Source organism: Thermoplasmata archaeon (genome assembly GCA_015063285.1).
In the GTDB taxonomy this organism is placed as follows: domain Archaea; phylum Thermoplasmatota; class Thermoplasmata; order Methanomassiliicoccales; family Methanomethylophilaceae; genus Methanoprimaticola.
The window spans coordinates 56,340-114,010 of sequence record SUST01000004.1; the positions used below are offsets into that span (position 1 = coordinate 56,340).

Annotated in this window: 53 protein-coding genes and 1 pseudogene (1 of these 54 only partly in view); 32 read left to right on the forward strand and 22 right to left on the reverse strand. The window is 50.9% G+C overall.

Translation table 11 applies throughout. The annotated features are described in order from the left end of the window. On the forward strand, nucleotides 1–718 hold the 3' end of the coding sequence (locus tag E7Z62_03845) for a beta-CASP ribonuclease aCPSF1 (protein MBE6522244.1). Its footprint begins 1,187 nt before the window's first position; 718 of the gene's 1,905 nt are visible here — the last part of the coding sequence; its start codon lies off the left edge, out of view; the stop codon is at nucleotides 716–718. Nucleotides 719–745: 27 nt separating this feature from the next. Here the strand turns inward: E7Z62_03845 and E7Z62_03850 are convergent, their stop codons facing one another. Further along, nucleotides 746–1,435, reverse strand: coding sequence for an SAM-dependent methyltransferase (locus E7Z62_03850; protein ID MBE6522245.1), 690 nt, complete (start codon nucleotides 1,433–1,435; stop codon nucleotides 746–748). A gap of 70 nt (nucleotides 1,436–1,505) precedes the next feature. Further along, on the reverse strand, nucleotides 1,506–2,045 hold the full coding sequence (locus tag E7Z62_03855; protein MBE6522246.1) for a rubrerythrin family protein: 540 nt from the start codon (nucleotides 2,043–2,045) through the stop codon (nucleotides 1,506–1,508). Between the two features lie 103 nt (nucleotides 2,046–2,148). Between E7Z62_03855 and E7Z62_03860 the strand changes: the two genes are divergently transcribed. From E7Z62_03860 to E7Z62_03915, 12 genes are all read left to right on the forward strand, one after another. Then, nucleotides 2,149–2,622, forward strand: coding sequence for a methylated-DNA--[protein]-cysteine S-methyltransferase (locus tag E7Z62_03860; protein MBE6522247.1), 474 nt, complete (start codon nucleotides 2,149–2,151; stop codon nucleotides 2,620–2,622). Continuing rightward, complete coding sequence (locus tag E7Z62_03865) at nucleotides 2,523–3,290, forward strand: DNA alkylation repair protein (protein ID MBE6522248.1); 768 nt, start codon at nucleotides 2,523–2,525, stop codon at nucleotides 3,288–3,290. Before E7Z62_03860 ends, E7Z62_03865 begins: the two co-directional genes overlap by 100 nt. 48 nt (nucleotides 3,291–3,338) lie before the next feature. Then, the gene (locus tag E7Z62_03870) at nucleotides 3,339–4,415 is read left to right on the forward strand and encodes a transglutaminase domain-containing protein (GenBank protein MBE6522249.1); all 1,077 of its coding nucleotides are present in this window, start codon (nucleotides 3,339–3,341) and stop codon (nucleotides 4,413–4,415) included. A 21-nt stretch (nucleotides 4,416–4,436) separates the two neighbouring features. Beyond that, complete coding sequence (gene lonB, locus E7Z62_03875) at nucleotides 4,437–6,542, forward strand: ATP-dependent protease LonB (GenBank protein ID MBE6522250.1); 2,106 nt, start codon at nucleotides 4,437–4,439, stop codon at nucleotides 6,540–6,542. A gap of 99 nt (nucleotides 6,543–6,641) precedes the next feature. Continuing rightward, nucleotides 6,642–7,190 carry an imidazoleglycerol-phosphate dehydratase gene (locus tag E7Z62_03880; GenBank protein ID MBE6522251.1) on the forward strand — a complete coding sequence of 183 codons (549 nt, stop codon included), beginning with the start codon at nucleotides 6,642–6,644 and terminating at the stop codon, nucleotides 7,188–7,190. Between the two features lie 4 nt (nucleotides 7,191–7,194). Further along, complete coding sequence (gene hisF / locus E7Z62_03885) at nucleotides 7,195–7,947, forward strand: imidazole glycerol phosphate synthase subunit HisF (GenBank protein MBE6522252.1); 753 nt, start codon at nucleotides 7,195–7,197, stop codon at nucleotides 7,945–7,947. Beyond that, nucleotides 7,944–8,546: a bifunctional phosphoribosyl-AMP cyclohydrolase/phosphoribosyl-ATP diphosphatase HisIE gene (locus tag E7Z62_03890; protein ID MBE6522253.1), complete on the forward strand. Its 603-nt coding sequence runs from the start codon at nucleotides 7,944–7,946 to the stop codon at nucleotides 8,544–8,546. The genes hisF and E7Z62_03890 overlap by 4 nt, the downstream gene beginning before the upstream one ends. Next, on the forward strand, nucleotides 8,543–9,193 hold the full coding sequence (locus tag E7Z62_03895; protein ID MBE6522254.1) for a histidinol phosphate phosphatase domain-containing protein: 651 nt from the start codon (nucleotides 8,543–8,545) through the stop codon (nucleotides 9,191–9,193). Before E7Z62_03890 ends, E7Z62_03895 begins: the two co-directional genes overlap by 4 nt. A 55-nt stretch (nucleotides 9,194–9,248) precedes the next feature. Further along, nucleotides 9,249–10,031, forward strand: coding sequence for an S-methyl-5'-thioadenosine phosphorylase (gene mtnP / locus E7Z62_03900; GenBank protein ID MBE6522255.1), 783 nt, complete (start codon nucleotides 9,249–9,251; stop codon nucleotides 10,029–10,031). 98 nt (nucleotides 10,032–10,129) lie between these two features. Beyond that, nucleotides 10,130–11,545, forward strand: a complete 1,416-nt coding sequence (locus E7Z62_03905) for an aminopeptidase (protein MBE6522256.1) — start codon at nucleotides 10,130–10,132, stop codon at nucleotides 11,543–11,545. 48 nt (nucleotides 11,546–11,593) lie between these two features. Continuing rightward, nucleotides 11,594–12,316, forward strand: coding sequence for a sel1 repeat family protein (locus E7Z62_03910; protein ID MBE6522257.1), 723 nt, complete (start codon nucleotides 11,594–11,596; stop codon nucleotides 12,314–12,316). Nucleotides 12,317–12,372: 56 nt separating this feature from the next. Continuing rightward, nucleotides 12,373–13,860, forward strand: a complete 1,488-nt coding sequence (locus E7Z62_03915) for a winged helix-turn-helix transcriptional regulator (protein ID MBE6522258.1) — start codon at nucleotides 12,373–12,375, stop codon at nucleotides 13,858–13,860. 49 nt (nucleotides 13,861–13,909) lie between these two features. On the opposite strand, the gene E7Z62_03920 is transcribed toward E7Z62_03915, so the two are convergent. Together E7Z62_03920 and E7Z62_03925 are read right to left on the reverse strand one after the other, a co-directional pair. Continuing rightward, nucleotides 13,910–14,662, reverse strand: coding sequence for a ubiquinone/menaquinone biosynthesis methyltransferase (locus E7Z62_03920; GenBank protein ID MBE6522259.1), 753 nt, complete (start codon nucleotides 14,660–14,662; stop codon nucleotides 13,910–13,912). A 1-nt stretch (nucleotide 14,663) separates the two neighbouring features. After that, on the reverse strand, nucleotides 14,664–15,593 hold the full coding sequence (locus E7Z62_03925) for a prenyltransferase (protein MBE6522260.1): 930 nt from the start codon (nucleotides 15,591–15,593) through the stop codon (nucleotides 14,664–14,666). Nucleotides 15,594–15,670: 77 nt separating this feature from the next. Between E7Z62_03925 and E7Z62_03930 the strand changes: the two genes are divergently transcribed. Then, entirely contained in the window at nucleotides 15,671–16,633 is a 963-nt protein-coding gene (locus E7Z62_03930) for a Na+-dependent transporter (protein MBE6522261.1), read from the forward strand. On the opposite strand, the gene E7Z62_03935 is transcribed toward E7Z62_03930, so the two are convergent. Beyond that, nucleotides 16,622–16,843 carry a helix-turn-helix transcriptional regulator gene (locus E7Z62_03935; GenBank protein MBE6522262.1) on the reverse strand — a complete coding sequence of 74 codons (222 nt, stop codon included), beginning with the start codon at nucleotides 16,841–16,843 and terminating at the stop codon, nucleotides 16,622–16,624. The genes E7Z62_03930 and E7Z62_03935 overlap by 12 nt on opposite strands. A gap of 4 nt (nucleotides 16,844–16,847) precedes the next feature. After that, nucleotides 16,848–17,357 carry a hypothetical protein gene (locus E7Z62_03940; GenBank protein MBE6522263.1) on the reverse strand — a complete coding sequence of 170 codons (510 nt, stop codon included), beginning with the start codon at nucleotides 17,355–17,357 and terminating at the stop codon, nucleotides 16,848–16,850. A gap of 81 nt (nucleotides 17,358–17,438) precedes the next feature. On the opposite strand from E7Z62_03940, the gene E7Z62_03945 reads away from it, so the two are divergent. Then, a complete protein-coding gene (locus tag E7Z62_03945) occupies nucleotides 17,439–18,071 on the forward strand; it encodes a formate/nitrite transporter family protein (GenBank protein ID MBE6522264.1) in 633 nt (210 codons plus the stop codon). 5 nt (nucleotides 18,072–18,076) lie between these two features. On the opposite strand, the gene tgtA is transcribed toward E7Z62_03945, so the two are convergent. Together tgtA and E7Z62_03955 are read right to left on the reverse strand one after the other, a co-directional pair. After that, the gene (gene tgtA / locus E7Z62_03950; protein MBE6522265.1) at nucleotides 18,077–20,008 is read right to left on the reverse strand and encodes a tRNA guanosine(15) transglycosylase TgtA; all 1,932 of its coding nucleotides are present in this window, start codon (nucleotides 20,006–20,008) and stop codon (nucleotides 18,077–18,079) included. 80 nt (nucleotides 20,009–20,088) lie between these two features. Then, nucleotides 20,089–20,490, reverse strand: a complete 402-nt coding sequence (locus E7Z62_03955) for a hypothetical protein (GenBank protein ID MBE6522266.1) — start codon at nucleotides 20,488–20,490, stop codon at nucleotides 20,089–20,091. Between the two features lie 128 nt (nucleotides 20,491–20,618). Here E7Z62_03955 and thiM point away from each other — a divergent pair, with 128 nt between their 5' ends. Beyond that, complete coding sequence (gene thiM, locus E7Z62_03960; protein MBE6522267.1) at nucleotides 20,619–21,392, forward strand: hydroxyethylthiazole kinase; 774 nt, start codon at nucleotides 20,619–20,621, stop codon at nucleotides 21,390–21,392. On the opposite strand, the gene E7Z62_03965 is transcribed toward thiM, so the two are convergent. The 5 genes from E7Z62_03965 to thiE form a co-directional block, all read right to left on the reverse strand. Beyond that, a complete protein-coding gene (locus E7Z62_03965) occupies nucleotides 21,393–21,773 on the reverse strand; it encodes a peptidyl-tRNA hydrolase (protein MBE6522268.1) in 381 nt (126 codons plus the stop codon). It lies immediately after the preceding gene. 26 nt (nucleotides 21,774–21,799) lie between these two features. Further along, the gene (locus tag E7Z62_03970; GenBank protein ID MBE6522269.1) at nucleotides 21,800–23,104 is read right to left on the reverse strand and encodes a transglutaminase domain-containing protein; all 1,305 of its coding nucleotides are present in this window, start codon (nucleotides 23,102–23,104) and stop codon (nucleotides 21,800–21,802) included. A 59-nt stretch (nucleotides 23,105–23,163) separates the two neighbouring features. Further along, nucleotides 23,164–23,535 (reverse strand): fatty acid/phospholipid synthesis protein PlsX, encoded by a 372-nt coding sequence (locus E7Z62_03975; protein MBE6522270.1) that lies wholly within the window; start codon nucleotides 23,533–23,535, stop codon nucleotides 23,164–23,166. A gap of 2 nt (nucleotides 23,536–23,537) precedes the next feature. Further along, nucleotides 23,538–25,982, reverse strand: coding sequence for a winged helix-turn-helix transcriptional regulator (locus E7Z62_03980; GenBank protein MBE6522271.1), 2,445 nt, complete (start codon nucleotides 25,980–25,982; stop codon nucleotides 23,538–23,540). A gap of 62 nt (nucleotides 25,983–26,044) precedes the next feature. After that, nucleotides 26,045–26,668, reverse strand: coding sequence for a thiamine phosphate synthase (gene thiE / locus E7Z62_03985; protein ID MBE6522272.1), 624 nt, complete (start codon nucleotides 26,666–26,668; stop codon nucleotides 26,045–26,047). Nucleotides 26,669–26,751: 83 nt separating this feature from the next. Here thiE and E7Z62_03990 point away from each other — a divergent pair, with 83 nt between their 5' ends. Both E7Z62_03990 and E7Z62_03995 read left to right on the forward strand, forming a co-directional pair. Beyond that, nucleotides 26,752–27,666, forward strand: a complete 915-nt coding sequence (locus tag E7Z62_03990) for an FKBP-type peptidyl-prolyl cis-trans isomerase (GenBank protein ID MBE6522273.1) — start codon at nucleotides 26,752–26,754, stop codon at nucleotides 27,664–27,666. Between the two features lie 255 nt (nucleotides 27,667–27,921). Continuing rightward, nucleotides 27,922–29,232 (forward strand): winged helix-turn-helix transcriptional regulator, encoded by a 1,311-nt coding sequence (locus tag E7Z62_03995; protein ID MBE6522274.1) that lies wholly within the window; start codon nucleotides 27,922–27,924, stop codon nucleotides 29,230–29,232. A gap of 8 nt (nucleotides 29,233–29,240) precedes the next feature. Here E7Z62_03995 and thiD read toward each other — a convergent pair whose 3' ends face one another. Beyond that, on the reverse strand, nucleotides 29,241–30,527 hold the full coding sequence (thiD, locus tag E7Z62_04000) for a bifunctional hydroxymethylpyrimidine kinase/phosphomethylpyrimidine kinase (GenBank protein MBE6522275.1): 1,287 nt from the start codon (nucleotides 30,525–30,527) through the stop codon (nucleotides 29,241–29,243). Between the two features lie 52 nt (nucleotides 30,528–30,579). Between thiD and E7Z62_04005 the strand changes: the two genes are divergently transcribed. Continuing rightward, nucleotides 30,580–30,945 (forward strand): hypothetical protein, encoded by a 366-nt coding sequence (locus tag E7Z62_04005; GenBank protein MBE6522276.1) that lies wholly within the window; start codon nucleotides 30,580–30,582, stop codon nucleotides 30,943–30,945. On the opposite strand, the gene argH is transcribed toward E7Z62_04005, so the two are convergent. Then, nucleotides 30,946–32,349, reverse strand: a complete 1,404-nt coding sequence (gene argH / locus E7Z62_04010) for an argininosuccinate lyase (GenBank protein ID MBE6522277.1) — start codon at nucleotides 32,347–32,349, stop codon at nucleotides 30,946–30,948. Between the two features lie 43 nt (nucleotides 32,350–32,392). Continuing rightward, on the reverse strand, nucleotides 32,393–33,724 hold the full coding sequence (locus E7Z62_04015; protein ID MBE6522278.1) for an argininosuccinate synthase: 1,332 nt from the start codon (nucleotides 33,722–33,724) through the stop codon (nucleotides 32,393–32,395). Between the two features lie 253 nt (nucleotides 33,725–33,977). On the opposite strand from E7Z62_04015, the gene E7Z62_04020 reads away from it, so the two are divergent. The 4 genes from E7Z62_04020 to E7Z62_04035 are packed head-to-tail and all read left to right on the forward strand — an operon-like array spanning nucleotide 33,978 to nucleotide 38,233. Beyond that, the gene (locus E7Z62_04020; protein ID MBE6522279.1) at nucleotides 33,978–34,997 is read left to right on the forward strand and encodes an N-acetyl-gamma-glutamyl-phosphate reductase; all 1,020 of its coding nucleotides are present in this window, start codon (nucleotides 33,978–33,980) and stop codon (nucleotides 34,995–34,997) included. Nucleotides 34,998–34,999: 2 nt separating this feature from the next. Continuing rightward, entirely contained in the window at nucleotides 35,000–36,226 is a 1,227-nt protein-coding gene (gene argJ / locus E7Z62_04025) for a bifunctional ornithine acetyltransferase/N-acetylglutamate synthase (protein ID MBE6522280.1), read from the forward strand. Between the two features lie 4 nt (nucleotides 36,227–36,230). Then, nucleotides 36,231–37,049: an acetylglutamate kinase gene (argB, locus tag E7Z62_04030; GenBank protein MBE6522281.1), complete on the forward strand. Its 819-nt coding sequence runs from the start codon at nucleotides 36,231–36,233 to the stop codon at nucleotides 37,047–37,049. A 5-nt stretch (nucleotides 37,050–37,054) separates the two neighbouring features. Beyond that, nucleotides 37,055–38,233 (forward strand): acetylornithine transaminase, encoded by a 1,179-nt coding sequence (locus E7Z62_04035; GenBank protein ID MBE6522282.1) that lies wholly within the window; start codon nucleotides 37,055–37,057, stop codon nucleotides 38,231–38,233. A gap of 39 nt (nucleotides 38,234–38,272) precedes the next feature. Here E7Z62_04035 and E7Z62_04040 read toward each other — a convergent pair whose 3' ends face one another. The 3 genes from E7Z62_04040 to E7Z62_04050 form a co-directional block, all read right to left on the reverse strand. Then, nucleotides 38,273–39,226, reverse strand: a complete 954-nt coding sequence (locus tag E7Z62_04040) for a calcium/sodium antiporter (protein MBE6522283.1) — start codon at nucleotides 39,224–39,226, stop codon at nucleotides 38,273–38,275. A 108-nt stretch (nucleotides 39,227–39,334) separates the two neighbouring features. Continuing rightward, entirely contained in the window at nucleotides 39,335–41,629 is a 2,295-nt protein-coding gene (locus E7Z62_04045) for a hypothetical protein (GenBank protein MBE6522284.1), read from the reverse strand. Between the two features lie 9 nt (nucleotides 41,630–41,638). Continuing rightward, on the reverse strand, nucleotides 41,639–43,909 hold the full coding sequence (locus tag E7Z62_04050) for a hypothetical protein (protein MBE6522285.1): 2,271 nt from the start codon (nucleotides 43,907–43,909) through the stop codon (nucleotides 41,639–41,641). Between the two features lie 115 nt (nucleotides 43,910–44,024). On the opposite strand from E7Z62_04050, the gene E7Z62_04055 reads away from it, so the two are divergent. The 4 genes from E7Z62_04055 to E7Z62_04070 all read left to right on the forward strand — a co-directional run bounded on the left by E7Z62_04055 (nucleotide 44,025) and on the right by E7Z62_04070 (nucleotide 47,848). Continuing rightward, nucleotides 44,025–45,107: an iron ABC transporter permease gene (locus E7Z62_04055; GenBank protein MBE6522286.1), complete on the forward strand. Its 1,083-nt coding sequence runs from the start codon at nucleotides 44,025–44,027 to the stop codon at nucleotides 45,105–45,107. Next, on the forward strand, nucleotides 45,107–46,156 hold the full coding sequence (locus E7Z62_04060; protein MBE6522287.1) for an iron ABC transporter permease: 1,050 nt from the start codon (nucleotides 45,107–45,109) through the stop codon (nucleotides 46,154–46,156). Before E7Z62_04055 ends, E7Z62_04060 begins: the two co-directional genes overlap by 1 nt. A gap of 9 nt (nucleotides 46,157–46,165) precedes the next feature. Beyond that, a complete protein-coding gene (locus E7Z62_04065) occupies nucleotides 46,166–46,990 on the forward strand; it encodes an ABC transporter ATP-binding protein (protein MBE6522288.1) in 825 nt (274 codons plus the stop codon). Between the two features lie 96 nt (nucleotides 46,991–47,086). Continuing rightward, nucleotides 47,087–47,848, forward strand: coding sequence for a hypothetical protein (locus E7Z62_04070; protein ID MBE6522289.1), 762 nt, complete (start codon nucleotides 47,087–47,089; stop codon nucleotides 47,846–47,848). Nucleotides 47,849–47,880: 32 nt separating this feature from the next. Here the strand turns inward: E7Z62_04070 and E7Z62_04075 are convergent, their stop codons facing one another. Together E7Z62_04075 and cobN are read right to left on the reverse strand one after the other, a co-directional pair. Next, the gene (locus E7Z62_04075; GenBank protein MBE6522290.1) at nucleotides 47,881–48,501 is read right to left on the reverse strand and encodes a flavodoxin; all 621 of its coding nucleotides are present in this window, start codon (nucleotides 48,499–48,501) and stop codon (nucleotides 47,881–47,883) included. Nucleotides 48,502–48,510: 9 nt separating this feature from the next. After that, nucleotides 48,511–52,236 (reverse strand): annotated as a pseudogene (gene cobN, locus E7Z62_04080) (cobaltochelatase subunit CobN). A gap of 155 nt (nucleotides 52,237–52,391) precedes the next feature. Between cobN and E7Z62_04085 the strand changes: the two are divergent. From E7Z62_04085 to E7Z62_04100, 4 genes are read left to right on the forward strand one after another with little or no spacing between them, the layout of a single operon-like run. After that, nucleotides 52,392–53,084, forward strand: coding sequence for an ACT domain-containing protein (locus tag E7Z62_04085; protein ID MBE6522291.1), 693 nt, complete (start codon nucleotides 52,392–52,394; stop codon nucleotides 53,082–53,084). Nucleotides 53,085–53,088: 4 nt separating this feature from the next. Further along, nucleotides 53,089–53,796 carry a pseudouridine synthase gene (locus tag E7Z62_04090; GenBank protein ID MBE6522292.1) on the forward strand — a complete coding sequence of 236 codons (708 nt, stop codon included), beginning with the start codon at nucleotides 53,089–53,091 and terminating at the stop codon, nucleotides 53,794–53,796. Between the two features lies 1 nt (nucleotide 53,797). Next, nucleotides 53,798–54,313 carry a GNAT family N-acetyltransferase gene (locus tag E7Z62_04095; GenBank protein ID MBE6522293.1) on the forward strand — a complete coding sequence of 172 codons (516 nt, stop codon included), beginning with the start codon at nucleotides 53,798–53,800 and terminating at the stop codon, nucleotides 54,311–54,313. Nucleotides 54,314–54,357: 44 nt separating this feature from the next. Continuing rightward, nucleotides 54,358–55,128, forward strand: a complete 771-nt coding sequence (locus tag E7Z62_04100; GenBank protein ID MBE6522294.1) for a recombinase — start codon at nucleotides 54,358–54,360, stop codon at nucleotides 55,126–55,128. Nucleotides 55,129–55,131: 3 nt separating this feature from the next. Here the strand turns inward: E7Z62_04100 and E7Z62_04105 are convergent, their stop codons facing one another. Then, nucleotides 55,132–56,253, reverse strand: coding sequence for a hypothetical protein (locus E7Z62_04105; GenBank protein MBE6522295.1), 1,122 nt, complete (start codon nucleotides 56,251–56,253; stop codon nucleotides 55,132–55,134). Between the two features lie 155 nt (nucleotides 56,254–56,408). Here E7Z62_04105 and E7Z62_04110 point away from each other — a divergent pair, with 155 nt between their 5' ends. Beyond that, on the forward strand, nucleotides 56,409–57,599 hold the full coding sequence (locus tag E7Z62_04110) for a Na/Pi cotransporter family protein (protein MBE6522296.1): 1,191 nt from the start codon (nucleotides 56,409–56,411) through the stop codon (nucleotides 57,597–57,599). Nucleotides 57,600–57,671 lie beyond the last annotated feature (72 nt).

Sequence of the window (57,671 nt, forward strand, 5' to 3'; positions counted from 1 at the left end):
TAACCTGTTGCAGCAGGCCACCGCCAAGGGCGGAAAGGTCCTGATCCCCGTCTTCGCGGTAGGAAGGTCGCAGGAGGTCATGCTAGTCATAGAGGAGCAGATGCGCCTCGGAAAGATCCCCAAGTGCACAGTCTATCTCGACGGAATGATCTGGGAGGCAACGGCCATTCACACAGCGTATCCCGAGTACCTCAACAGCTCTCTCAGGACGCAGATTTTCCAGCAGAACGAGAACCCGTTCCTATCTCCCATCTTCAAGAGGGTGGAGACCGCAGACATGAGGGAAGAGATCTGCCACTCGCCGGACCCATGTATCGTCCTTGCGACATCGGGTATGATGTCCGGAGGACCTGTCATGGAGTACTTCCGCGAGTGGGCTGACGATCCCAACAATTGGCTGCTGTTTGTTGGTTATCAGTCTGAAGGATCCATCGGAAGGACTATCCAGAGGGGACGTACCGATATCACCCTCAGCATGAAGGGCAAACCCATCGATCTCCAGATCAAGATGCAGAGGGTCACCGTGGACGGATTCTCCGGACACTCTGACAGGAAGCAGCTGATGAGATACATCTCATCCTTGGAACCCAAACCGAACAAGATCATCATCGGTCACGGTGAGGACAAGAAATGTACTGACTTCGCATCATCGATCTACAAGAAGTTCGGTATCGAGACCAAGGCTCCTCAGAATCTTGAGACCATAAGGCTCAGATAAACCATTGAAGGCCCCGGGTCTCCGGGGTCATCCTTTCTTATTGAAGGGGCATTCGTTCCCCAGGCACTGTTGATTCTTGCTACTGAATTTGCATTCGATCTCAGCGAGTTCCATCTCTATGCCGAGTTTCTCTTTCACGAATGCGACCGCCTCGGTGATGGCGAGATACGAATCGCGTTTACAGCATCTGGGTCCTCCGCGGCCCCCTATGGACATTAACGATCTAGACGTCATCATGTTGGACAATCCGAAAGGCTCCTTTGCCATCGGATTGGAGCCTGTGATCACAGAGATGAAAATTCCTGAACTCACCGCTGCTCCGCAAGTACCCCAGTATCCGCAGATCCCTCCGGGTACGGCCTTTCCGCGATTGGTTATCTCTTTCAAAGCCCAATCAAAATCTATTTTTCCCCCGGAATTGCGATAGGCCGTCAGAAGCGAGGCTGCCACCAGCACATGGTGCTCAGGACCGTGCATATGGCAGAACGGCAGATTCATGAGCCTGTTTAGAACAACGCCGGGGTCTTTGGACGTCTCCAATCTGCAGATGGGCACAATGGTGTCCAGTCCGGACAGGTGGCAGTCGTTGCAGACGAAATGCCCCTTAATACATCTGACCCTATCGGAATATCTCTTCCCGCACACTGAGCAGGTCATCTCGATATCATTGTCCAGGTATTCTAAAGGGGATCCGCAGATTATGCATCCCGTATCCATGATGATGCTTCCATGAAAGATTGAGAAAAATATGGCCCCGGTCGAACGACCAAGGCATTGGGTTTGATAATCACCAGTTGGTTGCTCTTACTTCGAAGAACGACTGGGCGTGCTTACAGACAGGACATACGGCGGGGGCCTCCTCTCCAACGTGGATGTAACCGCAGTTCCTGCATTTCCACATGACGACTTTGTCCTTCTTGAAGACGACTCCTTCCTCGATGTTCTTCAGGAGTGCAAGGTATCTCTCCTCGTGCTCCTTCTCGATGTTTCCGACCATCTCGAAGAGCTTTGCAATCTCGGTGAATCCCTCGGCCTTTGCAGTCTCGGCGAACTCCTTGTACATCGTGGTGTGCTCGTAGTTCTCTCCTGCTGCGGCGTCCTTCAGGTTCTCGACGGTCTTGGGGACCTTTCCGTCGTGGAGCTGCTTGAACCAAATCTTGGCGTGCTCCTTCTCGTTCTCGGCGGTCTCAAGGAAGATGTCCGCGATTTGCTCGTAGCCTTCTTTCTTGGCCTGGGATGCGTAGTATGTGTATTTGTTCCTGGCCTGGCTCTCACCTGCGAATGCGGCCATCAGATTCTGCTCCGTCTTGGATCCTTTTAGTTCCATGATGTAACCTCTGTAATCAATATAGAACGTTGTTGTTAAAAAAGGTAGTCTATGGTCGCTGGCAGTTAGGAATGATTAAACCTTTTGAGACGAATGACGCATTATGCGCGGGTCCTGCATAGCATCATTCTTCACGCTGTTAGGTACTGTCAGTATCACCGAGGACGGCAACGGAATGATCACCGGAGTATACCTTCCCTGTTCAAATCTCCCTCCAATGGACCAATGTGAAACGCCCGTTTTGAAAGAGGCGGCGAAACAGATCAACGAGTATCTTGCGGGGAGTCGCACAGAATTCGATCTCGATCTTTACTATGACGGTTCGGATTTCAGGTCAAGGGTCATGGAGGAACTGAACAGGATACCTTACGGCGAGGTCCGTACATACAAACAGGTCGCGGAGGCCATAGGCTATCCGAATTCGATGCGTGCTGTCGGTACCGCTTGCAGGGAGAATCCCCTGCCCATATTGGTCCCATGTCATCGTGTCATACCTGCGACCGGCGGATACGGCAATTACAACGGGGGCACCTCCATGAAGAAGAAGCTTCTGAACCTGGAAGGGGTGTTCCTCTGATAGATTACCGCGGCATTCTGAAGGAGGAAGCCGAGCCTGATTACAGGGATTTCACTTCAAAGCTAATTCCTGGAAAAGAGGGGATACTGGGTGTCAGAATCCCGAAGGTCCGGGCATTGACCAAGACCATCATCAAAGACGATTGGGAATCATTCCTGGAAGAGAAGCCAACATGTTTCGAGGAAGAGGTCCTCAAAGGTCTGGTGATCGCAACAGCTCCCATGGATGTGGAGAGGAGGCTGGAATACACCGAAGGTTTCCTTGACATCATAGATAACTGGTCCACCTGTGATTCATTCTGTTCCTCATGGAAGTTCTCGAAGAAGGATTCGGAACGCGTTCATTCTTACTTTAGGTCCCTGATCGATTCCGGAAAGGAATTCCGCATGAGGGTTTCGGTCGTTTTCCGCATGGCCCATTTCATCGACGATGAACATGTGGACAAGCTTCTGGCCGATATCGAATCCTATCGCAACGAAGGCTACTACTATAAGATGGGGGCCGCTTGGACCGCTTCCTTCTGCTACATCAAGTATCCTGAGAGGACCATGGCCGTTCTCAAACATGGGAGGATGGATGACTGGGTGTACAGGAAGACCATACAGAAGATATGCGAATCATACAGGGTATCGGACGAGAACAAAGCAGTGCTAAAATCCATGAGATGATACAACTCGACCGATTATCCAACCCATAATAATAAAAATAAGAGACATATGGGTGACGTTATGGTATCGAAGACTGCGGTTTTTGTCGCATTAGCCGTCATAGCATCAGCGATGCTTTTGCCAGGCATGGACGCTGACGTCTCCGATTCCGAAGTTTTCACATACTACGCCCAGCTGGATGTCAACGGAAAGCTCGTATACAAGGAGGTAAACGCCGCAACATCCGTGGAAAGCGAAACGAAGGAGTTCATCATCGATTTCAATGATAGCTCTCTCTTCGACGATACAGACGGGGCCAAGGCCTATGCTGACAAGACCGTCCGCGAAGCACTCACAGCTCTGTACCTTTCCAACCCAATGGTGCCTTACGTATGGGATTACCCCGTGGCCGAGACAACGGTCGATGCGGAGATTATCCTCGTAACGGTGAAGCACGGCGAAGTGGAGACCACATACTATGCGGTCGACAATGTGAAATTCTCGCTGAAGGTTCCCGAAGGGATAACATCGGATTCCATGAAGGAGCTGAACGACGCACTCAAGAACTTCCCTGTCTCCGGAAGCACCGATGCCGATAAGGTCAAGAGCATCATGTCCGAATTGGACAAGGTTTACTTCGAGAAGGATGAAGAGGGGAAGATAAGCAATATCTACAGCGCACTGGTCCTGAAGAAGACCACCTCTGCGGGGGTCGCTCAGGCATTCACTGTGCTATGCAAAATGAACAACATCCCGGCCGTCACGGTATCGGGATCCGACCTGCTCGCCACCAATGAAACATTCAGTTATTGGAACTATGTCTACCTTGAGGGTGACATCGATGGCGAGACGGCCAAAGCATGGTACATCGTCGATCCGACATATGCAGTAAGCACAGGCATCGCAGGATACCTCACGGAAGTGTCCTACGATGGAAAGACTTACTCCATGTCATCGGCACACAACGAGGATCTGGACATCACAGGGGAAGTTTCCCTGAAGACGCCTCAGCTCGCTAAAAACAAGTACGTCCCCGTAGGAGGCATTCCCTTCTTCGAGGTGTACGGAGAAGCAATACTGATCGTAGCGATCGGGGTCGTAATGATCGGCTCGATGTTTTACGCTATGAGGAAAGGAATCATCTGAATAACAAGGAGAACGGGGTAAATGACAGAAGCAGAAGAGAAGAAGTCCAAATTGTCCGTAGAGGCATGGGTGGACCAACAGACCTTCGAGACCACTGATGACATCGAGGTCCCGAAGATGATCGCAGACCGTGTCATAGGACAGGACAGGGCCGTGGAGATCATGAGGAAGGCAGCAGCCCAGAAGAGGCACGTGATGCTGATCGGAGAACCCGGTACAGGTAAGTCCATGCTCGCCAACTCTATGGTCGAGTACCTCCCCAAGGAAGATCTTGTGGACATCGTTGCATATCACAACCCCGAGGATTTCAACGAGCCTAGGATAAGGACCTTCCCTGCAGGCAAGGGAAAGGCTGTCGTTGCCGAGCAGAAGGCAGCTGCCGCTGCCCAGAAGACTCAGAAGAACTCAGCGTACATATACATCTGCATACTGCTCATGGCCTTGGGTCTGGGCGGAGCGATATTCTTCGGTTACACGGTCGCGCTCATAGCATTCATGGGAGTCTTCCTGATCCTGATTCTGTTCAGGAACCCGATGCAGCCCAGGAACGAAACGGCTATTGTGCCCAAGGTCCTGGTCGGTCACGATCCAGGCGATCTACCGCCGTTCGTGGATGCCACAGGTACCCACGCCGGAGCACTCTTGGGAGATGTCAGGCACGATCCCTTCCAGTCCGGAGGATTGGAGACTCCGTCTCACGACAGGATCGAAGCAGGATGTATCCACAAGGCGAACAAGGGAGTCCTCTATCTGGATGAGATTAACCTCCTCAGGATGGAATCCCAGCAGGCCATTCTCACTGCTATGCAGGAGAAGAAGATGTCCATCACCGGTCAGTCCGAGAGGTCCTCCGGTGCATTGGTCAAATCCGAGCCTGTGCCCTGCGACTTCATCCTCGTCTGCGCAGGTAACCTTGATGCTATCCAGGGAATGCACCCTGCACTCAGGTCGAGGATCAGGGGATACGGTTACGAGGTCTTCATGGAGACTAACATGCCGGATACCGATGAGAACCGTCTCAACATCGCAAGGTTCGTTGCCCAGGAGGTAAAGAAGGACGAGAAGATCCCTGCCTTCGACAAATACGCTGTCGGAGAGATCCTCAGAGAGGGTCAGCGCCGTTCAGGAAAGAAGGGTGAGATCACCCTCAGGATGAGGGAGCTCGGAGGACTCGTACGTATCTCCGGAGATATGGCAGTCAACAAGGGTGACAAACTGGTCACCGCTGAGCACGTTATGGCTGCAAGGGAAACAGCACGCAGTCTCGAGCAGCAGATTGCGGACAAGCAGATCGAGGGAATGATGAGATACCAGCTCTTCCACAACGAGGGAGAGGCCGTCGGACTCATCAACGGACTTGCAGTCCTGTCCAACGGCAACTCATCGGAGATGTCCGGTATGGTCATGCCGCTGGCGGCCGAAGTCACACCCGCACAGAGCAAGAAGGGCGGAAAGATCATCGCCACCGGACAGCTCGGAAAGATTGCACAGGAAGCAGTCGACAACATCTCTGCTGTCATCAAGAAGTACACGCTCACAGACCTGTCCGCACTGGACATACACCTGGAGTACGTTGCGGCATACAACGGAGTCGACGGAGACAGTGCATCCATCACCATGGCGACCGTCATCATATCTGCTCTGGAGAACATTCCCATCCGTCAGGATCTGGCGATGACCGGTTCCCTGAACGTCAGGGGTGTCGTTATGCCCATAGGCGGTGTAACCGCCAAGTTGGAGGCAGCTGCGAACTCAGGCATCAAGATGGCACTCATCCCCATGGAGAACGAGAAGGATGTTATGATCGACAGGAAGTACTACGACATGATGGAGATCTACACCGTGGAGACCCTCCGCGATGTGTTCGAGTATGCATTCGTGGATTGCCCTGCCAAGCAGAAGTATCTCGATGCTCTGCTCCCGCTGAACCCTAACGGTGTATCCACCGCCAAGAGGGTACCGATCCCCGAGAAGTACAAGAAGGATCAGGTCCAAGAGGAAGCTCCAGCCGTTGAGGCGCCCGAGGTCGAGACTCCTGCAGTCGATGCACCCAAGGAAGACCTTATCGAGTCTCCGAAGGACCCTGAAGAGGTAGTCGTCGAGGTAGCGGTCGAGTCCGAGGACTGATCAGGCAGACGGGTCCGAACGGACCTGCTGCCTACCCAAACATCTTCCTTTTCTCTCCATATTTATTATTATCACGTGTGCGATACTAAGCGTGATAACATGGCCGGTAGGGTAGCTAAGATAAAGCGTGAGACCAGGGAGACCTGCGTCTCCGTTGAACTCAATCTGGACGGTAATGGCAAATTCGAGGTCGACTGCGATCTCCAGTTCCTCAAGCACATGGTCGAGACTCTGGCAAGGTATGCTGAGTTCGATATAAAGATGACCGCAACGGGGGACAACGACCACCACCTGATCGAGGATGTAGCTATCACGCTCGGGAAAGCAGTCAGGGACGCTCTTGGGGACAAGCCTATAGAGAGGATGGCGACAGCAACTGTGGTCATGGATGATGCCATGGTTATGACATCGCTGGACCTCGTCGACAGGCCTTACTGCGAAGCAGACTGTCCTGATCCGCTGTACGTCCACTTTTTCAGGAGTTTTGCGATGACAGCCGGCATAACCCTGCACATACTGGTCATCCGTGGATTCGACGAGCACCACATAATCGAGGCCGGATTCAAGTCCATGGGAAAGGCCCTGAAGGACGCCGTAGTAGTCAGGAAGCAGACCCTCAGCAACAAAGGGTCGGTAAAGATGGAGTGATCCGATGCTGACGAAGAGGATCATACCCTGCCTCGACATGAGAGGCGGAAAGGTAGTGAAGGGAATCAACTTCAAGAACATCAAAGAGGTCGGCGACCCTCCCACCATGGCCATGGATTACGAGGCCCAGGGTGCCGATGAGATCACGTTCCTGGACATCTCCGCATCGCAGGAGGAGAGGGCCACGATGCTCGATGTGGTCACGAAGACTGCCGAGGGACTCAATGTGCCCCTCTGCGTGGGAGGAGGAATCAGGTCCGTACAGGATGTCAGGAACACCCTCAATGCAGGTGCGGACAAGGTGTCCATCAACTCTGCTGCGGTTCAGAATCCGGAGATTATCACGGAATGCTCCAACGCATTCGGATGCCAGTGCATTGTCGTCGCCATCGACGGAAAGTGGAAGGACGACCATTACGAAGTGGTCACTCATGGAGGGACCAGATTCACAGGGATCGATGCCATCGAGTGGGCACAGAAGGTCGAGGATCTCGGGGCCGGAGAGATACTGTTCACATCCATGGATGCGGACGGTGTCAAGACAGGATACGATATCAAGCCGACAGCCCTGATCTCCGATGCAGTCAGCATACCTGTCATAGCCTCGGGAGGATGCGGTTCCAAGGAACACATCCTGGAGGTATTCCAGCAGACCAATGCAGCAGCGGCACTGGCAGCGTCGATATTCCATTACAAGGAGTACACCGTGGGGGAAGTGAAGGAATTCCTCAGAGACAACGGAGTGTGTGTAAGATGACCGAACTCAAATACGACGACAAAGGGCTCATTCCGGTGGTCGTTCAGGATTGGCTTACGAACGAGGTGCTGATGGTCGCATGGTCGAATGCCGAGGCCGTAGAGCTGATGAAGAGCACAGGTTACACGCACTTCTGGTCCAGAAGCAGACAGAAGATGTGGAAGAAGGGCGAGGAGTCCGGACACGTCCAGAAGATCAAATCCATACAGACCGACTGTGATGGGGACACCCTCTTGGTGAGGGTGGAACAGACAGGCGTCGCATGTCATCTTGGAAAGCCTTCATGCTTCGATGAGGTCATCTACGGAGAGACCGATGAGACCATGGCAATACTCCCTGATCTCAAACGCGTCATCGAGGACAGGCACCAGAACCCATCGGACGAGAGCTACACATGCAAGCTCTTCAACGATGAGACCCGCATGTGCAAGAAGGTCATAGAAGAGGCGGGCGAGTTCGCACTGGCCATCAAGGATAAGGACACCGATGAGATGGCATGGGAGCTGGCGGATCTGATCTACCACACCATGGTGGCCATCGAGAAGACGGGACTTCCGATGTCCGAAGTCTACAAGAAGCTGAAGGAGAGGGCAGAATGAGCAGAGCAGACCTTCACACACATACCGTTTACAGCGACGGGGAACTGATCCCGGCAGAGCTCGTACGCAGGGCAATGGTCAAGGGTCACGATCTCATCGCCATAACCGATCATGTGGACATGACCAATGTCGAATGGGTGGTCACCAACATGGTCAAGGCGATAGACCTCTGCGAGGATTACATCAAGGTCATCCCCGGAGTGGAGATCACGCATGTCCCTCCGAGGCAGATCGACAAGGTCGCAAAGATGGCAAGGAAATACGGTGCTGAATGGATCGTCGTCCACGGCGAGACAGTGACGGAGCCTGTAATGCCCGGTACGAATCGTGCATCGGTGGAGAACCCCGAGATAGACATTCTCGCCCATCCCGGTTTCATCACCTTGGAAGAGGCACAGCTCGCAAAGGACAACGATGTCATCCTGGAAGTCACCGGAAGGGCCGGTCACAACATCACCAACGGACACGTGGTCAACATGGCCAGGGAGGCAGGTGCGATGATGGTCATCGATTCCGATACCCACCAGCCCGAGAACCTCATGAGCGAAGAAGAGGCCATGGTGGTAGCCCTAGGTGCGGGTCTGACCAAGGCCGAGGCCGACAAGGCACTCCATGTCACACCCTATGAGATGACCAGGCATCTATGATGTGCCAGATTCCAACTTACGTTCATTCTAAATATGAGCACGAGTATGAAAGTTCATGCCTGAGATAGCAATCATAGGCGGAACGGGTATCTACAACCCCGACACATTCGAACTGATCGACAAGGTCTATCCCGATACTCCGTACGGCAAACCGTCTGATGAGATCCTCATCGGAAAGATCGCAGGCGTGGAAGTGGCTTTCCTTCACCGTCACGGTACAACGATCCCGTACCCTCCGTCATCGGTACCTTACAGGGCAAACATGTATGCTCTGAAGGAATTGGGATGCAAATATGTGATTTCAGCCTGTGCTGTCGGTTCTCTCCAGAGAAAGTTCGCCTCCGGAGATCTGGTCATAGTGGACCAGTTCGTCGATTTCACAAAGAAGCGTGACTACACGTATTTCAACGACTCCATCACGCACATCGCCATACCAGATCCGTTCTGCAGCTACCTAAATGCTGTCTTCGCAGAGACTGCAAAGAAACTCGGTATCAAGTATCACAACGGAGGGACATACGTTTGCATCGAAGGCCCCAGGTTCTCCACCAGGGCAGAGAGCAGAATGTTCAGGCAGTTCGGAGACATCATCGGTATGACCGTGGTCCCCGAATGTCAGCTGGCCAGGGAGCTCGGAATGTGCTACTGCAGCCTTGCGACTATCACTGATTACGATGCATGGAAGGAGGAGGCAGTCGACATCGAGATGGTCAAGAAGACCATGGCTTCATGTCTGGACAAGGTCCTGAGGCTCCTCGAGGCAGGACTCCCCAAGATCAAATCCGACGGATGTTCCGAATGCATCCAGGCCGCTATCGGTTGCGGCGCATTGAAATGATCTATCCGGGGCCAGTCCCCGGTATTCTTTTTATTAATCTACTTTTTTCGAATTGACTATCAAATCTGTTAATTACCTGTTATAAAATAACCGCAATTATGGCAGAGAAGAAGTCCAAAGGACAGAAACTTTCCGAAGAATTGCTTTACAACCCAAAGAACATCGGGGAGAGGGACAACAAGTTCCTCGAAGAGGCCAACAAGTTCTGTGAGGGCTACAAGAAGTTCCTCATGAACAAGACCGAGCGCGAGGCAGTCGCATACGCGATCCCCATTCTGAAGAAGCACAAGTATTCGGAGTACGTTCCCGGCAAGAAATACAAGGCCGGCGACAAATTCTACATGTGCAACCGCGGTAAGAATCTGATCATGTGCACGAAGGGAAAGAAACCCATCTCTGATGGTATCCGTGTTTCCGTCGCTCATGTGGACAGTCCGAGACTGGACTTCAAGCCCCACCCGCTCTTTGAAGAGGGCGAGATGGTATACTTCAAAACCCACTATTACGGAGGAATTAAGAAGTATCAATGGACCACCATCCCTCTTTCCATCCGCGGAGTCGTCATGCTCAAGGACGGTACCAAGGTCGACATCAATGTCGGTGAGGACGAGTCCGAACCAGCATTCCTGATCACCGATCTCCTCGTCCACCTGGCAAGGGACCAGATGCAGAAGACCGCATCCAAGGTCGTTGAAGGGGAGCAGCTCAACATCCTCATCGGATCCTGGCCGTTCGATGACGAGAAGGTATCTCAGAGATGCAAGCTAGCCATCATGCAGATACTCAATGAGAAATACGGAATCACCGAGGGAGACTTCGAGGCAGCTGAGCTATGCGCTGTCCCTGCATTCAAGCCCAGGGATATGGGATTCGACAGGTCGCTCATAGCGGCATACGGGCAGGATGACAGTTCATGTGCATACGCCCAGTTCATGGCCGAGCTCGACACCAAGAACCCCGAGTATACGACCATGACCATCTTCGCTGACAAGGAGGAGACTGGATCGGACGGAGTGACCGGAATGGCATCCTACTTCTTCAGGGACTTCGTCGAGGATCTGGCCCAGGCAGAGGGCTGTGAGGTCAGACATGTCATGAGGAACTCCTTCTGTCTCTCAGCAGACGTCGGAGCAGGATACGATCCCGCCTGGCCGGAGGTGTTCGAGAGGAACAACTGTGCCTTCATGAACTACGGTCCGATAATCGCCAAGTATGACGGAGCCGGAGGAAAGTACAGCACCAACGATGCATCTGCGGAACTGGTGAACTATCTACACAGGATCCTGAGGGATGCCGATGTCTGCTGGCAGATGGGAGAGCTCGGAAAGATCGATGTCGGAGGCGGAGGAACCATCGCATCCTACATCTCGTTGAACAACATCGACACCATCGATATCGGTGTGCCGGTGCTGTCCATGCATGCTCCCGTAGAGGTCGTCGCCAAGGCAGACGAGTACATGCTGTACAAGGCTATCTACGCAGTCTACAACAGCAAGCTCCCTAAGGAGATCTGAGAAACGTTTCAGGGGCTCCGGCCCCGGTTTTTTATTTGAGGACATCCGATGGAACAGCAGCAGTTCTCCTTTGAGGATTACGTCCGTATGGCGGAACAGGGCCATCCAGATGCCAAATACATCCTTGCTACCAAGTATCGTAACGGGGAGGGCGTGGAGATGGATAAGGCCAAGGCCGCCCAGCTGTACAGGGAATTGGCCGATCAAGGTGACTCCGATGCACAGTATGATCTCGCCTTCATGCTCGACAACGGAGAAGGTATCGAGCAGGACCGTGTCGAATCGGAGAAGTATTTCAAACTCTCAGCAGATCAAGGGGATTCAGACGCATGTCTCTGTTACGGAGGGATTCTTTTCGAGAGGGGAGAATACGCTGAGGCTGAGAAGTATTTCATGACCTCTGCCATGAAGGGCGACGTCAAAGCGGAATACAACTTGGGCCTGCTTTACATCGGAAACTATTTTGGGGAACCTGACAGGGCAAAGGCATTCGAGTGGTTCGAGAGCGCAGCGGACAAAGGGTTTGTGTATGCCGAGTCCATGCTCGGCTCGATATATCTCGAGGATAACGACCTTGTCAAAGCCGAGGAGTACTTCAGATATGCGGCCGATCAGGGAGAGCCTACCGCACAATATAATCTCGGTGCTCTCGGTCTCTCTGGACAGATAAAGATGGATTACAAGGAATCCGTCGAATGGCTCACAAAGGCGGCTCAGAACGGGATGCAGCAAGCGTATGAGCTGTTGATGAGACTCAACAATATGAATTGAAGAGTCAAAAAATACTACAAATTTTTAACTTTATAATCTATTGACCCGTTGATAGGATGAGCGACATCGGCTACAGTTCCCAGTATGAGGTGTATCTAACTCAGAACAATGGTGTCCAGATCGTGACCAATGAATTGAGTTTGCAGATCCTCAAACAGATGCGTTTCAGGGAGATCTCCCCTTCGGAGATTGCTAACGCTTTCGGGATCTCGAAGTCAACTGTACAGGGCAACATAGGCAAGCTTCTGCGTGCCGGAATTGTTAGTCAAGAAGATCGTGTTAACGATGCACGCAGTACGGTATTCCGCCTGAATGCAGTGCTGATCTTCTGCAGCGATGCGGATGTGGAATGGCAACAGGATGCGAGATCCGCATCGATAGACCGCATCATAGCTAACGGCTTGTGCACAGTCAGAGAGGATCTGTCGCTATATGGGGTGTCGCTCACAGAGAGCGGGCTGAATGTTGTCCAGGGCCTTTTTGCAGTCGGTGAGGCAATCACGAAGGACGAAGGAGGACCCAACTGGTGGAAGAGGACGATCGATTTCATGGAAGTGCAATGTGCGTCCCATGGAATCGAAACGACTGTGGAATATGAAAACGGGCTGAACCTTCAATTCACATCAAAAGGGGACAACATATCGGACATTCCTTTGGTGGTCGTGCCTATGATCGGTGCAATCGTCGGTCACGCAAGGTCTTCGCTGGGATACAATCTTGCACACGAAATCAGTTTGAAGATCACTGAAGCCGGCCGTAAGGTCGAGATGAGTGTTCCTGCCTTTGCAGGACAGGATTACCATTATGAATCATCCGAACGTATCATCAGTTCATACAAGGCTGAACAGTCTTTTGCGATTTATTCCATCGATGGGAAGGCTACTCTGTTCCTCAATCCGACCATGATCAGTATTCTTGATAATCTGACGAATGACGATTACAGCCTGAACGGTCTGGAAGAGGTCATGGGGATTCCCAAGCCCACGATATATGCATCATTGATGAAACTGAGCAGTATGGGTGCGGTAGCCCTGGATCCCGATTCAGGAGTTCCCAAGAAGTATACTCTCTTGGCGGATCCTATTTTGTATACCGTTGAAACGAATAAACACGGTCGCAGGAAGCTCGATGATATCGTGAACAAGGCCAAGAGCGGTTCCATGGACTATTACACATCAGTGCTCGCATACTCCATGGAGACGATATCATGTATGGGGGTCCATTTCGACAAGATGTTCATCAGGGCAGGACGCAATGCGGCAATCACTGTCCTTGAGAAGATGCCTAACATCTCCCCTCAGGAATTCGTTGATTTGGCATGCACCATGGTGTCCTTGCCCGATAAAGCGAAGGTCGTGTCATATCTCCCGGTCAGCGTCAGAGTCACACTGGATAAGGATACCCTGTGGGATACTTGGCCCGGTGACTTTGTCATGGGATTCATCGCCGAAGGGCTTCGCCGTCTGATGGGTGACGGTTTCAAAATCCTGGTGGAGACATACCGTGCTGGAGAATCAAAACCGATCGCATCTCTGAAAGGATGACCTCTGCAATCGAGACAGATACGTTTCATTTGATGGAATCAGCTGATCTTCACTGTTCCTTGGTGCCCACGTAGATGTTGACGGCACCCATGGACTTCACATAGAAGCGAGCGTCCTTGAAACCAGCCTTCTTGAAGATCGCGACCATGTCTTCTCCGTAAGGGAAACCTTCGATCGAGGTGGTCAGCCATTCGTATGGGGAGAATTTCCCGTCGATCTTCTTGCCGTTGTCGCGCTTGCGTCCGTAGGCCTTTACCCTCTTCATATACAGGTTGTATCCGATCTTTACGATCCTGTTCTTGGGTTTGGACAGTTCAGCGACTACGACCTTTCCTCCCGGTGCGAGAACCCTGTGCATCTCCGAAACGGCCTGGAGGATGTTGGTGACATTCCTGAGCATGTATCCTGACGTGACAAGGTTGACTGAATTATCGGGAAGGTCGAGTGCGAGAGCATCGCCTTCGCGCCAATCGATCTTGACAGGGAGATCCAATTCGGCCTCTTTTTTCTTGGCTAGCTCCAGCATCGCAGGTGTGATATCCACTCCTATGACGGTGGATCCGGGACCAGCGGTCCTTGCGACATGGAACGCGATCTCTCCGGTTCCGGTACCGACATCGAGGCAGGTCTTTCCTTTGATGTCCCCTGCCTTCTTCATCATGAACTTATGCCATCCCTGCACCATGTGCATGGACATGACCTCGTTCATGTCGTCATAGTATTCTGCGATCTCGGTGAAGGCGTCCTTTACGAACTCCTCCTTTCCCTCGAACTGGTTGCCGGTCTTAAGATCCTCTGTCATTTCAGATCACCATCGGGATAATGTTCATCTCTAAAACATATCCTATGACTAAGAGCACTCCGAAGTGCCAATTTAGTTTGAAACATAGGGGCACCAGCATGAAACTAGCATGCGGGTCGCTAGATGCTTTCTTGCTGTTGCTCACCAGTATGTATGCATCGTACAGGGTAATTACGGCCAGGAGGCATCCTACGGGTGCGGCTCCTGCTATGACCAGTACTACTAACAATGGGAAGGAGATGAGACTTTCGAACAGGTACACCTTCATCCCAGTTTCATAGGAGAAGTGCCCGAGAAGCGTTCCTGCGTTCGCTTTCTTATCCTCATAATAGTCGCGCATCTCGTTTCCTGCCAGTACTCCTGTGATCATGAATGCGTTGGGCAGGCTGAGCAGGAGAACGTCCCATGAGAATGTCTCGCCAGTAAGAACGCAATTCGTTCCCAGAGGCATCAGGAGCCCCATCATGATGAATACGCTCAGCTGTCCGAGCCCTAGATACTTGTAGGAAAGTCCTACGGTGTAGGTTCCTGCACCCAGTAGGCCGAGGAGTCCGTAGATGAGAATGCTCCATCCCGAATACCAGATGAATATCAACCCAAGAAGGGCGGTGACGCCGAGACATAAGAGGCCTGCGAAGAGGACCTTTTTCGGAGTGAGAACGCCAGTCACCAATTCTGGCGATCTGGTCTCATTCTCCACCGTATCGACCCCGCTCTTGAAGTCACCGTACGTGTTCAGGATGTTCGCGGCCGATTGCAGGAGACAACCACCTATCATGATCAGTATGATCATCGTGATGCTCAGGATATTGATCTCAGCGGTCTGGAATGCGATTGCCCCACCGATAAGTACGGGCACAATCGCGCCGTGGAGGGTCCAAGGTCTGAACACATTCCACCATCCAGCCTTCACAGGTTTGACGCCAGCCATGTTGGTGGATTCTATTCATGTTATTTATGAATTATTTATCGATAATCGATAAATACTCTATCCTAGATACGCTGGTCATGAAAGCGATGACGCTCTTGACCAGCAGTGCATTCATGATGATGGCTGCAATGGTTGTAGCCTTGATTACGAATTTTGCCGGGCTCTTCCCTGGAGATGTACTGGATGCTGGTCTGCGTTCCAACCTGACCATTCTGACATTGGTCGTGATGCTTACTCTGTCCATGTCCAGGATTCCCTTGCAGAACCTGAATCCGTTGAAGTATGGAAAATCCATGGCCAGGGCAATAATCCTTGGAATGATCGTTGCTTCCATAATCCCGCTCGTCGGATATCTTCTCCTCAAGGATACTGAGTACGCGGCACAGGCCGCAGGTCTCGTATTTATTGCGGCGACACCCTTCGCAGGTTCGGTCCTTCCTCTTTCTATCATCCTGCGCGGAGATGCGGAGCATGCTGCCAGGGGAACTATCGTGATCTACATACTGTCGCTTGCATGGATCCCGTTCATCGTATGGTTGATGCTCGGAGATTCTGTCGACATGGAATTCCTCATCATCACAGTTCTGGAGCTTATCGGAGTCCCGTTGGTCCTTTCAAGACTTCTTGTCAAGTTGCAGATCAACAAGGATGTTCTCGCAGCCTTCCTCAACTGCTGTATCTTCTTCATGGTATGGCTTTCAGTGGGCGCGACCAACTTCTCTGGCAACGCATGGTGGATCTTCCTTGTGTTCGTGATAATAGCTGTTCTCAGATCGTTCGGTCTCGGAACCGCCGTGGAGGTCACGGAGAAGAGGATGGGCATCCACTGGGGTCAGAGGGTGACGGATATTTTGATGACATCCTACAAGAACAAGGGTGTTGCCATCGCGCTCTGTGTGGCGCTCTACCCTCCAGGAATGGTTGCCATCGCTACGTCGATCCTTATCGAGATCACATGGGTCGCATTCATGGATTCGGTGCTGTTCTCGAAGAAGAGGATGGAGAGGGAATTGGCGGCGGAAGGGGATTCAGTCCTCTGAGCCGTCATCCTCGACGTATTCCAGGATATCTCCCGGCTGGCAGTCCAGTGCCTTGCAGATACCGTTCAGTGTGGAGAATCTGATGGCGCAGATCTTGCCGGTCTTGATATTGGACAGATTGACGTTTGAGATGCCCACCTTCTCGGCAAGCTCGTTGAGGGACATCTTCCTGTCCGCCATCATTCTGTCCAACCTCAGGATTATCGCCATAGTATCACAGCGTATGGTCCGATTCATCCTGGAGCAGATGTCCGTAGCGGAATATGATGGTCAGACAGTACATGACCACCGAGATGAAGATGCATACCAGAAGGACACAGAGGGAAAGTACGATATCCCCTCTGCTGGCGAACTCCAGGATGGTCATTGGAACAGAGAGAATCAGGAAGGTCATGCAGATGAGCTTGAAGCCCTTCGGAGTGTCCTCCATGAAAGGGCTGTGCTCCTTCTGGACGGCGACCATTATGTCATGGATGACCTTCACCGTGATGAACATCGCCAGGAACGCCAGCGTCATCTCGATTGCACTGCAGATTACGGACATGTCTGACGGGTCGCATTTGATCAGATCGATGTAGGATGAACGCATCCCGTCATCTGTGAATGCCAAGACCCCATATGCCGCCATGCCTATTGCGAGAACGATGAATGCAACCTCTCCGATCAGCATTACGACCGATGCATAGCTGCAGACTCTTTTGAGCGTATGGAGGTCTCCTCTCATATGCGGATGATACATCTCATCAGCAATAAGAACAACGGTTATATCGCCGATTTGGATAACATCACTCAACAGTGATATCTGATGGATTACCAGCACTATCTGAAATGCTTCGTGAGGGCCATCCTCGCAGGTGTAGCGATCGGTATCGGTGGCGCCGTACTCTTGGGGACCATGGGCATAAACCCCGAGCTCAAGTGGGTAGGGGCCATCCTGTTCTCCATCGGATTGTTCACAGTTTTCACATTCGGTCTCGACCTGTACACCGGAAAGGTAGGATACATGTTCGACGACAAACCCTGGACATATGGCATAGACCTTCTGATCATGCTGGTGGGAAACTTCATCGGAACCCTGCTCATAGCTCAGTGCATGCCCATGGCCGATCAGTTCGTTCCGGGATTCATCGACGGTAGGCTCAACATGCTGGATTCGCCCATCACTGTAATCCTCAAAGGAATCTTCTGCGGTATCCTGATGTTCATCGCTGCTGATGTCTACAAGACCAAGAAGAGTTACCTCGGAGCGTTCATCTGTGTCCCCGTCTTCATTCTGGCAGGTTCGGAGCACAGCATCGCGGACATGTATTACTTCTGCGCAGCGGGAGTGTTCTCCCTGGATGCACTGTTCTTCATCATACTGGTAGCTATCGGAAACGCTATCGGAGGAATACTCATCCCTGTATGCAGGAAGTACATGTACGAAGAGACTGCCTGATTGTCTCATTCGTCGCTGGAGCCTGAACGGACCTTTACGGCCATTCCCTTCTTCATCTGCTTTATCTCGAAGGGGATCAGGAAGGCACGGCCGGTTGCTACAGGATTATCATCCTTATCGGTGATGATTACCTCTTCCATGGGGCGAATATCGGGATCGCACTCGGTGACGAACTGCGCGAACACGTTGCGCCCCTGTGCTGCGAACGGTACGGCGTCATCCATGACCTGAACCCTCATGTGGGGTTTGGGCACTGCCTCGACTATCCTTTTAGCCCCTTCAAGTTTGAGCGTGTACATACCGTCACCTGCACGCATGGAGAGCACATGCTCTCCCGCCGAGATGACGTTCCGGATCTTGCCGGTCTTCCTGCTGGTGACGAGTTCCACAGGTTCTTTGAACAATGCATCGGCCGCTTCGATACCGAACTGGTATCTTGCAACGGCCTTCGCCCTCAGGAGGTTCGCATCGTATTCTTCCGTACCGTCATCAGGGATCTGATTCTGGAGGATGACCTCCTTCACACCCATCTTGCTGAGGAACTGATAGGTGAGTCTGTCGGATTCAGTCTCGGTCTCCATGTCGGGGATCTGCGGGAACAGAGATTGGGCAAGCGGATATAGTTCATCCAGTTCCGCAGGGACAGGTCCGAAGGGTGTGACGACGATAGGGGTGTAACCGGCTTTGCGTGCCTTGTCAAACTCCTGTTCATATGGTCTGCTGTACGGTTTCCCGTGAGTGTCTGCGAACAGGCATACCTTGTCCGTCGGGAGAACGTATCTCGTTCCAAGCCTGTCAAGGTACCTTTTGAACACAGGGCGGTTCCTGGATTCCGATCCAGTGTAGAATATCGCCCCGTCGCGGCTGATGGGGTCGTAAAGCTCCATCACATCCTGGTAGTCCCTCAGTTTTCTCAGAGCCTCAAGCAGTGCAGGATGTGCCCTGCATCTGATCTCGGCCAACTCCCACAGGCGTCCCTCGCGGATGTATCTCCTCACAAGGTTGAGCTCCTGTACGATCTGGTAGAGGTTGTGCTCGGCGATGAGTTTGGTCTTCTTTCCCTTCTCCATCTTCCTGAGCTCTTCGAGCGTGTGCCCGCGGCATGCAGGACAGTTGCAGTCAAGTGATTCCATGTCAGCCAAGCGGAACGTTCCGTCGACGAACATCATCCTCTCATCGCGTGCGAATTTCGCATATGATGCGGAATCGAAGAAATCGCATCCCATGAGTGCCGCGAATGCGAGGATCATGGGGTGCCCGGCACCGAACAGATGCACTGGACGGTTGGGATTGAGTCCTTTCTTGCTGGACATTATGACGTCGACAAGTTCTGCGTACCTGTACTGCTCCATCAGGGGGACGACACCACCTATGGGGTGCACATCGATATCCATGTCGGCCATCCTTCTGGCGCAGTCCTCTCTGAGATCGGGATAGATGGAACCCTGTGCGACACCGTTGATCATCATCTCTCCTTTCATATCGCAGGCTTGCTGCGTCCTCTGAAGTGTGACTTCGATGGATTCTGCCGTTTGTTCTTTGGTCCAGTAGGGTTCTGTGAAGATGTCCAGCACGGTTCCGATATCAGTCCCTATTGACTTCTGGAATTCAACTATCTCCTCGTTGGTGAGTTCGACCTCGCCGTACATGTGGCTTTGGAAGGTTCCGGAATCGGTCATGATGATCCCGGGGAAATCCAGCATCTCATGGAGGCCGATAGCCTGCGCCTTCTCTTTGAGATCAGGGGTGTTCTTGATGATGTACGAGTTTGTAATCAGGGACTTGAAGCCGAAGGTGTCGTAGAGTTCTCTGGCGGGAACTGTGTTGATCTTCGGGTTGATGACCGGGAAAAGCGCCGGTGTCTCCATGCTGCGTCCTGAATTGGTGGTGAACTTTCCGATACGGGCGAGCCCGTCCCTTCTGATGATCTCGAACATTGTTCGGAGCATGGGGATTTATTTTTAATTTTTTTCTTTAAAAAAAGACGGTTGTGCCCAGAGGGCACATGTGACGATCATCACTGCGAGGTCTGTTTCTTTCTCTCGTCAGCGTAGACCTTGGCGATGGCGTTCTTCATGAGTGTGTCGGGAACGTCCTCGACATATTCCTTCTTCCAGTCCAAGGTGGGGCGTCCGAAAAGGACGGTGGAAGGTTTGCCGTGATCACAGCTCTCTTCAACGTCAAGGTGTCTTATCTCGAGTCCGTCGATGATCTCGGGAATGGTCCTCCCGTTTATCAGGACCTCGTGCTTGCCGTCATCGATTATAGTCTCCTTGAAGGAACAGGAGATGTCGGCCGATTTCATTTCGTACACCAGATCCTGGATGTAGGCCCTCATCTTTCCTACGCTGGGCCTTCTTATGCTTACGTCCGGGATATCCTTCTCTGTGTGGATGTATTCAATGTCTATCAGAGCCATGGATTGGGATTGATGGTCCTTATAGAAAAAAGATGCGGGGGATCCATCAGGAATCCGGTATCAATTCAGTCATCAATATAAGCAAGGTACCGGATAGAGGTATCATGGTCTCCGATCTATCAAAGTTCATGGATACTGTACGTGAGAAGACCCCTTTGGTCCATCACATCACGAATTATGTTACCGTCAACGACTGTGCGAACATCTGCATCTGCTCCGGAGGATCTCCTGTGATGACGGATGCGGACGCCGATGTCGTGGATATGTCCCGTATCGCCAGCGCTGTTGTTCTTAACATGGGAACTCTGAACCCGCGTACAGTCGATGCGATGCTCCTTGCCGGCAATGTTGCGAAGAAGAATAATGTGCCTGTCATCTTCGATGCGGTAGGGGCAGGAGCGACAGAGTATCGTAACAAGGTCGCCGAGGACATCATTAACAAGGTGAGGCCAGATGTAATCAAGGGCAACTGCGGAGAGATCTCATTCCTTGCAGGTGTGATCGGAGGCGTGAGGGGAGTAGATTCCACCAGCACTGCGGATAACATCGGCGACCTGGTCCTCGGCCTTGCCAAGAAATATGAGTGTATGGTGGTGGCTACCGGAAAGACAGATTACGTCTCTGACGGAAAGAGCCTGTATGTTCTCAGTAATGGATCCGATTACCAGGGATTGGTGTCCGGTACCGGATGCATGCTCAGTTCGGTCCTCGGATCGTATGTCGGTGCTAACGGGGTCAGCCTGTGCGCACTGATCGCAGCCATAACCGCGTTCAACGTCGCTGCTGAGAAGGCCGAGTCCGATTGCAAAGGCCCGGGGTCCTTCAAGGTAGCACTTTTGGACCAACTTTACAATCTCAAATCTGACGAGATGGCCTCCAAGGCCAAGGTCCAGAAGGTCTGATCAGAGCATCTTCAGCTCGCCGGTGATCTTATCAAGCTCACTGGCGGGCGCCGGGCCCAGGCCCATGCATGTGACAGTTCCGGGTTCCACCTGCGTCCTTCCGGCATCAGTGATGACCGCGATATGTATCTTGTTGCTGCTGGCCATCATCCTGTACTTATCAAGTTCCTCGAATGAATCGACCTTGAGGACGATCTTTGGCTGACCGCATTTGTACCAAGCGTCGAAGGACTTCTTATCCTTCTTCTCGGTGAAAAGAGCGCATTCGACCGCTGCATGACCGACCTGGGCCGCAATCTTGCCTTTGCCCATCTTGAGATCGTTCCTCACCAGAATTACGAGTTTGTAAGGTCCTGTGGGTTTGAAGAAACCGAATGCCATGGATGCAGGACGCTGATTGTACTATATCAGACTGTCTCTATGCCGTAGCGTTTGTCGAGCTCCTCGCCGTTGTAGAATAGGGTCCACCCATCCTCTGAGATTCCGTAGTACGGTCTGAGCTCTCCTAGTCTGAGTTCCGAGGATGTATCCGCTACTGTGTAGATGCCGTTGGAGCTCCTCACAGTTTTTGCATATGTTCCTATGAAGCTGTCGTCTAGGTTGACCTCGACGGCAGCGATCGTTGCCTCCGGGAATGAAAGTATACCGACATTCATTCCCGCTTCCTTCATGATAGCACAGTACAGTATCGCCCTGTCCTCGTCATCGCCACATCCGCGGAAGAGAGTCTCGGTAGGATATGCCCAATAGTCGGATGTGCGGTAGTTGTAGCTGTCGAAGATCTCTGGGAAGCATGATTGGACGAAGGACATCACGAAATCGGCGTAATCCGCGTTGGTGTACTGTTTGTCCACATTCTTGTTGTAGAGTGAAAGAAGCTTGTTATTGAGATCCTGGATTGATGAGTTTTCAATAATGAAGGATGTCATACTGGACTTACTTTGCAGATCCAATCTGGCGTTCAGATCGGATGTCAGACAGGACTTCACCTCATCGGCGGACATGGTGTAGTCGAAAGTCATTGGTACGCCGTTGTACGCCCACGAATACGTCTTCTCCATCTTTCCGTAGTATGTCCCCGTTCCTACGAACACATCGTCCTTCTCTTCTGAGAAGCACTCGGCCGTGATCCAGAACTTACCGACACGGACGTTGTCCCATGTCACGCTGTAGATGCTGTCTGAATTAGTATGGTCCTTGGTGACCTTCTGGTAGAACGGATTCTTCATGTTAGTATCGTTGTAGGATTCCGTCATCACGTTCCATACGACCCTGTCATAATCGTTCTGATATCTGGGATTAAGCTCGAAGAATAATTTGAGCTCGGGATCGTAAAGGGGGAGGACCTTGATATTCTGGTTCGCGAAGTCGTCCACCAGGTCCAGATAGCCGTTGTTCTGCAGGTCGATGACGATTCCTTCAGGAACAAGGGCATCTTCGTTGTTCGAATTGAAATTGCTGTCATAATAGTCGAAAATGACCAATGCGCCTGCGAATGCCAAAAGGAAGATGACTACTGACATGGTGATCCTTACCTTAGGACTCTTCATATCGATGTTCGTGGCCGTCTGAATGGAATTCATGATCGGGCCAAGATCATCCTTGTACATCTTCAGGTTCTGACCGCAGAAAGGACAGACGTCATGATCGCCGCCGAAACTCCTGCCGCAAAACGGGCAGAATCCTTTTTCGGGTTTGTTCTTGGCGACCATATTTAAATCTCCTATTGGGTGAGTTTCCTTTTTTATTGATAAGGGCCACTACAGGATTGTCAGAATTCGTAGAAACCAGATTGGTCTCTGTTGCGGTATTCGTGCTTTTCGTAGTATCCGATGAGTTCGCCTTCGTCGTTGCGCAAGGCTATCATGTAGACATCCTTGTTCTGAAGGTTGTTGTAGAATGTGTGGACCTTATTATGGTCCTTACTGGAAGCGAACCAGTCGACGACTTTGCGTATGATCTCGTTGGATTTGCCGCTGTGGCAGTCGAAAATGTGAAGGCCGATGATCCCGGCACCGCCGCGTTCGCTGTATTCCTCGATGGCCGCCGGGTTCATGTAGACCACGATGTGCATCGTGTCGCATATTACGACAGGTGCATCATCCTGGTCCACGATACTTTTGAAGAACGGGGAGAGATTCATGTTTAGTGGAATCCCTTTTCCTTACTGTCAACGTGTATGTCCTCTCCGGGGATGACATCGATGATGAATCCGCCGTCCTGATCCTGCTCGACGAGTTTGCCGTTGACGTATACCTCGGCATTCCTGTCGTCCGCTGGTTTCAGGGTTATGGTAGGGACGTCCCCGTCAATGACGAACTCGTCAGCTACCTTTTCGCCGCTGAAGTAGTATTCCCTTCCGTCGTCGATGTAGACTGTGTTCGTTCCGACAGGGGTCTCGATGACGTCGAGCATCCCGTAGGTGATGTTGCTGCGGGTGACGCTGGGGAGGTAGGCACCGCCATCCTCCGAAACGATCCTGAAGCCAGCCTCGGTTATGACGAACACAATCTGGTTGTGGGGTGTCACATAGAGGCCGGAGGACATCTCTTCGTACTCCGATGCTCCTTTGAAGGTCACAGGCGTGTTGCTGTCGATCTTCTTGTCGGAGCAGTAGATCGAGAAGTCGTACCTGCTGTCGTTCTTCAGGTAGGAGATGTCGATCAGAGGCTCGATGGTGAGGTTCGAGTTCATCGTAAGGCTGTACGATCCGTCGCCTTCAGGTTTGATCAGATACGCAACACCGCTGTTCACGTATCCGATGTTCTGAGGTTCGTCGAGCACCATTGTGATGGCGGTACCAGATTCAAACACATAGGGCGAAGCGAGTTCGACCCCGTCCGCATCATAGACCGTCGCATCGATGCTGTCGTCTATGGTAAGACTGAATGTTCCCGCGTCGTTCTCGTGACTCATGCCGAAACCGAAGATAACGACTCCGAGCAGAAGGGCCATGAACACACCTGCAGTGATGTACCTGACCGCCCTAACGGGCTGTTCGGATTTCTTCTTGCTGCGGTTTAGCAGGGCCGTCTTGACCGACGATGTACGTTTCTTGGGTGCGGCGGCCGCCGTGAGGTCGTCGACCATGACTCCCTTCACGGGCGTCATGCTGAGAGCGGGGTAGATCTCCTTGAAAGAGATGTTCTCTCCCTCGGGCTTCTCATCGGTACTCCTGACGAATATTCCGCTGCTAGCCATCTCCAGTCCCTGGTGGGCCATTCCCTTGATGAACGTCATCGCCTGCGACATCTCCGACTCGGGGTCGGTGCTTGTGATGCCGATGGTCAGCGGGTAGATTGAAACTATGCTGAGCGACAGTCCGATCGCCTTTGCGATGTCGGACATGTTTCCGAAGTAGGTGTCGAAGTTGCCCTGGACACTGACGTCACCTGTGGCCCTCATGTATTTGGCACCGAGGACGACCATTAGGTATTCGGAATCGAATCCCAGCTTCTTGAGGTAGGCCAGTGTGTAAAGGAGCTGACCTTCCATGAATGAACCTTCCTTGTCCTTGACGATGTCGAGCACGTTACGAAGCTCCTCGTTGTCCGTCGAGATAGGGCGCGACTTCTTGAGAAGTATTGAACATGCGAGGCCGTAGTATGCCGATCCGGATTCTGAGTAGAATACCGAGATGACACCTTCCTCGACCATCCTGAGAAGGTTCGATGTAATGGTGGATCTGGGTGCGTCCACCTTGTTGACTATATCTGTGATGCACAGGGGCCTCTCGTAGATCGAATCGACTATTTCGATCTGGACGTCGCTTGTCATGAGACCTGCTGCGCCGTCCACGTCCACCATCATGAAGCGCTCTGTATCCTTGTGTTGCATCGTGGTGTTGATGTAGGGCTCCTCAGATTTCTCGCAACGGTCCATGACGACTTTTACCATTGTATCGGAGCCGTTGAAGTTCTCGATACTGGTGATCTTGTGGCATCTGCCTGTTGCGTTCTCGATGAGCCTTATCACGAACTGCATCAACGTGGGCGTCCTGTCGATGATGCCTTCATCGCCGGTCATGACGAGAGTGAGCGGCGAGGATGCGAATAGGGTGAAGTTGTAACCGGTTAGTTTCGCGAAGATGTCCCTAGCGTTCATGATCGCGTCTTCGAACCCGACCTTCTCTACCTCGACGGCATCAGCTAAGGCATTTGCGTACTTCATCCTCAAAGGATCGATGTTGACACCAATCTCGGATGTGTAGCAGTCCAGCATGTTGGCCAGAGATGATAGTCCCTTGTAGTTCTTCAAGGGATCCACGAAGGTCTTGTCGGAGATGCTCTTGAGCCTATCATTAGTCTCCGATGAACTGGCCAGCACCTTTGCACTGGTGGAGTAGTAGACCGTCTTCTTGTCGGAGTCCGGTTTCGTCCTGTCGATTATACCCGATTCTGACATCTTGTCTATGACGAAGTGCAGGGATGAGGAACTCAATCCCAGCTCTGCGGTAAGGTCACTGGGCCTCTTCATTCCGCCTACCAGACTCTGGTAGACTGAGATCTGAAGGGGGTCAGTTAACGGAACCACACCCTTGTCGGTGAGCAGGATGCAGAAGTTGCGCAAATACTCGTCTTGTGCGCCCATACATCACTGTATTTGTTTGTATTATTTTAAAGACCACTGTTTTTGGTCAGTAAAATCACAAATCAAAGACGAGCCTTTAATATGAGGTCTCTGAGGTCGTGTGCGGCTTTTTTCACGTCATCCTGTGCCACAACGGCAGAAACAACTGCTGCGCAGTCTGCTCCCGCCCTTATGACTGACTGTATGTTTCCCTGGTTGATCCCGCCTATCGCGACGATAGGGATGTCTACAGCCTGCCTTATCGTGAATATGGCGTCGAGTCCCAATGATTGTGTGGCATCGGGCTTGGTCGAAGTGGCGAAAATCGATCCCACACCTACGTAGGACGCCCCTCCCGCCTCTGCTTTCTTGGCCTCTTCTACCGTTGTGACCGATATGCCTATGATCTTGTCCGACCCCATCAGATCGACCGCTTCCTCAAGAGGCATATCCGACTGTCCCAGATGAACCCCGTCTGCGTTCGATTCTATTGCAACTTCGATGTTGTCGTTCACTATGAAGAATTTGTTCATTTCATCGGCGATTTTCTTGATCTGCAGAGCATCTCTGAGCATATCCTCCTTAGAAGCATTCTTCATCCTCAGCTGTACGACGTCCGCTCCTCCCTCATAGGCCAGTCTGGCGATTTCCATGTTGGAGCGTCCTTTCGACAGCGATTCATCAGTGACGACATACAGGTCGAACATGAATCTGCCATGTCCGGTCGGATAGATAACACGTTCTGTGCCTTCTTTCTTCTTTGTAAATAATAAAGGCATAGGACTTTTATATGGGGTTTCAAATCGGTTGCTCGGTTAAAATGACTGGCGAAAATACTGCCAAAAAGGATAGAGACCCGATTTTTACAATCTGTCTCGCGATATTCCTGGTTGCAGCTGTCATCGCTCTCGGTTCGTTCGTTGTGAAGGAATACTTCCCCAGCGGAGACGAGACGGCATCAACTGGAGACACAGTGACTGTAGACTACATTGGAACGTATTATGACGCATACGGAGAGAAAAACGCTGTAGTGTTCGACACAAACATCTCCAGCATCGGCAACGATGACGATATTCAAAAGTCAAACGATTGGACTGAGAAGACTACCTATAGCGGTCTGAAGTTCAAGATCGGAGACAAGACAATGCTCGAAGGGTTCGAGAACGCTGTTATCGGACACAAGGTCGGAGAGACCGTTAAAGTGTACCTTACAGCATCCGAAGGATATGTCGGACCTTCAACAGAGGGAAAGATGAGTACAGTCGGAAACATGATCGAATCCACTCAGTTCGTCTCCAAGAAGGGCTTCTCGGAGATGTATCCCGACATCACACTCGAAGAGGGAAAGGCAATATCTTTCGAGTCCAAGTATAAGTTCCCTGCACAGGCCATCCTTACCAATTCAGGAAGGGATGTTCTGGTCACATACTTCCCTGTTGTTGGAGAGACCTATGAGGCCTACAAACAGGGAGAGACCACCGTTGAATTCAAGGCAACCAGTGTAGGCGACATCATCGTGTTCGATATTATCATCAAGAACACCGTGACCGTCGATGACGAAGGCCACATCCAGATGATCAAACTCGAGCTTGAGGATAACATATACATAACCGCTGTCAACGGTACCGAGATCACATATAAGACTGGATCCGAGAAGATCAACCAGCCTTTGTATTTCGAGATCAAGATTACCAACATCGAATGACCAGTCATTTTCCCCGGGCTCAGCCCGGGGTTCTTTTCACTGAATAAACATCTTACCGGTTGCTTTTTGTTGATTGTTTTTCATTAATGTTGAGAGATTCAACATAATAACTAGTTCGTAACTAGTTCGGAATTTTGTTATCAAAATGGCATTTTTATTGAGTTTCAATCCATTAATGTTGATGATTTCAACATAATAACTAGTTCGTAACTAGTTCGAAATAGGTTTAATAGTATTGGAGATATACTCCAACTAATGGATGATGTAGAATCCCTCAGTGTCACCGTTGAAAGCGAATCGGTAGAATTCGTTCCGGATATAGCTCATCTTGATGAAGCGTCCAAATCATTGGCCGCTATGCTGAACAAAGGGCATGAGGGGACCGTTTATTTCGGTGTCGATGACAACGGAAAGATAATCGGTCTCGAGGTGGACAGCGGAACGATAGAGGGGATCAGGGGTTTCTTCACAGGTATCATCGCACCCTTTCCTGTATTGGACATAGATCTTCGTGTGAATAAGAGCGGGAACCGTTACATCGTTCTATCAGCAAAGGGTAATGTCGTGCCGTATTCTTGTGATGGACGCTATTACATCAGAAGAGGAAATGAAAACGTACTGGCAGGGGCAGATGCAATCGCCCGTCTGGCGCTATCAAGGGGTCTGGACCCTCTTAAGGATACGCCGTCGGCGTTCCAGGAACTGACCTTCAACTATCTGCTGGGGATGTTAATCTCATACCGTATATATCCTCATCAAGGCGGATTGTTCGACAGTTACAACATGCTTGATATGGACGGAAGGTTCAATCTTTTGGGATATCTACTGTCGGATCAGAACGTCCTTCCGATGCAGATAATAGAGTTCAGGGGCAAGGACAAGGGATTCATCTACAAGAAGCTGGATTACGGGGGGCAGAGCATAATCGGTTCCTTCACAAGAATATTGGATGCCATGAACGGATACATGTGCAACGGAACTGATGAAGATGGTAACAATGTGGCCCTTTTCGATTTCGCAGCATTCCAGGAGGCTTGGGTAAACGCATGTATCCATAATGCTTGGTGGAATATGATTCCTCCTTCGGTGTTTGTCTTCGATGACAGGATAGAGGTCACCTCCTTCGGCAACATCCCTTATGCGCTGTCCTTGGAGGATTTCTACACAGGTGATTCATTCCCGGTCAACCAGTCCCTTTTCGAAGTATTCGCGGAACTTCATTTCATCGGAGACGGGGGTCACGGGGTTCCGCTGATCGTCAACAGTTGCGGCAGAGATGCATTCCGTTTCACCGGCAGCAATGTCATCGTTACGATCCCGTTCCGTTTCAAACCGCCTTTCGTTGAATACAGGGAGGCAAGGGACAGGAGCAGAAGCGATCTGGACCATCTGAAGCAGGGTATCCTCAATTATCTGGAGAGGAACCCTCGTGCAAAGTTGAGCGAGGTCTCTGAAGCATCCGGTATCTCGCTATCTTCGGTGAAGAAGATCGTTACCTCATTGAAGGCAGACGGACTGCTGGACAACACCGGTACGAACAGGAACAGTCAATGGGTAATCCGTTGATTTAGATATCAGAGGATGCTGTCCAGTTTGTTCATCATCAGCTCAGGGTTCCTGGCGATGAGCCTAATGATCCTGTCCTTCTTTGAACCTTTATCCACAATGGCGTCAGGGATCTTCCCAGCTATGTCGATGGCCTTCTTGGTGGCCTCAGCGACCTTGTCCTTGGGCATCTCTATGGTGACAGCGGTCATCCCGACCTCCTCCATGACATCGAGGATGTCCTGACGATATGCTAGGCTCATGATGCATCTGGACTTAGGTTCGTGCTTCATGATCTCCATGAGTACGTAGGACAGATGCTCAGCGGCACCGAATTTGGCAGGTCCTCCCTTCTTCAGGATACCGTTGTGGACAAACAGCCTCTTGTCGATCGCAGCGATCTCCTCCGGTCCTGCAGCATCCTTGAGAGCGTATGCGATGTTCATTCCCGTTTTGGGAACGAATTCGTTGGGGACCAGGTCGACGATCCTGTTGGCAGCGCCGTCCAGGGCATCCAGGATCTTGAATTTGTCCGAGTCGCCTTTGAGCTTGACCATCGGGTTGACGACCACATCTCCCTTTCCTATAGGGTATTGGGTAGCTATGGACTCCTGAATCAGTTCCCTTGACTTCATCACCGCGTTCACGATGTCAAGTCCCTTGGCCATGTTGGCAGTGATGAACGCAGACAGACAGCATCCGCTTCCATGTCCTGATTTGGCCAGGCGGGGGTATTCGAGCTTGTTGAATTCTGACGATAGGTAGAGGTAATCTGTCACCTTGGGGCCGTTGAGGTGGCCTCCTTTGAACAGAACTGAGGATCCCTGTTTGCCGATGAGTTCGCAGGCCAACGTGATGTCGTCCTCATTCTTGATCTTCATACCGGCGAGGATCTCTGCCTCGAACCTGTTGGGGGTAACCAATTCACAGATTGGAAGGAGTTTCTTCTTCAATGCTCTGACGAAGTCATCGTCACAGAGGGAGCATCCGGTTCCGGATACCATGACCGGATCCACAATGAGCGGGACGTCATGGTCCTCGAGGATGTCCGATACGGTCTCTACTATCTCTGCGCTGTACAGCATACCGGTTTTGACTGCCTTTATATCGCAGTCTTTCAGCACCGATTCGAGCTGGGCCTGTATGAAATCTACAGGCATTGGGAAGATGCCGTCGACGCCCTGTGTGTTCTGGGCGGTGACAGCTGTGATCACGGAAGTGGCGTGTACTCCGACGACCGCCATGGCCTTGATATCCACTTGGATACCTGCACCGCCGATGGAGTCCGAGCCAGCCACTGTAAGAGCTGTTCTCATTATCTGACTGTAAGAAAAGGAATTAAATAAAGTGTTACAAGTTCCCTTGTCAATGAAGGTCAGCAGCGTTCATTTCATTCTCAAAGGCAAATCCGACTACAAGGACCTGGCGCCAGTGTTCCCCGACATACTCAAAATGTTCCTGGAATCCATAGACCAGATGCCCGAAGAGGAGGAACTTCTCCAGATGCTGATCGAGCTTAACACCGCTGATCTCGAGATGAACAGGAAACCCGAGGGATACAACAGGAAGGGAAAGGTCAGACTCGTCTTCCCCATGGATTCCAAGGAGTTCTACCTCAAGACCTACAGCAAAGCTTCTGAGCTCAAACCTATCGCGGACAAGATCAGCGAGATGCTGACCGCTGCGAAGATCAAATTCGAAGTGAAAGAGAACGACCGCGTGGATTTCGACTGATCATCCGATCAGTTCTTTCCAGCAGTTCTCGATGAGCTGTTTCTCCTGACGCAGTACCTCTTCGCGCTGCATCAGTTGCTCTATGGCCTTGGACATCTCCATGTCCACCGATGATGAGGATGTTCCTCCGTAGGATATCCTCCTCTCCACGCAGCTCTTTACAGGGATGAACTTGTAGACATCGTCCTCGATCTTATCGGAGAATGTCCTGAGCTTATCGAGGGGCATGTCCTCGAGGTTGACTCCCGATTCGATGCTCTCCCTGACTGCTGCGCCTACTATAGCGTGAGCCTCGCGGAAGGGGATACCTTTTGTGACGAGATAATCGGCAAGATCGGTCGCGTTGATCTGTCCCTTGCTGGTGACCTCCATGAGCCTATCGCCCTTGAAGGTGGTCGTCGCCATCACCTTTGCCATGATCTCAAGGCAGGAGATCACGGTGTCCATGGAGTCCATCACGGCCGCCTTGTCCTCCTGGAGGTCGCGGTTGTATGTGAGGGGAAGTCCCTTCGTGAGAACGAGCATGGATACCAACGAACCCACCACTCCTCCGGTCTTCCCTCTGACGAGCTCCGCTATGTCGGGATTCTTCTTCTGGGGCATGATCGAGGATCCTGTGGTGAACTTGTCGTCCATCTCTATGAATCCGAATTCCTGGGAAGACCAGTAGACCAGTTCCTCGCAAAGCGATGACAGGTGGAGCTGAGTCTGGGCTGCGCAGAAAGCGAGCTCGTTGACGAAGTCTCTGTCGCTGACGGAATCCATGGAGTTCTCTGTGGGCTCCTTGAATCCGAGGGCGCTCGCCGTCATGAAACGGTCTATGGGGTATGTGGTGCCTGCGAGAGCGGCCGATCCCAGAGGGCATTTGTTCATCCTGTCGAACGCGTCCAGGAACCTGTCCGCATCCCTTGAGAACTTGAACACATACGCGAGCATGTGCTGAGCGAGTGTGACTGGCTGGGCGTGCTGCATATGTGTGAAACCGGGCATGATCGTGTCGAAGTTGGTCTCCGCGATCTTGAGCAGGCTGGTGATCAGACCTTCTATGTCTGTAACCACTTCCAGTGCCTTATCCCTCAGGTACATCCTGAAGTCCACGGCCACCTGGTCGTTCCTGCTCCTTCCCGTATGAAGTTTGCCGCCTGCGGGGCCGATCCTTTCGGTCAGCGAGAACTCGATGTTGGTGTGGATGTCCTCGAGCTTGTAGTCCAGCTCGAACTCCCCAGCCTCGATTTCCTTGAGGATGGCCCTGAGGCCTTGAATGATACTGTCGACGTCCTCTGCCGGAAGGATGTGACATGCCTTCAGCATGTTCACATGGGCGAGGGACCCCATGACATCGTAGAATGCCATCCTGGAGTCTACATCCAGAGAGGATGTGAACTCCAGTGTGGAGTCATCCATCTTGTCTTTGAATCTTCCGGACCAGAGGGCTTGTTTCAAGTGATCACTTCTTCTTGGTTGCTGTCTTCTTCGCTGTCTTGGCAGGAGTCTTCTTCTTGTCAGCCTTCATGTGGGCCTTAGCCGCGGTCTTTCCGGGAAGTCCCCAGCAGTAGATGAATCCGACAGCGGATTTGTGGTCGAATTCGTCTCCCTTGGCGTAGGTGCTGAGGCCGACATCGTACAGCGAGTAGGGCGATCTTCTACCGACGACCGTCGCGGTTCCCTTGTAGAGCTTGACTCTTACGACACCTGTTACGTATTTCTGGCTTGAATCGATGAAGGCCTGGAGGTTCTCGCGGAGACCCTCGTACCAGAGACCGTCGTAGATCAGCTGGCTGAACTTCTGCTCGATGATGCGCTTGAATTCGATTGTGTCCTTGGGCAGTGTGAGTGCCTCGAGTCCTCTGTGGGCTGCGATGAGTGTGATCGCTGCAGGGCATTCGTAGGTCTCACGGCTCTTGATTCCGACGAGACGGTCCTCTACGTGATCGATTCTTCCGACACCGTACTTTCCTGCGAGCTCGTTGAGGGTCTCGATGAGCTTCACTCCGTCCATGCGGACTCCGTCAAGACATACTGGAATACCCTTCTCGAATCCGATCTCTATGTACTTGGGTGCTGCGGGTGCCTTCGCGGGGTCGACAGTGTATGCCCATGCTCCTGCGGGAGGCTCCTCCCAGGGATCCTCGAGTACTCCACACTCGCAGGAGTTGCCCCAGAGGTTCTCGTCACGGCTGTAAGGGCTGGACTTTTTCACGATGATCTCGATTCCGTTCTTCTTGGCGTAATCGATCTCTTCCTCTCTGGTGGTGATCCACTCTCTCATGGGTGCGATGATCTTCAGGTCGGGATTCTGTGAGATGAGTCCGACATCGAATCTTACCTGGTCGTTTCCCTTTGCGGTGCATCCGTGGGCGATGTACTTTGCGCCTTCCTTCTTGGCGACATCGGCAAGGACCTTTGTGATGAGGGGTCTTGCGACTGCGGTGCTGAGGGGGTAAACGTTCTGATACATGGCGTTCGCCTTGAGAGCGGGCCAGATGTAGTCCTCGACGAATTCTTTTCTGACGTCGATGAAATCTGCTTTGATGGCTCCGTTCCTGATTGCACGTGCAACGATGTCATCCTTGCTGGGTGGCTGTCCGACGTTGACCGCGATCGCGATGACGTCGACGTTGTAGTTCTCTTGGAGCCAGTGAATGTCGACAGATGTGTCGAGACCTCCTGAGTAGGCGAGAACGACTTTGTCTCTCTGCGCCTTCTTTGCAGGGGTCGCTTTAACGGCCTTCTTGGCTGTGCTAGCTTTTTTTGTTGTGGTTTTCTTCGCTACTGCCATGCTAACCGTCCGAACGATACCCATCCCATCATAAATATATGGCGAATAAATAGAACAGAAAAGGGTCGTAGTTGTCTCCTTCTCGTACAACTTACATGCCGACACAGAGCGTATCATCCCTATGTCGTTGGATAGTCTGTCTAGGTCTGGTATCAACCTAATGTCTTACATGTAACATTTTTGTCTGAAATTTAACATCACCCTTAATATAGATGAAAACATGGGCCTTAATGATATGATTCGAGGGAAATCTATGGTTAAAGTCGGAATAATAGGTGGAACCGGGTACACGGGAGGAGAGCTCTCCCGTCTGCTGTGCACGCATCCCGATGTCGAGATAGCTGCGCTCACGTCCCGTCAGAACGCCGGTAAGAAGGTCGAAGATGTGCACACGTTCCTCAAAGGATACGTTGGCGATCTGATGTTCACCGAGAGGATATCCGACACAAAGGACCTGGATTTCGTGTTCGTCGCCACACCTCACGGAGTCGCAATGAAGGAGGTGCCTTCTCTGTTGGAGCAAGGCATCAAGTGCATAGATCTTTCAGGAGACTACCGTCTGCATGACGTATCCGTGTACGAGAAATGGTACGGACACCAGCACACGGATGTGGAGAACCTCCAGAAGGCAGTATACGGGCTTCCTGAGTTCTTCCGCGATGAGATCAAGGGAGCAGATCTGGTGGCTAATCCAGGCTGCTATGCGACATCTATCATCCTGGCATGCGGGCCGCTCCTCAAGGCAGGAGTCGTGTCTGAGGACATCATCGTTGATGCAAAGTCCGGTACGTCAGGTGCGGGAATGGTCCCCTCGGAGAGAACGCATCACTCCACATGTGGCGAGACGATAATCCCATATAGCGTCGGGAAGCACCGTCACACGCCTGAGATCGAGATGGCAGTGGACAAATTTGCGGGATCCCATACGAAGGTCACGTTCGTACCGCAGCTTCTCCCTATCGTGCGCGGCATCCTGTCATCATGCTACTTCAGCATCAACAAGGAACTCTCGCAGGAAGATGTGGATTCGATTTACAGTAAGCAGTACGGCAACGAGGCGTTCGTACATTACGTCCCCGAGCCGTCCATACGCGCAGTGGTGGCATCCAACCACGCTCAGGTGTCGTCTAAGGTCCTGGGGGACAAGGTGGTCTCCTTCGGTGTCCTGGACAATCTGGTAAAAGGGGCATCGGGACAGGCCGTTCAGTGCATGAACTTGATGCTGAACTTGGATGAGAAGAAAGGATTGAATATACCCGGATTGGGGGTTTGAATATGGTAGAAGTAATAGATGGAGGAGTCACGACCCCGCAGGGGTTCAAGGCGGCAGGAGTTCACAGCGGAGTGAAATACCGTTCATTGGACCTTGCGCTGCTGTACTCCGAGACGCCCGCGACGGCATGTGTCGGATACACCAGCAACAACGTGAAGGCCGCACCCGTGCAGGTGATGATGAAAGAGAACTCCGACAAGCTCCAGGCTGTCGTGGTGAACAGCGGTAACGCGAACGCACTCACCGGACGCCGCGGAATAGAGGATGCTCTGGAGATGAAGAAGGTCACCGCTAACGAGCTCGGACTGGATCCGCTCACTGTCGGTGTGATGTCCACGGGACTCATCGGACGTTTCATGGATATGCACAAGGTACGCTACGGAATCTCCCGTGCAGCAAAGGAGCTCTTCGATGGACGTCAGGCAGATGCCAATCTGGCAGAGGCCATAATGACGACTGATACTATCAAGAAGGAATGTGCCGTGCGCGTGAGACTCACCGACGGTACACTGGTCTACATAGGGGCCATCTGTAAGGGGAGCGGAATGATCGCACCCCACATGAAGGTCCTCCACGGGACGACGCTGTCCTTGATAACCACAGATGCGAACCTGTCCCCTGCGTTCCGTGCCAAGTGGCAGGAGATCTTAGACGGATCTCTGAACATGGTCTCGGTCGACGGAGATCAGTCCACCAACGATACCAGCATCCTTCTGGCCAATGGAATGGCCGGAGGCAAGTGCGCAGACGATGATCCGGAGTTCTATAACGCTCTGAACTTCGTGATGACGAAGATCGCACGCACCGTCGCCTCTGACGGAGAGGGAGCCACCAAGCTAATAGAGGTCAGCGTCACCGGGGCGAAGACGAAGGAAGACGCCACAAAGCTGGTCAAGACGATCATCAACTCACCTCTGGTGAAATCAGCGATATTCGGGTCCGATCCCAACTACGGTCGTATCATGATGGCCCTGGGGAACAGCGGATGCGAGTTCAAGCTCGAAGATGTCCGCCTGACCATCAAGGGCGGAGACATGGAAGTCCCGATCCTGGATTCAGGAGCACCTGTCTTCCAAGACGAGCGCTCTGTTGAAGTGGTCCGTATGGCGATGGACAACAAGGAGGTCTCTATCCTGGTGGATCTGGGAATCGGAAAGGAGACCGCTACTGGATGGGGATGCGACCTCACGTACGACTACGTCCGCATCAACGCGGAATACGCCACGTGATATCATGGATAACCTGTATGTCCTGAAGTTCGGAGGCAACGCCATCCGCGGAAAGGAGGCGATGATGCGCCTGGCTAAGGAGATATCACAGATGATGTCGCAGGGCGCCAAGGTCATCCTGGTCCACGGCGGAGGCCCTGAGATCTCGGAGGAGATGGAAAGGAGGGGGCTGAAACCGAAGAAGGTAGCAGGGATAAGGGTAACGGACGCTGACGGTCTGGAGGTTGCCGAGAAGGTGCTCTCCAATCTGAACAATGATGTGGTGGGATGCCTGACGGAGGCCGGTGTGAAGGCCATAGGCATGCCCGGATACCATTGCACCCTCTGCGTGAGGAAGGCTCCCGTGAAGGTCGTCGAGGACGGCAAGGAGATCACGGTTGACGTCGGACTCGTGGGTGAAGTGTCCGAATGCGACCCGAATGTCCTGCTGGACCTTCTGGAGAATGAAATAGTCCCCGTGATCTATCCTATTGGTAAGGACAAGGACGGAAAGAAACTGAATGTGAACGCCGACACGATGGTGGCGGGAATCGCCGCAGCGGTTCCATGCAAGGAGATGATCGCGATAACGGATGTCCCCGGGATACTCATGGACGTGAACGACCCCGGTTCCAAGCTGGACAAGGTGACGCTGAAGGACATCGACGATCTGATCGAGAAGGGAGTGATTTCCGGAGGTATGATCCCCAAGGTGGATGCCTGCCGCAAAGCGATACTCGCAGGAGTGAGCGAGGTCCGTATGGTGAACGGAACCGATCCGGAATGCATCGTGGCGGATGTGATGAAGGAGGGTAGCCTCCACGGAACAATCATAGTGAGATGAATCAAATGAATTTCGAAGAAGTAAAGGAACTCAGTACACAGTACCTCTTCCAGAACTACGGCCGTATCGAGCTGTCGTTTACACACGGTGAGGGCTGCTATCTGTATGACACCGAGGGAAAGAAGTATCTGGACTTGGTGGCTGGAATCGCTGTCAACTCCATCGGTTACTCCCACCCCGAGTGGGTGAAGGCCATGCAGGAGCAGGTTGCCAAACTGATTCATGTTTCAAACCTATACTACGTCGAGGAGCAGGCGAGATTGGCGGAGAAGATCGCGACTATAACACCTGGTGATCTGAACCGCACCCTGTTCGTCAACAGCGGAGCAGAGGCCAACGAGGGTGCACTGAAGCTAGCAGTCAGATACACCGGACGTTCCAAGGTCATGGCCGCTCTGAACGGTTTCCACGGAAGAACCTCTGCGGCACTGGGGGCAACAGGACAGACCAAATATCAGGCATCGTTCGAGCCCCTCATCAGCTCCGCATACCAGTACTATGAGTACGGGGACTGCGAGTCCGTCAAGAAGATGATGAACAAGGATGTCGCTGCACTCATCGTCGAACCAATCCAGGGAGAGGGCGGAGTCAGAACAGCGTCGCAGGAGTTCTTCAAGACCGTTCGCGACCTGTGTACCGACAACGGCACTCTGATGATCGTGGATGAGGTCCAGACAGGAATCGGACGTACAGGAAAGTGGTTCGGTATTCAGAATTTCGATGTGACTCCCGATATAATCACAATGGCGAAGGCCTTGGGAGGAGGAGCACCTATCGGGGCAGTCACCTCGACAGAGGAGATCTCCAAGGTCATGACGCCCGGAACACACGGTACGACATTCGGAGGAAATCCCCTCGTCACCGCTTCGGGATGCGCAGTGTTGGACATCATGAAGAACGAGAAACTGGTGGAGAACGCCCGCGATGTCGGCGAGAGATGGATGACCGACCTCATGGCAATCGGATCGGACAAGATCAAGCAGGTCCGCGGATACGGACTCATCATCGGTATCGAGATGGATACCAATGAGACCGCTACAATGGTCCAGAAGGTATGCCGCGCATCCGGCGTGCTGGTGAATGTCTGCCACGGCAACACAGTGCGTCTGATACCTCCTCTCATCATCAACGACGAGCAGAAGGACACTTTCACCAAGATCCTGAAGGAAGCACTGTCCGTTTGAAACTCATTCCGCACGGGAGACCGTGCGGTTCTTTTCAATTCATAGCATCAAATCGGGGACCATAGCGATAACCGCAATGTATGCCGCATAGATAGCTACCAGCACTATTCCTGATTTCCTATCGATCTTGTTCCTGAAACGCACCATAAGGAACATCACGACGCTGAGGAGAATCATCATAGGCAGGTGGAACATCAGCATCGAATCGGATACGGGTACATCCACGAGGACCGATCCGATTCCAAGCACGAACAGGATGTTGAAGATGTTGCTCCCGACGATGTTCGCGACAGCCATATCGGCTTCTCCGCGGTAAGCGGCTAGAACGCTGATGCAGAGTTCCGGAAGGGATGTTCCTATAGCGACGACGATCAGTCCGATGATGAGATCGGGTACGCCGATCAGCACTGCAAGGTCCTTCGCTCCGTCGATGAAGAAGCGGGCCCCGAAATAGAGCACGACAAGACCGAGGATGACCAGACCTACCAGAAGAGGGGTGCTGAGCGTATCAGGAGTGACATCCTCTTCATACGCTTCCTTGCCTTCCTCATCGTTCCCTTTCTTCTTGAAGACGAAGAACAGGAACACGAACAGAAGGGCGATAAGTACGATTCCCTCGATCCAGTTGATGTAGTGGAAGAATCCCAGAATGAAAAGCCCTACGGATGCGACCAGCATTGCGATGATCTCGATCTTCATGCCGCTGTATTTGGCGACCATCGGTCCGGCCAGGGCTGCGATTCCGATTGCCAATCCGATATTGGCGATGTTGCTTCCCACGACGTTTCCGATGATCAGGTCCGGAGTATCCGAACTGACAATCGAAGTTATGGCCTCGGGTGCTGATGAACCGAAGGCGAGTACGGTGAGTCCTATGACGAACGGTGTTATGCCGAGGCGGAGGGCCAGACCTTTGCCTCCGCGCACCAGCCATTCAGAACCGAAGTAGAGCATTATCGCCCCGACTATGAGACTCAACGCTATCCAAATCATTAGAGGTGTGTATCAGTTGGAGTTATTAGTTAATTGGGGAAGAATTGAATATCTAAAGTCATAAGTTATTCTACTTGAATGGAAAGAACAGGGGTTTCCCCCTGAGTTTCACGGTTGTGAGTTCAATATCGCTTTCACGATATTGTTTGCTTCGTCTACGGTATAGTTGGGATCATCGATCCTTAGGCATATGTCGACGTAGCATCCGTCCTTCATTCCTACGTAGTAGATCATCCATGCCATAAACGCACCGTCTCTGTGACGGTCAGACAGATATCCGTATGCTTCGTCAAAGCCTGCAATATCCATGACGTAACATTTCGTATCAGTGCCTTCGTATCCTGCCACCTTCTCTTCAAACGTCGATTTCTGAATTGCGAAGTTAGTGTATGCGTCTTTCTTTGAGCTGAAGTTGATATGACGGTCACCCGATCCGCTGTCTGCCGCCTTAATGCTGGCGAACTCCTCGTCAGCCCCAAGCAGCATTGTGTAAGGTGCGCCCGCATATTTGTCAAGCATAGAGGTGTTGACAGAATTCGCCCAGGCTTTTGCATCCACATCAGAGATGGGAGGATAGGCTGAATAGATCAGTTTCTCGATGTCATCCAGCGTCAAGTTCGGCCTTTTGACAATCTGGAGGTCGACAAGGCACTCATCGATGTATCCGACGTATTTCATGCTTCCAAGTACATATTGGGCATCGGGGTTGGAATTGACATAATAACCGAATCCTTCAGTGAGAGCATTGGAGAATGGAATTTCTTGGCAGATTCCTGTGGTTCTTGCCTCTGTACCGATTTTGGCCTCATATGTGGCTTTCAACTCGTTAAACTTGGCTATAGGATCCTTTTCCAGAGAGTATTTGATGAAGTATGTCTCACCATCAGATACAACTTTAGCCACCTGGGAGTTGTTATCCTCTGACAACTTGTACGGTGTGTAGGAATAATCAATCATCGGATCGGGGTTGGAATTGAGATCATCCTTCATCAGATCCCAGAATCTTTCAGCCAGTCCGATGACATCGATGTCCGACTCTATATCGTCATCTCCGGACCCGCCTTTCGCATCCATGTAGTTCTGGTAGGTACAGATTGTCGTCATGTCCTGAACTACGTTGAAGTCTTGGTCCGGAACAGTGCTGTTCAGATAGTTCAGATACTTGTCCACCATTGTTTGGAAGTAGTTATGTGCTTCACTCATGGAGACGATATCTGGGTAGAACATTGCTGCAACATACATTACCCTACACGGTGTGGGTATTGACAGATTCAGATAGAACATGTTCTCGAATTCGCTGGATTTCTTCAAAATGTCTATTCTGCTGTCTTCCCACAGTTTGATCGGGTCCACGTTGATACAGTCGCATGTACGACAATTCATGATGTAGTCGATCTTATCGTTGTAGATCGTTATTGCCTCCACATCGTTCAATGGATTGGATCCATTTCCAGGTAGATTGGCCACATCGATTCCTCCTGCCTGAAGTCCCATCTTGGTATATTGGGAATCATGCTGGGAGATATATTTCCACATGCACAGTGCGATGAATTTGGTGCGTTCATCATCGCCGAGTTTCTCAAGTTTGTCATTCAAGTCTACTATGGCTTTACGACTGTCGTTGGCATAATTCAGTGCTTTCTTGGAGTAATCTGGGCCTAAGAGGAATCCCAGAAGCATGGTGGCATCAATTGAGTGCACAGGGTCCGTACATCTGATGTAGATGACAGGTATACCTGTGGTTTCGATGTCATCCTTGTAATCAGACAAAGCTGCATCGTTGTAGGCCAGAATTGCACCGATACCCTCTCCTTTCTTATAAAGTTCTGAATCAAGGTCCTTTATCGCTTCCCATTCGACCTGAGTTATCATCCTGGGGGATGTTCCCAGGCATCTGGTGAAACCGTTGTTGTCAGCCTTGTAGAATGTCACTCCGTACGAGTCTCTGTTGGCTATGTATCCGATGACTTTCTCATCACCATCGAACATGAATGTGAGCTGGAGCATATCGGGGTTGATAGTTATGACATTCTCCAGAGGATAGTTGACCTCGACGATGTTCGTTTTTCCGACATCATAGACATATTGGTCTATGAAACGCACCTTTGTTTTTTCACCGTTGATGAGCTTCTTTACAATTTCCGCATCCGTTGCGGTTATGGCTCCATCCCCGTCTGCGTCTGCAAATGGGTGCTCGGATACCTTCGTCCCGATCAGTTGGTTGATGAGATCCACATCTTTCTGGTCTATGGTGTAATCCTCGTTGGCGTTACCATAGACCGGAAGGTTGGTCATTTTAAGATTCTCGTAATTGCTGCTGCCAGATCCCAGGAAAAGGATTGCACCGCCTGCAGCTATCGCTACGATTGCCACTACAGAGATTATGACTATGTTCTTCTGCACTCAATCACCTTAACTCACTGAAGATATTGCTTTAGCAATGGCGTTCACTATTTCGGTGGTGTTGGTATCATCGAATGCGGTGCTGTCGCTTCTCAGGTAGACTGTTGCGAAGCATCCGTCCTGATATCCGACGAATTTGAGCATCCAGAAGCCACCTTGTCTGACGGCTTGAGCATAGAATCCGTATCCATCTTCCAGGTTATTCTTCTCAACAGCCATTGCGATTCCGCCCATGTAGTCTTGACCGATCTTATCGATGTATTCTTGTTTGGCGGCCATATAGCCGATGAGGGCATCGGATCTGTTGTCAAAGGTGATGTAATAGTCTTTTCCATCGTCATTCTTGCTGCATTGGATTTTAGCGAATTCGGCTGTGCTGTCCTCTGTTATCGAGTAAGGCGAGAACTTCATGTTGTTGAGGAGGCTGAGATCGAATTTCTTGGCAATCTCCAAAGCAGACTTTTCGCCGTCAGTTCCCCACAGGGCATCAACTATGTTCTCAAGATCATCATCGGTCAGAAGCGGTTTCTTACCGAGATGGATTTCAATCAGACATTCCTTGATGTATCCGACATAGAACATGGAACCGATACTGTCCTCGTTCTCTGTGTTGACATAATAGCCGATTCCATCAGTAAGTCCGGTCGGCAGATCGATTTCGATGTATGTGCCTCCCATGGAGGACTGTTTACCGATCTTATCCTCATATTCCGCTTTCTTTTTCTGGAATTCCGGTACAGGGTTCTTGTACAGTTTTACATCCAAGTAGTATTTGCCGGATGTGGGCAGGGCCTGTGCATGCTGGTCGTCACCGCTAGTAGTATACGGTACGCCCTGATAATCGGAAAGGTCCATCTCATTGAGGAAGTGTTTTACGACATTCAGAGAATTGATGTCAGAGATGACCTTCTCTCCTGGATCGGGATCCTTGGAATCCTCGTAATCCTTGTAGGTGATGATAGTGAACATATCTTCTTTGATGTCAAAATCTCCATCACTAACTGTTTTGTCCAGATATGACATGTATCTGTCAACGGTATTCTGGAGATAGCTGTCCGCATCTGCTCTTGAGACTATATCTGGATAGAAAATCGCAGCTGCATACATGACTCTGCACGGAACGGGCATGGACATGTTGATCCACACCATGTCTTTGAAGTGGGTGCTCATCTCCAGGAATCTCATATCAGTCAATTCCCATAAGTCGACAGGGTTTACCCACGCGCAATCCTGTGTTGAACAGTTGAGCATGCAATCGATCTTGTCATTGTACTTTGTGATAGCTTCAACATCCTGCAGCTTCTGTGAGGATGTGCCTTCCAATCCGCTCTCTTCGATACCTCCTGCCTGGATACCCATGTTTGTGTACTGTGACTGGTTCTCGGCAACATAGATCTTCATGGTAAGCGAAATGAAGTGTTTTCTTTCGCTATCCGAGAGTTTGGATACTTTCTTCTGGACATTTGCTATAGTTGTACGGCAGTCATCGGAGAATGCCACGGCCTTCTTAGCATAATCGGGGCCCAGCAGGAATCCCAGAAGCTCTGCAGCCTCAATCGAGTAAACAGGGTCTGTGCATCTCAGGTAGATTATCGGTATTCCTGCAGCTTCGATATCATCCTTGTACTCACCGAGGGCGGCATCGCTCATCACAATTATTGCGCCTATCTTGCTCCCTTTTTCTTGCAGTTCGACATCGAGGTTCTTTATCCCTTCCCAGTCGGCAGCTGCAATGAATCTGGCCGTGGATCCGACCTGTTTGCTGACACCGTTGTGGGTCGCTTTATAGAATTCATTGGGGTAGTTGTCGATGTTGGCGACAAAACCTGCGACCTGGTCATCTGCGTCGATGAGCATGGTCATCAAAAGCATGTCTGCATTTTGGGTTACAATATCCCTCAGGGGATAGTCCACCGTTACGTAATGGAAATTGGATTTGATCAGGTCGTACTGGTCTACAAAGGTGACTTCGGTTTTCTCCCCCTTGATCAGTTTCTCCACTATAGAGATATCTTCAGAATCAAGGATTCCATCTCTGTTGGCATCTGCGAAGGGATGTACCGAGATCGGAGTTTTTTCTGTGATCATCGAATTGATCAGTTCTATATCTTGATCGTCAACGACATCGTCGTCGTTGGCATTCCCGAAAACGGGAAGGCTTCCTTTGACGATATCGCCTCCGCCGCCTGAATTATTGCTGTTCAGGACAAAAATGGCTGCGCCAACGATCACTATTACCGCGACTAACGCGATTCCAATTGTTGTGACATTGGATTTCATGCTATCAATTGAGTTTGGTTAGTCTCTAATAATATAAAAGTCGGAAGTATCGTCCATCGGAAGATGTGAAAAAGGTTATTCATAAATATTCAAAAGGCTCTGGATGTGACATCCAATGGTCGAAGATATCAACGAAGCCAGGAAGGAAGAATATCGCTCTTCCATTTCAAGAAAAATCACGTTCTTGGTGGTATGTTTTGCTATACTGTTAGTAACGACTATTGTGTCATGTTCTGTCGGGACAGGTTATGAATTCGGAAAAACAGCGCAAGTAATTTGGGACCATATCACAGGCGTTACGTACCCCGTAAGGAGTCCAGACTGGTGGGCGGATTACTATATCTTCAACAATGTCATGCCCGGTGTAATAATGGCCCTCGTGGCCGGAGCGGGATTGGCCTTGGCCGGTACCGTCATGCAGAGTATGATGGAGAATCCTTTGGCCGATGCATACACGACCGGTATCTCTTCGGGAGCTTGTTTGGGTGCAGTCGTTGCAATCATTATGGGCTATTCATACTCCACCATAGTTGCTGGTGCAGGAATAGTGATAAACGCTTTCATAGGGTCGCTGATTCCCGCCGTTATAATCATTCTGATGATCAGATATGTGGGCAATTCTCCCTCAACGATTATTTTGATAGGAACGGCGTTGACGTTCTTCTTCAATTCGATGGTCACTTTGATTATGATGACGTCGAGTGCAGAGAGTCTTCAGGATGCATACATATGGCAAGTGGGCAGCGTTACTAACGCTTCCTGGTCAGATATGCCTTTGATGATTGTGATGTGTATAGCCTCGGCAGTACTCGTACAGATATCATCGAACAAGCTTAACATAATGGCATTGGGTGAGAAGAGCGCAAAGAGTCTGGGACTGGACGTTGTTCAGTTCAGGATGCTTTGCATTATTCTGACATCTGTTTTGATCGCATCTATCATCTCGTTCACAGGAGTCATAGGTTTCATCGGTCTTGTCGCTCCTCATATCACACGTTTCCTGGTGGGAGGGGATAACAGATTCGTCGTTCCAGGATCGATAATAATGGGTTCGACGATTCTCGTGGTAGCCGATCTGATATCGCGCATGCTGATGACATTCGGCAACATCCCTCTGGGAGTCGTAATGTCTTTCATCGGAGCTCCCGTATTTCTGTACCTTATCATCAGGCGCAGATCTGAAAGGGAGGTATTCTGATGGGAAAGGAGGACTACAAGCGTGCAGTCCAAAAGAAATGGCTTTTCATTATCCTGTGCGCGGTGGCTACGTTGGTGGCCTTGGTGTTCTCACTCTCAATAGGTCTTTACGACATCAGTTTCGCAGATTGCTATAGGGTGCTGATAGAGCATTTAACGGGGAACATCACCAATCCCTATGAGGACGATATCGTCATCAATACCAGGCTCCCGATTTCGGTATTTGCGGTCATTGTAGGCGCTGTGCTTGCCTTGGGCGGAGCTGTGATGCAGTCTATGCTCAGGAATCCTCTTGCCGACCCTTATACGATGGGAGTATCGTCCGGAGCTTTGCTGGGCGCATCTCTTGCCATCATCCTTGGAGAATCAATTATGCCGTTCTTCAGCGATAAATGGGTGACCATTGTTATGGCATTCCTATTCTCGCTGATACCGGTCACAGTCATTTTGATGGTTTCGACAAAACGTAAGGTTACTGCGACCAAAGTGATACTTATCGGAATAGCGATGATGTACATCTTTTCAGCCATCGTCCAGCTCATAATGATTACCTCTTCAGAAGAGACTCTGGCCGAGATCTATTCCTGGAGGGTAGGTACCCTAACTCTGACGGAATGGGATACAATCCCCATCCCTCTCGCAATCAGTCTCGTTTGCGGGATCATAATCATGTATCATTACAGACGCATCAACGTCATGATGGCTGGAGCAAATTCGGCACACTCTATGGGTGTGGATCCTAACAGGACTCTGCTGGTCGAGACAACACTGGTTTCGCTGATGACAGCAGCAGTCGTCAGTTTCACAGGTACGATCGGATTCGTAGGACTTGTGGGACCTCACATCGCTAGGCTTTTCGTGGGATCCGAATCAAAACATCTTCTTCCCGCTTCCGCAGTTTTCGGAGGATTGTTCCTTCTGTTGGCCAATTGCATCGCCAGGGTTTCAGGAGAATACGGTCTGCCCGTGGGAGTGGTCAGTGCGGTCATAGGTTGTCCGCTTTTCATATTCATACTGGTCAAGATGCGCAGGAAGAGCGCGTGGAATTGAGGTGTTAGAATGAGGTTAATTATCGACGGAATTGAATTCGGATACTCCAGTGTCCCTGTCCTCAAGGATATCACATTGGATGCTAACGGGCCCCAGCTATTATCCATAATCGGGCCCAACGGAGTCGGTAAATCTACTTTGATACACTGCATCAACAGGATTCTTTCTCCAAACAAAGGAACCGTTATGATTGACGGGGACAATGTAAATGATGTTTCATTGAAGGACCTGGCTAAAAAAGTAGGTTATGTTCCTTATTCCGCTAATGATACTTTCCCATTGTCTGTCGTCGATACGGTCTTAATGGGTCGTCACCCTCACGCTACGTACAAGTCTCTTGATAAGGATCTAGACATAGTTTATGATACGCTCAGACTTCTGGATATTGAAGATCTGGCCATGAGGAATTTCAATGAACTGTCGGCAGGACAGCATCAGAAGGTCATGCTTGCCAGAGGTCTTGTTCAGGAGCCTGAGATCCTGCTTCTGGACGAACCCACTTCCAATCTCGATATAAAGCATCAGATGGAGGTAACTCGTATACTGAGAGGTCTTTCTCAGGAGAAGGACATCCTAGTGATCATGATAAGTCACGACCTGAACATAGCTGCGAAGTATTCAGACACGATGATCATGCTCCACGGCGGTTCGATTTATGCCATCGGAACCCCCAGCCAGGTTATCACCAAGGAGAACATCAAAGCGGTCTACGATGTCGATTCAGAAGTGATCGAGAGCCACGGCAGGCCTCATTTGATCATGCTCGATGATGATTTCGATAATACGGAGCATAGTTTGCCCTCGGACACTTATGCCGTCAATGAGATGAGGTAATCGGATTCTATATCCACCTATATTTAACGTACAATGGTGAATGATTAAGTACTATATTCATGATTAATCAGATGGATACTTCATCCAGTTGATATCATGGAAAAGAAGACAATGACTATCATCGCCGTAGTGGCGGTTGTCGCGATTGTGGCTATCGTTGCAGCGGTTGTTCTGATGAACAACAATTCCAAAGAGTACAACGCTCAGGAATTGGCTCAGAAATTCGTAAAAGACTATGATGGTGAATTCGGAGATTTCACTATCGCAACAGGCGGATCTGCAACTGAAGCAGAAATGAATTATGTTGCTACCCAGAAGAACTGGAAAGGCGAAGACCTTTCTGGAACCAGAAGCATGAACATCAAGATTGTCACCTGCGAATCAAAGGAGAAAGCAGCACAAGAGTTTGAGAAATACATCAGTGTTGCGGATGCGCCATACAACTCTAAGAATGGAAGCACAGCAGGAAACACAATCTTGAACAAACTCGACAAACTCGGAATGGCTGGCGATTATGTTACAGTTCTGAATGGAACTAAGAACATTGACATTACCACCATACCGGATAACACAACTCTCAAATCTGTCAAAGCTTCTGATTACGGAGCAGACCAGATTTATGTCCTCTATGCAGCATATCACAAGACTGATGATGCTACCAAACAGCAGTACAGTCAGTTCTCGATGGTTCTTCTCGACGGAAAGAACATTGTAGTCATCAACCAGTCCTCTAAGGACGAGTTCAGTATGTACTACAACATTTCTATCAATGAGAAGTCCAAAGCAAAGGAAGGAGAAGCCTTCATCACTGTTGAGGATTTCGAGAAGGAACTCATTAAGTTCGCAAAAGCATTCTAAAACCATTAATTGGCGGGGGGTTTCCCCCCACCTCAGTTTTTAGGGACAAAGCCGACAGAGTCTAACCAAGTGTAGATTTCTTGTTCTGAAAATCCGCTTGGGAATGAGGCACTTTTTTCCATGTGTGCATTTGGTTCAGCAGTTGTAATTCTGTTTAAAGCACCTGCAATTCCGGCGCTCCAAGATGTACAAAATGGTGCGATATTAAGACCGCTCAGATCATAAATGTCCAAGAAAGAATCGATTATTTTAGGTTCTTTATGGTACCATATCGGAAATCCTAGAATTACTGTCGAGTACCTTGATAAATCGATTTTATTGCCAGCTATCGCTGGTCTGAAATTGGGGTCAGCGTTTTCTTTGCTAACACGGCTATTAGGGTCATCACGGTTAAGGTCTTCTTTTGTATACGGGATAACGGGTTCAATACGGTAAATATCGCATCCAAGATAGTCTTGAATCTTTTTAGCAACACCATCGGTCACTTCCGTTGCGGAGAAATAGACTAGGATCACGTTCTCATTCAGGTCTGGGAATACAGGATCTACAGGATCGTCCGAATTGTTCCCGTTCATCATTATAACTGCAGCGGCCACACATGCGACGACAGCCACAGCAGCTATCACGATAATCATTGTCTGTTTTGTTTCCATTTTATCACTTTACTGATTCCTATCTGTAACTTCCTCTATTCTCTCTTCAACATCGAGGTAAAGGTCCTTCAATTTCTGTCTATAATCGTCTTTTGCATCCCACAATCCGCGTTCTATGGCCTCTTCCAAACGGTTGAGGATGTTCATCATCGCATACGGGTTGACATCCATCATCCATTCCTGCGTGCTCTTGTCGAAGAGATACTTATCCGCAATGCCCTCGTACATCCAGTCTTCGCCTATGTCCGATGTGGCATCCCAAGCCATGGTGAATTCCGTGAGGTTCGCCATCTCGCCGGCGCCGCGGTATCCGTGCTCCTTTAGTCCGTCGATGAATTTGGGATTCAGGATCTTGCTCCTGAACACGTAACGCAGTTCCTGCTGAGTGTCCCTGAGCTTGGACCTCTTGGGGTCCGAATCGTCGCCCATGAACGACATGAAATCCTTGTTCTTGCCATAGGCCCTCACGAATGCGTTCATGCCTCCGAGATATTCGTAGACATCGTCGCAGTCCAGAAGGTCAATCTCCCTGTCAGGCATGTTCTTGACAGTGATGGACACGCTGCTGAAGCGTCTCATGAACTCATCTTTGAGCTTTTCCCCGTAGTGGCCTTGGGAATAACCGTTGCTGCACCAATCAAGATACACGTTCGCAAGGTCCTGGACGCTATCCCAAGTGCTGTTCTCAATCGCCATGTTAACTCCGGTACCGTATCCTCCGGGAGGGGCACCGAATATCCTTACCGCGTTGCGCCTGCGAGCCTCATCTGGAGACAGTCCGGATAATATGCCCTCGACCACATCCTTCCTCAGATTGGCGGCCAAGGCATTGTCCTCATCCTTCTCGTCCAGACCGGCCACCAGATTCACCGCCCTGTCGATGAGATCGATGAGGTTCGGGAAGGTGTCCCTGAACAATCCCGTAATGCTCACGGATACGTCCAGTCTAGGTCTTCCAAGCTCCGAAAGGGGAACTACTTCCAAGTCCACCACCTGTCCGCCTGTGCGTGCCCATATGGGCTTTACTCCCAGTAGCTACAGGATATAGGCGACGTCATCCCCTCCGGTTTTCATTATGTCCGTCGCCCAGATGACCATACCGATCTCTCTGGGGTATTCCCCTTTCTGATCCACATAGCGCTGGACCATCTGGTCCGCCATACGTTTACCTATCTCCCAAGCGGTGCGGGTAGGGACTATGTCCGGATCCAGCGAGAAGAAATTCCTTCCCATCGGAAGGATACCTGCGCTTCCGCGTGTAGGTGCACCGGAAGGTCCGGGCACGATATGCTCCCCTCTGAGGCCGTCGGCCATATGCGAGATCTCATCAGTCATCCTCTTGATGTTGGGTACAAGCGTTCCGCAGGCGTATTCCAAGCTCCTTTTCAGTTCATCGGTCGCTTTCCCGATGTGCGATAACGTGCGCTCGAGGTCGTATCCGTCCTCCCGCATCCATTCTAGGAGGTCCATGAGCTCCCCGTCGATCCTATCGACGGCAACGGAGTTGAACTCTCCCGTAGAACATACGCCAGCAGGATCCTCCAGGGCCTTCTACATATCGACTCCCTGATTCTCTGCGAAGGCATCCCTGAGGGATCTGATGTCTCCGTTGTCTAGGCGCATCAATGAATAGAGTGCCTCGTCGAAATGGTGCCCTTCGGGTACCTTTCCGAGGATGTGGAGGTCTGATCTGATCAGTGCATCCTTCACCTCCGATATGTATTCGTGAAGCGGGATAATGTATTCCTCGAAACCTTCTGGACCGGGGTCGTTCTCATCTGTTATCCCGATGTCCTTCAGAAGATTGTTCCTCTTCGCTGTCTCGTACACATTGGCGACTGCCTGCGCCTTCCTCTGGGCGTTCGGGGTGCCCTTCAGCCTCAGCAGGTCCTGCAGTTGGACGTTTACCTCGTCTAGCTCGGGATAGGAATCCGCACGGGCCATCGTAGGAGGCATATGGCCGATCAGTACGGATTCGATCCTGCGCTTGCACTGTATTCCCTCTCCGGGGTCGTCTATAATGTAGGGGTAGATGTTAGGGATGCAGTCCAGAACAACGTCCGGATCGCATTTTGCAGATAATCCGACGTTCTTCCCGGGGAGCCATTCGATGGTCCCGTGTGTCCCCATATGGAAGATTATGTCGGTCCTGAACGTCTCCTTCAGCCAACGGTAGTATGCAAGATACTGGTGCTGTGCGAACAGGATTGGGTCGTGGATGTTCTGCTCCATCTTGTCGGCCCATCCTCTGAGCGGCTGGTATCCCACGAACACGTTGCCTTTGATGATACCTGGGACGATGATGTCATGTCTGTCGACGCATATCGATCCCGGGGGCTCTCCCCAGGCATCGATCATCTCCTTCTGATCCCATTCAGGGATGCGTATGAACTGACCTTTGTATTCCTTGTCCGGTATCAGGTCCACGGCCTTCTCTCTGAGAGCTTGTGATGACAGGTTGTCTAGATCGTTCGTGACTCCGTTCAGTATCTCATCGATCAGAGCCCTTCCGTCCGCAGGTACGTTATCGACGGTGTATCCCTCGGCCTCCAAGGTCTTCAGGATGTTAGCGACACTCTCCGGGGTGTCGAGTCCCGCGGCCCCGCCTATGTTCCCGGAATCGGGGCGGTTCTGCCACATGAGGATGGCGACCCTCCTTTCGGATACGGGTTTGGAATGGAGGGCGCCCCAGTTCTTGGCCAATTTCACAAGATGACCGATCCTCTCCGGTATCGGATGGTAGCGGGCGGTTCCGTCAGTTTTGGACTTGTAGGCTACCGGTACGCTGACGATGCACCCTTCCAGCTCAGGATAGATGACGTTCATCTGCATGTCCTTTTTGGATAGACCGATCTTATCGTCCTCGAAGTCGTGATATGCCCCTTGGACGGAGATTCCGAACACAAGGGGAACGTTCAGCTCGTTGCGGTAGAAGTTCCATTCGTCGAGACATCTGTCGTGCCCATGTCCGTCTATGGCCAATCTTGAAACAGATATTATGCATGATACCAACGGTTTTCCGTTCTCGGTCATGTAGTTGCGCAGAACGGAATCCACCTCATTCGTCAGATCCTTGTTGAAACTGGAGCAGAATATGGGGATGACGTTCATGCCCTGTCTCTCGATCTCGTCAGTTATGGCGTCGATATGCTCCGTGGTGCCGTATATCCAATTGTTAGTGGGGAATACGAGGCCTAACGTCATCTTCTTTGGATCCAGAGTCTTGAGATAATCCTCTTTGGAGATTTCCGTATCCATGCCGCGATGGTAGATCCCATGAGGTCTGTGGACGATCGGAGGATCAGGGAATCTATCGCAGAATCCAAGCCTGTACATGGCCCACCATATGATCCCTCTGTCATTTTCGGGACATCTGTCCTTCACATAGGAATACAGTTCACGATATTCCTCGTCCGTTCCTTTGAATAGAGGTCTGGCCAGAAGATTCATCTCCGGATTTCCGGAGAATACTGCAGGGAACCCCTTCACATTCTTCAGAACATCCTCGTAGCGGTCCCATTTCTTGAAACGATAGAGGTCCCCCATCCCTCTGACGTAGATGAAATCGGCCTGTTGTGTGCGCTGAATGAGGTCATGGTAGACCAGAACATCCTCGTCGGCATCATCGGCGTAGATCCCGTAGAATTCCACATCCAAACCCAGGTCCTCTCCGAGCTTCTCGGCGGTGCTCTGGAGCTGATCGGGCTCGTTCTCCAGAATGGAGATGAATACCATGCGGAATACCCTGGGCATCAGGTAGGAGATATCATCCTACCTATATTGCTTATCCTTGTTCTAGCAATATTATGCTGATAATCTGTCGAGAAGACAAGTTGTTTTAATACCGACTTATTTGTTCGAGAATAGACTTTATTATTCCGTTCGTCATTATGACCTGCATGGCAAAGAACGAGATGAAGGAAAGTCTCGCAGAGAAGACAAGGATCTACATCGATGCGCATCCCAGTGTCAAGGATTGCGTGGCCAAGGGACTGATCAACTATTCGTCCCTGGCCAGGATGATCATGAAGGATATTGATGTAGATAATGAGGAGGCTGTGATGATCGCATGCCGCAGGTATGCATCGAAGCTCAATGTCACCACGGATCACGAGCTCAACATCCTCAAGGTCCTGAAGGACAGCAGGCTGGAGATGAGAACGAAGACCTGTATCGTCACTGCGAAGAACGATTGGTCCGTTCTCCACAAGATGGACAATCTGTTCAAGGACCTCTGGAACGAGAATTCCATCATGCAGTGCGTCCAGTCCGCCTCGGCTGTGACCATCATCGCCGACAGGATGCTCAAGGACAGGATCACCGACACCGTAGGAAGGTTCAACATCATCAAGATCAGGGAGAATCTCGTTGAGATCGCCGTGAAGTCCCCCGAGCTCATCGTGGACACAAGCGGAGTCATAGCCTATCTGATCACCAACCTCTCGGATGCGGGAATCAACATCGAGGAGACCGTCAGCTGCCATACCGATACGATATTCATTGTTGCGGAGAGCGACATGATCAACGCCTATTCCGTGTTGACCAAGTGCATACAGTCGGCAGAAGCTACGGCAAGGGACTGATCCTTTGTCTGAGGGAACGCGTCTCAACAAATACATCAGTGAGGCCGGCGTGGCCTCCCGCAGAGCTGCCGACAGGCTCATCGAGGAAGGCAGGGTGACCATAAACGGGAAGCCCGCTGTGGTGGGCGACAGGGTGTACGAGGACGACATCGTCGCAGTGGACGGAAAGAACATCACCATAGAGGAAGAGGACATCATCCTGGCGTTCAACAAGCCCCGCGGGATTACCTGCACCTCCAACCCTGACGACAAGGACAACGTCATCGATTTCATCGGCTATCCCAAGAGGATATACTCCGTCGGAAGGCTGGACAAGGATTCACAAGGTCTTTTGCTCATGACCAACAACGGTGAGCTGGCCAATCAGATCATGCGCTCCAGGGGGGAGCATGAGAAGGAATACATCGTGACCGTGGACAAACCGGTAACCAAAGCTTTCATCAAGGGGATGTCCAATGGGGTACCCATCCTGGAGGACAGGATAACGAAGAAGTGCTTCGTCGAGATGACCGGAGAATGCGAGTTCAGGATAATCCTGAAGCAAGGTCTTAACAGGCAGATACGTCGTATGTGCGAGTACTTCGGTTACGACGTGGTCAGGCTCGAGCGTATCAGGGTGATGAACATCGAGCTCGGTAAACTGAAAGAGGGGCGTTACAGAAACATCACTAAGCAGGAACGCGAGGAATTATTCAGAGAATTGGGGTTGTAATATGGTAATGATAGGTTCGCCAATAAGCAGATTGTCTCCAGAGGTCTATGCATTGTATGATTATTCCTTCTCGAAAGAGGAGAAGATCCCCGCGGCCAATCTCAAAAGGGCCATGGAGAAAGGGGCGGTCCTCAACGTGTTCAATGAATCCTGGAGGTTCATCGGCTTCACTTTTTCATTCATCGACGGCGATAAGATGTTCCTCGTCTATTTCGCCACCAAGCCTGAACTCAGAGGTAAGGGATTCGGCAGCCAGATATTGGATGAGATGCGCTACATGTATCCGGACAAGCGCATCTTCCTGGTTACGGAGATCAAGGATCCCGAGGCCCCTGACTACGATCTCAGGGTGAGGAGGCAGAACTACTATCTCCGCAACGGATGCAAGGAGACCGGGATCAGGGTCCTTTCAGACGACGTGTGGTTCGACACGATGTTCGTCAAGGGGGAGCTTACCGAACAGGAGATGGTGGACACCATCCGCCTGTATGAGGACATTCATAACGGCAGGGTTTGACGGGACAGGCATAGCATCATAAACCTGTTGGGAAATCATCTCTCATGGCGTTCGATGGAAGGGCAAGCATCGTCGAGATCGACGAGGAAGAGAAAACGGTCATTTTCGATATCTACAGGTTCAAGAAGATAACAGGGACCAAGGTCGGGCCGATCCTCGGCATGAGCGAATTCTCCACTCCTTTCAAGGTCGCATGCGAACTTGCCGGATTATATCCCGGGGACAAGCCCAACAAGTACATCGATGCTGGGAACATCCTGGAACCGGTCCTGAGGGAATATCTTGCGGCCAGGCCGACCATTTTGAAGGAATGCCTCGGGCTCTCTGAAGGCCAGAAGGTAGGCGTGGAGGAACCTGTTGCCAAAGAGAAGTGCGGGTATGACCATTTCCATGACAACAAGGTCTTCGGAGGACTCGTGGACGGCTATATCCAAGTCGACGGGGTCAGAGATACGATCCTGGAGATCAAGACCTCTCACGACATGGATAAGTGGAGGGATGAGAACGGGGGTTTCACGAACATCCCCATGACATACATGCTCCAGGCATCACTGTATGCCGAACTCTCCAATCTTGACAGGATAGTCTTCCTTGTCGGTTTTCTCGAGGAGAAGGATTACGACCGTCCCAAGCAGTGGGTGCCGACACCTGACAACACGAAGGTCATCGTTGTTCCGAAACTGGACATGACAGAGTACATGAAGCAGTGCGAGGATTGGTACAACGAGTACATCAAGGGCGGATACACCCCTGAGTGGACCGATAAGGACGAAGAGGTTCTGAAATACCTCAAAGCCTACAAACCGAAGAGATGAATCTCAATTGAACAGGTAGTAGGTCGGTATCAATACCGCCAGCATCACAATGTTTACGAGGAGGAAGATTTTCAGATACGACAGTATCGATGAATCCTCTTCCTGAAGATAGAATTTCAAAGAAATGATGCTGGCCATCGAGGCTATGGGGGTACCGAAACCTCCTATGTCCGCACCTACGAGTACCGCACCCCAATCCGATGTGAAAGGCTGCAGAAGGATGGTGGAAGGCACGTTGCTGGTGAATTGGGATGTCAGCACCGTTGTGAGCATAGGGTCCCAGGCCATCAGGTCGCTGATCAGGCTGTGAACGCTCTCCATATTCGTGAGTCCGTTCGCGAATATGAACAGGAAGAAGAAGATGAACAGTATGCTGTAGTTCACCTTCACGAATATCTTTGGCATCATGATCAGGAAGGCGACAATGAAGATGATTAGCGTGATGTAGAAAGGTATCAGGTCGATGACCGTTATTATCGCCAGGGTGAAAAGTGCGATCAATACGAACACTACCCTTTTGTCCTTGATCTCATCGTTGTTCTGTATCCTCGAGTCCAGCGGCATGTTCTTGATCAGCATGGTCATGATCAGGAGTGCTATCGCGCCTATCGCCACTATCGGGATTAGTTTCATCTCGTATTCCCAAAGATCGAAATCGTACAGATCGTGCAGGTTGAAGATGTAAAGGTTATGGGGATTGCCGAAGGGTGTGAGGTAGCTGCCGACGTTTGCTGCCACTGTCTGCAGGACGACCACAACGATCATCATCCTCTTCATATCAGCCATCCCGAGGATGGCGATCGCCAGCGGAACGAATGTCAGCAGGGAGACATCGTTGGAGAAAAGCATGGCGCAGAAGAAGGGTAAAAGGATCAGGACCAGGCATAGCGCCCTTGTGGTCTTGATGTTTGATAGTGCAAGCTGGGCCATCTTGTTCAATGCGTTGCATTCCCTCAATCCCGCTACGATCAAGAGAAAGAGGAGCAGTGTGCAGATCGTTTCCAGAATCCTGTCGTACTTGTACGACATCACCGTGTCGAAGGGGACCAGGAACAGCGAGATCAACGCTAAAAACGCGGATATCACGAGTAGGTAATCTTTTTTGACGAAACCTATGATATCCATATACGGTTGAATGATACAACCATTATAACGGTGTTGTCGTCAGTTGAGTCGACTATCAGACAACCGATAGATTCAACCATTTGCGGAAATCATTTTAATGCTTAATCGATACGACTTTCTGTAGAGGAACGAAGAATCACCCTGGAGGATTGTTTTTGGACGATTTGTTGATCGCGACAGCAGTACTGACCTTGCTCGCCGGAGTGGGCGTCTTCCTCACCGCATGCATAATGCTCAGTTCCAATCTAGAGTCCCTTAGCAGCGGCAAACTCAAGAAGATGTTCGCGAAGGCATCTAAGAGCAAACTTTACGGTGTCGGTATCGGTACAGTAGGTACCGCGGCGATCCAGAGTTCCGGAGCGATGACCGTCATGGTCATCGGATTCGTCAATGCGGGAATCATGACATTACCGCTGGCGGCCACCATCATATACGGTGCCAACATCGGTACCACCATAACCGCTCAGATAGCCGCAATTGGAATGTTCAATGACGACACATTATCCCTTTCTGTCATCTTCGCCGCTCTGGCAGGTATCGGGGCGTTCGTCATGGCATTCTCCAAAAAAGAGAAAACCAAGGTTTGGGGCGGTGTTATAGCAGGTTTCGGTCTTCTCTTCGTCGGTTTGATGATGATGGCCACATCCATGGAAGACTTCGCCAAACTCCCTGAGGTCGTAGAATTCCTTTCCAGCATCCACAACATCTTCCTCGTTCTTCTGATCGGTATCCTTTTGACAGCCTTGGTCCAGAGTTCATCGGTCGTGACCACTCTGGCGATCACAATGGTCGTTAGCGGATTGATTGATCTCGAACAGGGTATTTATCTGACCCTGGGTTCAAACATCGGTTCATGTATAGTTGCTATCCTGGCAGGATTCTCGGGCGGAAGGAATGCCAAGCGTACCGCGGTTATCCATCTATTGTTCAACGTGTTCGGAGTGACACTATTCGTAGTAGCCGACATGTTCTTAGGAATATTCGGTATAGAATATGCAGAGATATTCCAGACCATATTCCCCGATGTGCCTTCAACGCAGCTCGCGATGTTCCATACCGTGTTCAACGTCATCACTGTGATCATAATGCTCCCGCTGACCGGATTGCTCATCAAACTGGTCATGAAGATCGTTCCCGAGAAGGAAGGGGAGAAGGAAGAGGAGTTCAAACCCAGGCTCTACTTCATCAACGAGTATATGCTCAGAACGCCCCCCATGGCCGTTCAGCAGGTAATGAAGGAGGTAGTGAACATGTCGCATATTGCCATGGACAACTACCGTACGGCATGCCACATGATACGTACCATGGACTTCGAGGAAATGGACAAATTCTGCAATAACGAATAGGAGCTGAATTATCTGAACAAGGAGATCGCCAGATTCCTGGTCAAGCTGTCGGAAAACCAGCTTTCAGAGAGG

Excerpts from the sequence above, each read along its gene's own strand:
- E7Z62_03930 (MBE6522261.1), top strand. The coding sequence starts at position 15,671 with ATGAAAGCGATGACGCTCTTGACCAGCAGTGCATTCATGATGATGGCT.
- argJ (MBE6522280.1), top strand. The coding sequence starts at position 35,000 with ATGGTAGAAGTAATAGATGGAGGAGTCACGACCCCGCAGGGGTTCAAG.
- E7Z62_03855 (MBE6522246.1), bottom strand. The coding sequence starts at position 2,045 with ATGGAACTAAAAGGATCCAAGACGGAGCAGAATCTGATGGCCGCATTC.
- lonB (MBE6522250.1), top strand. The coding sequence starts at position 4,437 with ATGACAGAAGCAGAAGAGAAGAAGTCCAAATTGTCCGTAGAGGCATGG.
- E7Z62_03870 (MBE6522249.1), top strand. The coding sequence starts at position 3,339 with ATGGGTGACGTTATGGTATCGAAGACTGCGGTTTTTGTCGCATTAGCC.
- E7Z62_04085 (MBE6522291.1), top strand. The coding sequence starts at position 52,392 with ATGACCTGCATGGCAAAGAACGAGATGAAGGAAAGTCTCGCAGAGAAG.
- E7Z62_04040 (MBE6522283.1), bottom strand. The coding sequence starts at position 39,226 with ATGATTTGGATAGCGTTGAGTCTCATAGTCGGGGCGATAATGCTCTAC.
- E7Z62_04005 (MBE6522276.1), top strand. The coding sequence starts at position 30,580 with ATGAAGGTCAGCAGCGTTCATTTCATTCTCAAAGGCAAATCCGACTAC.
- E7Z62_04050 (MBE6522285.1), bottom strand. The coding sequence starts at position 43,909 with ATGAAATCCAATGTCACAACAATTGGAATCGCGTTAGTCGCGGTAATA.
- E7Z62_03905 (MBE6522256.1), top strand. The coding sequence starts at position 10,130 with ATGGCAGAGAAGAAGTCCAAAGGACAGAAACTTTCCGAAGAATTGCTT.
- hisF (MBE6522252.1), top strand. The coding sequence starts at position 7,195 with ATGCTGACGAAGAGGATCATACCCTGCCTCGACATGAGAGGCGGAAAG.
- E7Z62_04015 (MBE6522278.1), bottom strand. The coding sequence starts at position 33,724 with ATGGCAGTAGCGAAGAAAACCACAACAAAAAAAGCTAGCACAGCCAAG.
- thiE (MBE6522272.1), bottom strand. The coding sequence starts at position 26,668 with ATGTTCGACCTGTATGTCGTCACTGATGAATCGCTGTCGAAAGGACGC.
- E7Z62_04020 (MBE6522279.1), top strand. The coding sequence starts at position 33,978 with ATGGTTAAAGTCGGAATAATAGGTGGAACCGGGTACACGGGAGGAGAG.
- E7Z62_03990 (MBE6522273.1), top strand. The coding sequence starts at position 26,752 with ATGGGGTTTCAAATCGGTTGCTCGGTTAAAATGACTGGCGAAAATACT.
- thiD (MBE6522275.1), bottom strand. The coding sequence starts at position 30,527 with ATGAGAACAGCTCTTACAGTGGCTGGCTCGGACTCCATCGGCGGTGCA.
- E7Z62_03890 (MBE6522253.1), top strand. The coding sequence starts at position 7,944 with ATGACCGAACTCAAATACGACGACAAAGGGCTCATTCCGGTGGTCGTT.
- E7Z62_03895 (MBE6522254.1), top strand. The coding sequence starts at position 8,543 with ATGAGCAGAGCAGACCTTCACACACATACCGTTTACAGCGACGGGGAA.
- E7Z62_03865 (MBE6522248.1), top strand. The coding sequence starts at position 2,523 with ATGTCATCGTGTCATACCTGCGACCGGCGGATACGGCAATTACAACGG.
- E7Z62_03920 (MBE6522259.1), bottom strand. The coding sequence starts at position 14,662 with ATGACAGAGGATCTTAAGACCGGCAACCAGTTCGAGGGAAAGGAGGAG.
- E7Z62_03945 (MBE6522264.1), top strand. The coding sequence starts at position 17,439 with ATGGATTACCAGCACTATCTGAAATGCTTCGTGAGGGCCATCCTCGCA.
- E7Z62_03975 (MBE6522270.1), bottom strand. The coding sequence starts at position 23,535 with ATGAATCTCTCCCCGTTCTTCAAAAGTATCGTGGACCAGGATGATGCA.
- E7Z62_03940 (MBE6522263.1), bottom strand. The coding sequence starts at position 17,357 with ATGAGAGGAGACCTCCATACGCTCAAAAGAGTCTGCAGCTATGCATCG.
- E7Z62_04060 (MBE6522287.1), top strand. The coding sequence starts at position 45,107 with ATGGGAAAGGAGGACTACAAGCGTGCAGTCCAAAAGAAATGGCTTTTC.
- E7Z62_03910 (MBE6522257.1), top strand. The coding sequence starts at position 11,594 with ATGGAACAGCAGCAGTTCTCCTTTGAGGATTACGTCCGTATGGCGGAA.
- E7Z62_04035 (MBE6522282.1), top strand. The coding sequence starts at position 37,055 with ATGAATTTCGAAGAAGTAAAGGAACTCAGTACACAGTACCTCTTCCAG.
- E7Z62_04075 (MBE6522290.1), bottom strand. The coding sequence starts at position 48,501 with ATGGAAACAAAACAGACAATGATTATCGTGATAGCTGCTGTGGCTGTC.
- E7Z62_03915 (MBE6522258.1), top strand. The coding sequence starts at position 12,373 with ATGAGCGACATCGGCTACAGTTCCCAGTATGAGGTGTATCTAACTCAG.
- E7Z62_03935 (MBE6522262.1), bottom strand. The coding sequence starts at position 16,843 with ATGGCGATAATCCTGAGGTTGGACAGAATGATGGCGGACAGGAAGATG.
- mtnP (MBE6522255.1), top strand. The coding sequence starts at position 9,249 with ATGCCTGAGATAGCAATCATAGGCGGAACGGGTATCTACAACCCCGAC.
- E7Z62_03850 (MBE6522245.1), bottom strand. The coding sequence starts at position 1,435 with ATGGATACGGGATGCATAATCTGCGGATCCCCTTTAGAATACCTGGAC.
- tgtA (MBE6522265.1), bottom strand. The coding sequence starts at position 20,008 with ATGTTCGAGATCATCAGAAGGGACGGGCTCGCCCGTATCGGAAAGTTC.
- E7Z62_04070 (MBE6522289.1), top strand. The coding sequence starts at position 47,087 with ATGGAAAAGAAGACAATGACTATCATCGCCGTAGTGGCGGTTGTCGCG.
- E7Z62_04095 (MBE6522293.1), top strand. The coding sequence starts at position 53,798 with ATGGTAATGATAGGTTCGCCAATAAGCAGATTGTCTCCAGAGGTCTAT.
- E7Z62_03970 (MBE6522269.1), bottom strand. The coding sequence starts at position 23,104 with ATGGTCGCCAAGAACAAACCCGAAAAAGGATTCTGCCCGTTTTGCGGC.
- thiM (MBE6522267.1), top strand. The coding sequence starts at position 20,619 with ATGGATACTGTACGTGAGAAGACCCCTTTGGTCCATCACATCACGAAT.
- E7Z62_04100 (MBE6522294.1), top strand. The coding sequence starts at position 54,358 with ATGGCGTTCGATGGAAGGGCAAGCATCGTCGAGATCGACGAGGAAGAG.
- E7Z62_04105 (MBE6522295.1), bottom strand. The coding sequence starts at position 56,253 with ATGGATATCATAGGTTTCGTCAAAAAAGATTACCTACTCGTGATATCC.
- E7Z62_03980 (MBE6522271.1), bottom strand. The coding sequence starts at position 25,982 with ATGGGCGCACAAGACGAGTATTTGCGCAACTTCTGCATCCTGCTCACC.
- E7Z62_04065 (MBE6522288.1), top strand. The coding sequence starts at position 46,166 with ATGAGGTTAATTATCGACGGAATTGAATTCGGATACTCCAGTGTCCCT.
- E7Z62_03880 (MBE6522251.1), top strand. The coding sequence starts at position 6,642 with ATGGCCGGTAGGGTAGCTAAGATAAAGCGTGAGACCAGGGAGACCTGC.
- E7Z62_03965 (MBE6522268.1), bottom strand. The coding sequence starts at position 21,773 with ATGGCATTCGGTTTCTTCAAACCCACAGGACCTTACAAACTCGTAATT.
- argH (MBE6522277.1), bottom strand. The coding sequence starts at position 32,349 with ATGGATGACTCCACACTGGAGTTCACATCCTCTCTGGATGTAGACTCC.
- E7Z62_03925 (MBE6522260.1), bottom strand. The coding sequence starts at position 15,593 with ATGGCTGGCGTCAAACCTGTGAAGGCTGGATGGTGGAATGTGTTCAGA.
- E7Z62_03955 (MBE6522266.1), bottom strand. The coding sequence starts at position 20,490 with ATGGCTCTGATAGACATTGAATACATCCACACAGAGAAGGATATCCCG.
- E7Z62_03860 (MBE6522247.1), top strand. The coding sequence starts at position 2,149 with ATGCGCGGGTCCTGCATAGCATCATTCTTCACGCTGTTAGGTACTGTC.
- E7Z62_03995 (MBE6522274.1), top strand. The coding sequence starts at position 27,922 with ATGGATGATGTAGAATCCCTCAGTGTCACCGTTGAAAGCGAATCGGTA.
- argB (MBE6522281.1), top strand. The coding sequence starts at position 36,231 with ATGGATAACCTGTATGTCCTGAAGTTCGGAGGCAACGCCATCCGCGGA.
- E7Z62_04055 (MBE6522286.1), top strand. The coding sequence starts at position 44,025 with ATGGTCGAAGATATCAACGAAGCCAGGAAGGAAGAATATCGCTCTTCC.